This window comes from Pseudomonas sp. S3_G06 (assembly GCF_054667565.1).
Window position 1 is genome coordinate 4,803,215 of sequence record NZ_CP162738.1, and the last position, 55,807, is coordinate 4,859,021.

General features: G+C 58.4%; 57 protein-coding genes, 2 tRNA genes and 2 pseudogenes (2 of these 61 cut by a window edge). 30 read left to right on the forward strand and 31 right to left on the reverse strand.

All coding sequences use genetic code 11. The features are described 5' to 3' along the window. On the forward strand, positions 1-806 hold the 3' portion of the coding sequence (ntrC, locus tag AB4N47_RS21375; protein WP_186533771.1) for a nitrogen regulation protein NR(I). 631 nt of this gene lie to the left of the window's left edge; the window shows 806 of its 1,437 coding nt (coding positions 632-1,437); its start codon lies off the left edge, out of view; its stop codon occupies positions 804-806. A gap of 528 nt (positions 807-1,334) precedes the next feature. On the opposite strand, the gene AB4N47_RS21380 is transcribed toward ntrC, so the two are convergent. The 3 genes from AB4N47_RS21380 to AB4N47_RS21390 form a co-directional block, all read right to left on the reverse strand. Then, a complete protein-coding gene (locus tag AB4N47_RS21380; RefSeq protein WP_341638394.1) occupies positions 1,335-3,332 on the reverse strand; it encodes a leucine-rich repeat domain-containing protein in 1,998 nt (665 codons plus the stop codon). A 171-nt stretch (positions 3,333-3,503) separates the two neighbouring features. Next, on the reverse strand, positions 3,504-5,552 hold the full coding sequence (locus AB4N47_RS21385) for a leucine-rich repeat domain-containing protein (protein ID WP_341638393.1): 2,049 nt from the start codon (positions 5,550-5,552) through the stop codon (positions 3,504-3,506). A gap of 188 nt (positions 5,553-5,740) precedes the next feature. Continuing rightward, positions 5,741-6,181: a hypothetical protein gene (locus tag AB4N47_RS21390; RefSeq protein WP_071174114.1), complete on the reverse strand. Its 441-nt coding sequence runs from the start codon at positions 6,179-6,181 to the stop codon at positions 5,741-5,743. Here AB4N47_RS21390 and AB4N47_RS21395 point away from each other — a divergent pair. Continuing rightward, positions 6,180-6,635, forward strand: coding sequence for a tRNA (cytidine(34)-2'-O)-methyltransferase (locus AB4N47_RS21395; RefSeq protein WP_076565159.1), 456 nt, complete (start codon positions 6,180-6,182; stop codon positions 6,633-6,635). The genes AB4N47_RS21390 and AB4N47_RS21395 overlap by 2 nt on opposite strands. Positions 6,636-6,755: 120 nt before the next feature. On the opposite strand, the gene secB is transcribed toward AB4N47_RS21395, so the two are convergent. The 3 genes from secB to AB4N47_RS21410 are packed head-to-tail and all read right to left on the reverse strand — an operon-like array spanning position 6,756 to position 7,968. Next, positions 6,756-7,241 (reverse strand): protein-export chaperone SecB, encoded by a 486-nt coding sequence (gene secB, locus AB4N47_RS21400; protein ID WP_130911998.1) that lies wholly within the window; start codon positions 7,239-7,241, stop codon positions 6,756-6,758. A 57-nt stretch (positions 7,242-7,298) separates the two neighbouring features. Further along, positions 7,299-7,553: a glutaredoxin 3 gene (gene grxC / locus AB4N47_RS21405; protein ID WP_016772115.1), complete on the reverse strand. Its 255-nt coding sequence runs from the start codon at positions 7,551-7,553 to the stop codon at positions 7,299-7,301. A 1-nt stretch (position 7,554) separates the two neighbouring features. Beyond that, positions 7,555-7,968 carry a rhodanese-like domain-containing protein gene (locus AB4N47_RS21410; RefSeq protein ID WP_016772116.1) on the reverse strand — a complete coding sequence of 138 codons (414 nt, stop codon included), beginning with the start codon at positions 7,966-7,968 and terminating at the stop codon, positions 7,555-7,557. Positions 7,969-8,121: 153 nt separating this feature from the next. Here AB4N47_RS21410 and gpmI point away from each other — a divergent pair, with 153 nt between their 5' ends. From gpmI to AB4N47_RS21435, 5 genes and pseudogenes are all read left to right on the forward strand, one after another. Then, positions 8,122-9,651, forward strand: a complete 1,530-nt coding sequence (gene gpmI / locus AB4N47_RS21415) for a 2,3-bisphosphoglycerate-independent phosphoglycerate mutase (protein ID WP_341638392.1) — start codon at positions 8,122-8,124, stop codon at positions 9,649-9,651. Between the two features lie 217 nt (positions 9,652-9,868). Beyond that, positions 9,869-11,153, forward strand: a pseudogene (locus AB4N47_RS21420) (murein hydrolase activator EnvC family protein). A gap of 31 nt (positions 11,154-11,184) precedes the next feature. Further along, positions 11,185-12,504 carry a S41 family peptidase gene (locus AB4N47_RS21425; RefSeq protein ID WP_039756590.1) on the forward strand — a complete coding sequence of 440 codons (1,320 nt, stop codon included), beginning with the start codon at positions 11,185-11,187 and terminating at the stop codon, positions 12,502-12,504. 2 nt (positions 12,505-12,506) lie between these two features. Beyond that, entirely contained in the window at positions 12,507-13,283 is a 777-nt protein-coding gene (locus tag AB4N47_RS21430) for a divergent polysaccharide deacetylase family protein (protein WP_341638391.1), read from the forward strand. A gap of 85 nt (positions 13,284-13,368) precedes the next feature. Beyond that, positions 13,369-14,772 carry a Vps62-related protein gene (locus AB4N47_RS21435; RefSeq protein WP_341638390.1) on the forward strand — a complete coding sequence of 468 codons (1,404 nt, stop codon included), beginning with the start codon at positions 13,369-13,371 and terminating at the stop codon, positions 14,770-14,772. On the opposite strand, the gene AB4N47_RS21440 is transcribed toward AB4N47_RS21435, so the two are convergent. The 7 genes from AB4N47_RS21440 to AB4N47_RS21470 all read right to left on the reverse strand — a co-directional run bounded on the left by AB4N47_RS21440 (position 14,753) and on the right by AB4N47_RS21470 (position 20,719). Continuing rightward, positions 14,753-15,508, reverse strand: a complete 756-nt coding sequence (locus AB4N47_RS21440) for a substrate-binding periplasmic protein (protein WP_217864618.1) — start codon at positions 15,506-15,508, stop codon at positions 14,753-14,755. The two genes, AB4N47_RS21435 and AB4N47_RS21440, sit on opposite strands and share 20 nt — an antisense overlap. Before the next feature lie 73 nt (positions 15,509-15,581). Further along, the gene (hisF, locus tag AB4N47_RS21445) at positions 15,582-16,352 is read right to left on the reverse strand and encodes an imidazole glycerol phosphate synthase subunit HisF (RefSeq protein ID WP_016772122.1); all 771 of its coding nucleotides are present in this window, start codon (positions 16,350-16,352) and stop codon (positions 15,582-15,584) included. Positions 16,353-16,445: 93 nt separating this feature from the next. Beyond that, positions 16,446-17,195 (reverse strand): 1-(5-phosphoribosyl)-5-[(5-phosphoribosylamino)methylideneamino]imidazole-4-carboxamide isomerase, encoded by a 750-nt coding sequence (hisA, locus tag AB4N47_RS21450; RefSeq protein WP_076565146.1) that lies wholly within the window; start codon positions 17,193-17,195, stop codon positions 16,446-16,448. Positions 17,196-17,258: 63 nt separating this feature from the next. Beyond that, positions 17,259-17,558 (reverse strand): DUF2164 domain-containing protein, encoded by a 300-nt coding sequence (locus tag AB4N47_RS21455; protein ID WP_460154335.1) that lies wholly within the window; start codon positions 17,556-17,558, stop codon positions 17,259-17,261. After that, positions 17,559-18,197: an imidazole glycerol phosphate synthase subunit HisH gene (hisH, locus tag AB4N47_RS21460; protein WP_016772124.1), complete on the reverse strand. Its 639-nt coding sequence runs from the start codon at positions 18,195-18,197 to the stop codon at positions 17,559-17,561. Further along, the gene (gene hisB, locus AB4N47_RS21465; RefSeq protein WP_016772125.1) at positions 18,197-18,790 is read right to left on the reverse strand and encodes an imidazoleglycerol-phosphate dehydratase HisB; all 594 of its coding nucleotides are present in this window, start codon (positions 18,788-18,790) and stop codon (positions 18,197-18,199) included. Before hisB ends, hisH begins: the two co-directional genes overlap by 1 nt. A 264-nt stretch (positions 18,791-19,054) precedes the next feature. After that, positions 19,055-20,719, reverse strand: a complete 1,665-nt coding sequence (locus tag AB4N47_RS21470) for an OFA family MFS transporter (protein WP_042608635.1) — start codon at positions 20,717-20,719, stop codon at positions 19,055-19,057. Positions 20,720-20,950: 231 nt separating this feature from the next. Here AB4N47_RS21470 and AB4N47_RS21475 point away from each other — a divergent pair. The 6 genes and pseudogenes from AB4N47_RS21475 to AB4N47_RS21500 all read left to right on the forward strand — a co-directional run. Next, a pseudogene (locus tag AB4N47_RS21475) lies at positions 20,951-21,165 on the forward strand (GNAT family protein); the annotation flags it as partial. Positions 21,166-21,243: 78 nt separating this feature from the next. After that, complete coding sequence (locus tag AB4N47_RS21480; RefSeq protein ID WP_460154336.1) at positions 21,244-23,460, forward strand: AsmA family protein; 2,217 nt, start codon at positions 21,244-21,246, stop codon at positions 23,458-23,460. Next, positions 23,457-24,524, forward strand: a complete 1,068-nt coding sequence (gene mutY / locus AB4N47_RS21485) for an A/G-specific adenine glycosylase (RefSeq protein WP_130902939.1) — start codon at positions 23,457-23,459, stop codon at positions 24,522-24,524. The genes AB4N47_RS21480 and mutY overlap by 4 nt, the downstream gene beginning before the upstream one ends. After that, positions 24,521-24,793 carry an oxidative damage protection protein gene (locus AB4N47_RS21490; protein ID WP_016772129.1) on the forward strand — a complete coding sequence of 91 codons (273 nt, stop codon included), beginning with the start codon at positions 24,521-24,523 and terminating at the stop codon, positions 24,791-24,793. Before mutY ends, AB4N47_RS21490 begins: the two co-directional genes overlap by 4 nt. Positions 24,794-24,884: 91 nt before the next feature. Then, positions 24,885-24,960 (forward strand) — tRNA-Phe (locus AB4N47_RS21495). 155 nt (positions 24,961-25,115) lie between these two features. Continuing rightward, complete coding sequence (locus tag AB4N47_RS21500; RefSeq protein WP_341638388.1) at positions 25,116-25,403, forward strand: hypothetical protein; 288 nt, start codon at positions 25,116-25,118, stop codon at positions 25,401-25,403. Positions 25,404-25,415: 12 nt separating this feature from the next. On the opposite strand, the gene AB4N47_RS21505 is transcribed toward AB4N47_RS21500, so the two are convergent. Both AB4N47_RS21505 and AB4N47_RS21510 read right to left on the reverse strand, forming a co-directional pair. Next, a complete protein-coding gene (locus tag AB4N47_RS21505) occupies positions 25,416-25,706 on the reverse strand; it encodes a YceK/YidQ family lipoprotein (protein WP_186548453.1) in 291 nt (96 codons plus the stop codon). 17 nt (positions 25,707-25,723) lie between these two features. After that, positions 25,724-26,008: a hypothetical protein gene (locus AB4N47_RS21510; RefSeq protein ID WP_341638387.1), complete on the reverse strand. Its 285-nt coding sequence runs from the start codon at positions 26,006-26,008 to the stop codon at positions 25,724-25,726. Between the two features lie 32 nt (positions 26,009-26,040). On the opposite strand from AB4N47_RS21510, the gene AB4N47_RS21515 reads away from it, so the two are divergent. The 5 genes from AB4N47_RS21515 (at position 26,041) to vapC (ending at position 28,678) form a co-directional block, all read left to right on the forward strand. After that, on the forward strand, positions 26,041-26,982 hold the full coding sequence (locus AB4N47_RS21515; protein WP_341638386.1) for an alpha/beta hydrolase family protein: 942 nt from the start codon (positions 26,041-26,043) through the stop codon (positions 26,980-26,982). Between the two features lie 29 nt (positions 26,983-27,011). Further along, on the forward strand, positions 27,012-27,425 hold the full coding sequence (locus AB4N47_RS21520; RefSeq protein ID WP_341638385.1) for a hypothetical protein: 414 nt from the start codon (positions 27,012-27,014) through the stop codon (positions 27,423-27,425). Positions 27,426-27,431: 6 nt separating this feature from the next. After that, a complete protein-coding gene (locus AB4N47_RS21525; RefSeq protein ID WP_460154337.1) occupies positions 27,432-27,884 on the forward strand; it encodes a hypothetical protein in 453 nt (150 codons plus the stop codon). A gap of 165 nt (positions 27,885-28,049) precedes the next feature. Beyond that, entirely contained in the window at positions 28,050-28,280 is a 231-nt protein-coding gene (gene vapB, locus AB4N47_RS21530; RefSeq protein WP_071174095.1) for a type II toxin-antitoxin system VapB family antitoxin, read from the forward strand. Beyond that, positions 28,280-28,678, forward strand: coding sequence for a type II toxin-antitoxin system tRNA(fMet)-specific endonuclease VapC (gene vapC, locus AB4N47_RS21535; RefSeq protein ID WP_016772140.1), 399 nt, complete (start codon positions 28,280-28,282; stop codon positions 28,676-28,678). Before vapB ends, vapC begins: the two co-directional genes overlap by 1 nt. A gap of 78 nt (positions 28,679-28,756) precedes the next feature. Here vapC and gabP read toward each other — a convergent pair whose 3' ends face one another. Further along, positions 28,757-30,148 (reverse strand): GABA permease, encoded by a 1,392-nt coding sequence (gene gabP, locus AB4N47_RS21540; protein WP_016772141.1) that lies wholly within the window; start codon positions 30,146-30,148, stop codon positions 28,757-28,759. A 543-nt stretch (positions 30,149-30,691) separates the two neighbouring features. Here gabP and AB4N47_RS21545 point away from each other — a divergent pair. The 9 genes from AB4N47_RS21545 to AB4N47_RS21585 all read left to right on the forward strand — a co-directional run bounded on the left by AB4N47_RS21545 (position 30,692) and on the right by AB4N47_RS21585 (position 39,072). Next, positions 30,692-31,465, forward strand: a complete 774-nt coding sequence (locus AB4N47_RS21545; RefSeq protein ID WP_024011209.1) for an ABC transporter ATP-binding protein — start codon at positions 30,692-30,694, stop codon at positions 31,463-31,465. Between the two features lie 13 nt (positions 31,466-31,478). After that, positions 31,479-32,231, forward strand: coding sequence for an ABC transporter substrate-binding protein (locus AB4N47_RS21550; protein WP_341638384.1), 753 nt, complete (start codon positions 31,479-31,481; stop codon positions 32,229-32,231). 77 nt (positions 32,232-32,308) lie between these two features. Next, positions 32,309-33,004 (forward strand): ABC transporter permease, encoded by a 696-nt coding sequence (locus tag AB4N47_RS21555; protein ID WP_122705208.1) that lies wholly within the window; start codon positions 32,309-32,311, stop codon positions 33,002-33,004. Continuing rightward, a complete protein-coding gene (locus AB4N47_RS21560) occupies positions 33,001-33,690 on the forward strand; it encodes an ABC transporter permease (RefSeq protein WP_016772145.1) in 690 nt (229 codons plus the stop codon). Before AB4N47_RS21555 ends, AB4N47_RS21560 begins: the two co-directional genes overlap by 4 nt. Beyond that, on the forward strand, positions 33,671-34,906 hold the full coding sequence (locus tag AB4N47_RS21565) for a methyltransferase (protein WP_341638383.1): 1,236 nt from the start codon (positions 33,671-33,673) through the stop codon (positions 34,904-34,906). Before AB4N47_RS21560 ends, AB4N47_RS21565 begins: the two co-directional genes overlap by 20 nt. A gap of 426 nt (positions 34,907-35,332) precedes the next feature. Further along, positions 35,333-35,408, forward strand: a tRNA-Thr gene (locus tag AB4N47_RS21570). Between the two features lie 163 nt (positions 35,409-35,571). Continuing rightward, positions 35,572-36,891, forward strand: coding sequence for a tyrosine-type recombinase/integrase (locus AB4N47_RS21575; RefSeq protein ID WP_330215720.1), 1,320 nt, complete (start codon positions 35,572-35,574; stop codon positions 36,889-36,891). Between the two features lie 928 nt (positions 36,892-37,819). Then, positions 37,820-38,800, forward strand: coding sequence for an integrase domain-containing protein (locus tag AB4N47_RS21580; protein ID WP_330215719.1), 981 nt, complete (start codon positions 37,820-37,822; stop codon positions 38,798-38,800). Further along, a complete protein-coding gene (locus AB4N47_RS21585) occupies positions 38,797-39,072 on the forward strand; it encodes a hypothetical protein (protein ID WP_330215718.1) in 276 nt (91 codons plus the stop codon). The genes AB4N47_RS21580 and AB4N47_RS21585 overlap by 4 nt, the downstream gene beginning before the upstream one ends. A 132-nt stretch (positions 39,073-39,204) precedes the next feature. Here the strand turns inward: AB4N47_RS21585 and AB4N47_RS21590 are convergent, their stop codons facing one another. The 6 genes from AB4N47_RS21590 to AB4N47_RS21615 form a co-directional block, all read right to left on the reverse strand. After that, positions 39,205-39,960: a hypothetical protein gene (locus AB4N47_RS21590; protein ID WP_460154338.1), complete on the reverse strand. Its 756-nt coding sequence runs from the start codon at positions 39,958-39,960 to the stop codon at positions 39,205-39,207. A 182-nt stretch (positions 39,961-40,142) separates the two neighbouring features. Next, complete coding sequence (locus AB4N47_RS21595; RefSeq protein WP_460154339.1) at positions 40,143-41,141, reverse strand: reverse transcriptase family protein; 999 nt, start codon at positions 41,139-41,141, stop codon at positions 40,143-40,145. Then, positions 41,086-41,412 carry a helix-turn-helix transcriptional regulator gene (locus AB4N47_RS21600; protein WP_330215715.1) on the reverse strand — a complete coding sequence of 109 codons (327 nt, stop codon included), beginning with the start codon at positions 41,410-41,412 and terminating at the stop codon, positions 41,086-41,088. Before AB4N47_RS21600 ends, AB4N47_RS21595 begins: the two co-directional genes overlap by 56 nt. A gap of 39 nt (positions 41,413-41,451) precedes the next feature. After that, positions 41,452-41,619, reverse strand: coding sequence for a hypothetical protein (locus AB4N47_RS21605; protein WP_330215714.1), 168 nt, complete (start codon positions 41,617-41,619; stop codon positions 41,452-41,454). A 703-nt stretch (positions 41,620-42,322) separates the two neighbouring features. After that, entirely contained in the window at positions 42,323-43,003 is a 681-nt protein-coding gene (locus AB4N47_RS21610; protein ID WP_341638382.1) for an RES family NAD+ phosphorylase, read from the reverse strand. Beyond that, complete coding sequence (locus AB4N47_RS21615; protein WP_073471541.1) at positions 43,000-43,407, reverse strand: MbcA/ParS/Xre antitoxin family protein; 408 nt, start codon at positions 43,405-43,407, stop codon at positions 43,000-43,002. The genes AB4N47_RS21610 and AB4N47_RS21615 overlap by 4 nt, the downstream gene beginning before the upstream one ends. Before the next feature lie 312 nt (positions 43,408-43,719). Here AB4N47_RS21615 and AB4N47_RS21620 point away from each other — a divergent pair, with 312 nt between their 5' ends. Next, positions 43,720-44,646: a LysR family transcriptional regulator gene (locus tag AB4N47_RS21620; protein ID WP_122611119.1), complete on the forward strand. Its 927-nt coding sequence runs from the start codon at positions 43,720-43,722 to the stop codon at positions 44,644-44,646. Here the strand turns inward: AB4N47_RS21620 and AB4N47_RS21625 are convergent. The 9 genes from AB4N47_RS21625 to AB4N47_RS21665 all read right to left on the reverse strand — a co-directional run bounded on the left by AB4N47_RS21625 (position 44,563) and on the right by AB4N47_RS21665 (position 54,431). Continuing rightward, a complete protein-coding gene (locus tag AB4N47_RS21625) occupies positions 44,563-44,880 on the reverse strand; it encodes an AzlD domain-containing protein (protein ID WP_024011198.1) in 318 nt (105 codons plus the stop codon). The two genes, AB4N47_RS21620 and AB4N47_RS21625, sit on opposite strands and share 84 nt — an antisense overlap. Further along, a complete protein-coding gene (locus AB4N47_RS21630) occupies positions 44,859-45,575 on the reverse strand; it encodes an AzlC family ABC transporter permease (RefSeq protein WP_016772152.1) in 717 nt (238 codons plus the stop codon). Before AB4N47_RS21630 ends, AB4N47_RS21625 begins: the two co-directional genes overlap by 22 nt. Further along, positions 45,572-45,949 (reverse strand): GNAT family N-acetyltransferase, encoded by a 378-nt coding sequence (locus AB4N47_RS21635; RefSeq protein WP_003220700.1) that lies wholly within the window; start codon positions 45,947-45,949, stop codon positions 45,572-45,574. Before AB4N47_RS21635 ends, AB4N47_RS21630 begins: the two co-directional genes overlap by 4 nt. Positions 45,950-46,028: 79 nt before the next feature. Further along, positions 46,029-46,775, reverse strand: coding sequence for a 2OG-Fe dioxygenase family protein (locus tag AB4N47_RS21640; protein WP_016772154.1), 747 nt, complete (start codon positions 46,773-46,775; stop codon positions 46,029-46,031). Positions 46,776-47,006: 231 nt separating this feature from the next. Next, the gene (locus AB4N47_RS21645) at positions 47,007-48,311 is read right to left on the reverse strand and encodes an OprD family porin (protein ID WP_056787155.1); all 1,305 of its coding nucleotides are present in this window, start codon (positions 48,309-48,311) and stop codon (positions 47,007-47,009) included. A gap of 460 nt (positions 48,312-48,771) precedes the next feature. Beyond that, a complete protein-coding gene (locus tag AB4N47_RS21650) occupies positions 48,772-48,984 on the reverse strand; it encodes a hypothetical protein (RefSeq protein ID WP_016772156.1) in 213 nt (70 codons plus the stop codon). A 245-nt stretch (positions 48,985-49,229) separates the two neighbouring features. After that, entirely contained in the window at positions 49,230-50,336 is a 1,107-nt protein-coding gene (gene aguA / locus AB4N47_RS21655) for an agmatine deiminase (RefSeq protein WP_341638381.1), read from the reverse strand. Further along, complete coding sequence (gene aguB / locus AB4N47_RS21660) at positions 50,336-51,214, reverse strand: N-carbamoylputrescine amidase (protein ID WP_341638380.1); 879 nt, start codon at positions 51,212-51,214, stop codon at positions 50,336-50,338. The genes aguA and aguB overlap by 1 nt, the downstream gene beginning before the upstream one ends. Before the next feature lie 304 nt (positions 51,215-51,518). After that, a complete protein-coding gene (locus tag AB4N47_RS21665; protein ID WP_341638379.1) occupies positions 51,519-54,431 on the reverse strand; it encodes an aminotransferase in 2,913 nt (970 codons plus the stop codon). 159 nt (positions 54,432-54,590) lie between these two features. Here AB4N47_RS21665 and rfbC point away from each other — a divergent pair, with 159 nt between their 5' ends. Continuing rightward, entirely contained in the window at positions 54,591-55,136 is a 546-nt protein-coding gene (gene rfbC, locus AB4N47_RS21670) for a dTDP-4-dehydrorhamnose 3,5-epimerase (protein WP_341638378.1), read from the forward strand. A gap of 42 nt (positions 55,137-55,178) precedes the next feature. Beyond that, a protein-coding gene (locus AB4N47_RS21675; protein ID WP_341638377.1) for a sensor histidine kinase crosses the window boundary here: on the forward strand, positions 55,179-55,807 show its 5' portion. Its footprint extends 1,180 nt past the window's final position; the window shows 629 of its 1,809 coding nt (coding positions 1-629); its start codon is at positions 55,179-55,181; its stop codon lies beyond the right edge, outside the window.

The window sequence follows — 55,807 nt, forward strand, 5'->3', positions numbered from 1 at the left end:
TCGGCCACGAGAAAGGCGCGTTCACCGGCGCGGCGAACTTGCGTCGCGGTCGTTTTGAACAGGCGGACGGCGGCACGCTGTTCCTTGATGAAATTGGCGATATGCCAGCGGACACCCAGACCCGTTTGTTGCGCGTGCTGGCCGATGGCGAGTTCTATCGCGTCGGCGGCCATGTGCCGGTCAAGGTCGATGTACGCATCATCGCCGCCACCCACCAGAATCTGGAAACGCTCGTCCACGCCGGCAAATTCCGTGAGGACTTGTTCCACCGCCTCAACGTGATCCGCATCCACATCCCGCGCCTGTCGGATCGTCGTGAAGACATCCCGACCCTGGCCCGGCACTTCCTCAGCCGCGCCGCGCAGGAACTGGCGGTCGAGCCGAAGCTGCTGAAAAGCGAGACCGAGGAATACCTGAAAAACCTGCCGTGGGGCGGCAACGTGCGTCAGTTGGAGAACACCTGCCGCTGGATCACCGTAATGGCGTCCGGGCGCGAGGTGCACATCAGCGACCTGCCGCCGGAGCTGCTGAACCTGCCGCAGGATTCGGCGCCAGTGACCAATTGGGAACAGGCCCTGCGCCAGTGGGCCGATCAGGCCTTGGCCCGCGGCCAGTCGAGCCTGCTCGACAGCGCAGTGCCGGCGTTCGAGCGGATCATGATCGAGACGGCACTGAAGCACACCGCAGGGCGTCGGCGGGATGCGGCGGTGTTGCTGGGTTGGGGCCGTAATACCCTGACGCGCAAGATCAAGGAACTGGGGATGAAGGTTGATGGTGGGGATGATGATGAGGGGGAAGAGGGTTAAGTCTCCGGTTCTGCGTTGAACCCATTCGCGAGCAGGCTCGCTCCCACAATTGGTCGTAGGAGCGAGCCTGCTCGCGAAGCGTTTTGAGCCAGCATGCACCGCATCAATGCACGATGACCCGGGATCGCGCAGAGCCCGATTCTCATCGCCCTATTTCAAAGGCCTGAAAAACTCACGCTTCGAACAAACGAAAGCCCCGAATTTCGGGGCTTTCGTGTCTCTCAGGCGCTTTTTTGTTCCAACAAATTAAAACCTGGCACGGCGCCTGCAATACCTCTCACAGGTGATTCGATTCACCACCCGTTTCGGGGACCTTGGTACAGGCAGGCCGGGGATTCCCCTCTTTACATCGGGCTCAGACCGCAACGGATGAGTCCACCCTTTTGGGATCCTTGGTACAGGCAGGCCGGGGGTTCCCTCTTTACACCGGGCCGACGCGACACGCGCGCCCAAGCTTTTGGGAACCCTGATACAGGCAGGTCAGGGATTCCCGCTTTTACACCTCCAGCCGAGGTGTTCAGCTCTGCGCTAATCAAGCTTTGGACGTTTGGGCAGATGGTGCAGGGGCTGGTTCTGCCGCCCCGAGTCATATTCCCGTATTAGTGCTTCAAGCCTGTCCAGCATTTTTCCGGGGCTGGGTTCATTGATCAGAATGTCCTTCATCCTTGCCTGTTCGCTTGGCTCAGCCTTCGTATAGATATCCAGAAACCACCACACCCGTCGCTGTAAAAGTGGATACTCAACGTGAAATTCAGGTGTACGGCTCAGCTTCCGGATTCCATTGAGCACGTCACTTCCTGCTCCGCCGAAACTGTCCCAGAGCTTCAATTTTCCGGACAACTCCAATGGCGGCACATTGCGCAGCCACAGGTTTGCCGAGCGATCATTACTTTCAACTCCCAGCCAGATATCGGTGCCTGTTGTTATACGCGCATGTATCAGCCGGCGGAGCGAAGCCGGATCCGTAATTGGATTGCCAATGAAATTGAAGCCGGTTCTGAGTTCAACGGACTCGGGAATCGAGGTAATGCGGTTGTTCGCCAGGTTCAACACTTTCCCGGGAATCTCGTCGGTGATGCCCTCCGGAAATTTGTCTAGCCATGCATTGGAAAGATCCAGTTCCTGCAGTGCAGTCATTCCTTTGAGTGAAGGTGCGACTGAAAGCGCATTGTCACCCAGTCTCAATACTTCCAGCCTTGACCGCGCGTTATCGGCATCAAGCCCGATAGGAATTCGCCGTATTCCGGCTCCTGTCAGATCCAGCACGCGCAACTCGGTCATCCCGGAGATGTCAGGATCCGTTAGCAAAACAACGCTCGGGTGTTGAAGAGACAACTGAGCGCGCAAGTCGTCGGGATAATAATTCAGCCTAGCCGCCTGTATTTTACCTAGCCTCAACACCTGCAATCTGGTCATGCCCCTCAGCGAAAAATCATCCTGAAAATCACAATCCGGCAGGTTCAATTCTCGTAAACGGGGGAGCTTCGCTAATTGCTCGGCAAAGCGCGAACCCATATCGAATCTTGAGTAAACATCCCCATACATCGAGACCCCGAAGGATCTTCTGGTAATTAACTGGCTTGTTACTGTCAGACTTTCAATGTTGGGAAATTGCGAAAAAAACACTTGGGGGTCCAGCGGTGCATGACCTCTTAACGTAAGAGAAACCACTGACTTGAATTTCAATGAAAGCAGCCTATCGACTGGCCATAGCGTGAGATTGATATCCAGTTTGTAACCAGATAGCCTGCCATTACTATAAACCCGCTGACCAGGCTCACCTTGCCACTTGTGCACTTGGCGTAGCGTGTTCCACATGGCAAACGCCTCAGTCATTTCATGGGACTGCACAGCGCGATTCTGGTGGTGCGGGATGCTGACGTGTTTGCTGTCCAGCTGAGGAAGCCCAAGCTGAATGTGCTTGAGTTCAAGCTCTGCCACGTCCTTGTCATCGAACCGGGCAATGAAGGCATCCGCGTCGTCATCGGTCGTGCCCGGGAGGTATTTGCGGATCTGCTCCCGGGTAGTTGGTTCCACGACTTCGCGCGGATACCAACGTCCGCTGTCCGCATCGCGCAGCATCACCGGGCCTAAAAGCAATTCGCTTGGCCGTCGGGCACGATGCAGACCTGTCTCCGGATCCACGACGACAAACACAAATTCGCCATCGGCCACTTCAGCGTAGGTGCGCTTCTTGAATACCGTCAAACCTTCACTGTTGACTTCTGGAAGAATTGCCCGGGCATTGATTACGTAATCGTTCAGCACCGGTCGAGGCGCAAGCAAACGCGTTTCAACAGGGGCCGTGTGAATAATGACCGCTGGAGTCGTACCAGTGGCCTCTGCGTCGACAGCGCCGGACGAGCCGGCCCGTAACGGCAAATTATCGGTGGACGACGCTGAGCCAGAACCACCTCGGTTTGACGGGCCGGGAAGCGGAATATCCATGTTGTCCGGTCGGGTCGGACTGGTGGAAGCATCCACTTTCGTGTGGGTACCGCCACCTTTTACTGGTTTTACTGGCATGTTTTTCATCCTTGAGAAAAATGCCCCTTGCATCATGCAAGGGGAAATGAGGGCGCGACGGAGATTGCTCGCTTCGGACTCAGACCGCAGCGCAATGAGCCCGCGCCCTGGAGCAACAGGCGGGTCAGGAGTTCCCGGTGTTATATCGCGCGCCGAGGCGTGAACTTGCATTCATTCAAATTTCGGTCGCTTGGGTAAGTGATGCGGTGGCACCTGTTGGCGCCATGCATCGAATTCTAGAATTTCGGCTTCCAGTCTTTCCAGCATGACGCCAAGAATCGGTTCATTTTCAATGAACCTTCCAGCAACAGCTCTGAGCCGTGCCTGTTCGACAGCGTCAGCCTTGTCAAATGCCTCAAGGAACGTCCAGACGCGGCGTTGCAATAGCGGACGCTCGATGTGAAATTCTGGCGTGCCACTCAAGTGCCGGATACGTAACATCAGGTCGCTTTCGGGAACGCTCGACCATCGGTTCCAGAGCGCCAGCTTGTCGGGAAATTGTGCTGGCGGCACATTGTTCAGCCAAAGATTTGCAGACCGGTCAGTACTTTCTCGCCCCAGCCAGACATCTGTGCCTGTTTGTCGCCGAGCAAAAATGAGTCGCCGCAGGGAAGCCGGGTCGGAAATCGGATTGTATGAAAGATCGAAGCCTTTCCTGAGCTCAAGCGATTCGGGGATCGATTGAATATCGTTGCCTTTAAGTATCAATTTCCTCTTGGGGATATCGGCCGTAATGCCCTCGGGAAATCTGTCTATACGGGTCCAGCTCAGATCCAGCTCCTGCAATGCAGTCATCCCTCTAAGCGAAGGCGCCACATAAAGATGATTGGCGCTGAGGTTCAATATTTCGAGCCGCGAAGGTCCACTCCCGGAATCAAGCCCTAGCGGAAGCCTGGTTATCCCCGTATCCGCCAGATCCAATATCCGCAGCTCGGTCATTGCACTGACGTCAGGTGCGACTTTCAGGCCCCGATTCCGATTCAAATCAAGCACTTGTAAACGTGACGGGCCGGGCATTTCACTCAATCCAGCCGGCAAAGCATTTATACCGGTATATCGAAGATTCAATACTCGTAACTCGGTAAGACCGCGGACTGACGGAGCGTGCAGTAACGCGCCATCTTCGAGGTTCAACTCCTGCAGGCGGCTCATGCGTGTGAAGCGATCAACATCGGCCGGCTTGAATAGGACCCCGGTGCGGCTCATGTCGAGGACTTTCAGCTCTGTGAGTGTTTCGATTCCGGCAGGTAAGCCATCACCCAGTGACGCTTGCACTTTCAGCGTTTCAATGTGGGACAAGCTCTTGAACAGACCTTCGAGATTACCTACGGCACCCTCTGTGATTTCAAGGGCAACTATGGAACCGAGTCGTGTAGATAAAACCGGGAGAGTGAGATTTTTCTTCCTTCCCAAAGCCAGTTTCAGGACAAACCCTGCCTGAAATCCCTCCTGATGGATTCTCTCCGATGCATCGCCTAGCCACTTGAACAATTGACGCACCTTGGCTCCCAGAGCAAAGCGCCGATCGCGCTCGTCGGTATCAGAGCCCTTATAAGCCTTCTCCCATGCGCCGAGTTCGCGGTCCAGCTGAGGAAACCCAAGCTTGATCCGCTCAAGTTCAACCTCTGCGCTGTCCCTGTCACCGAATCGGTTGTTAAAGTGCTGCGCGTGCTCATCGGCTGCCTCAGGAAACAATCTCTTGAATTGTTCTCGAATGGTCGCGCCAACATCCTCGTGCAAGCGCCACAAGCCGCTAGCGCTATCGCGCTCCAGCACGGGGCCAGAGGGACGCAATTCACTTGAAAGCCGGGCGCGATAAAGTCCCGTATCCGGATCCGCCCCGACAAGCACAGTCCCGCCGATGGACAGATCAACATAAGTGCGGCTCTTGAACACTCTGAGTCCGCTGCTGTCGGCGTCTGGAAGCGTCGAACCGGCACTGATCAGGTAGTTTTCCAACGACGACGGACCGGGAAGAGCAAGCGCCTCAGCGCTAGCCGAATGGACCATTACGACCGCAAGCGGCTTAGTTTCATTCCTGGCGGTGCCGTCGGACGGCCCGTCTCCCGGACGCGAATGATCCACAGAAATATCCGATGCGGAACCTCGGCGGCCCGATGTCGTCGGCAGCGAAGTATCAACTTCGGGCGATCGATTCGTGCCGGCGGAAGCATTCACATCCACGTGGGTACCGCCACCGCGAGGGGGTTTAACTGGCATATCTTCATCCTTGAAAAAGACGCCCCCTGCATTCCTGCAAGGCGACGACGGGTTTCGGCATCCTGCCGTTTGGAGGGGCGAACGATAACGTGCATGAGCACGTGCTGGAGAGGGGAAAGGAAGACGGTCGTGGTGGGAAACGACCTCAAATAGTGTGGGAGCGCGCCCCAGTGATGAAGAAATGCCGCTTAGGGCTCGCTCAAGCGAATCTCCAGTCGCCAACGATCATCGACCTCGCTGCCGACCCAGTCGCCCTGCAACGGGCGCGCCGCCAGCACCGTCAGCAACAATCCGCCATCACTCTTGCGCGTGCGCCAGTTGACGTCCTTGCCGTTGAGCCTGAGCTGGCCTTTCTGCGGTCGACCTTCGGCCTGAAACAGCAGCGCGACGGTGCCGTCGATGATCTCGCCGTGCAGCTTAGGCTCATTGTTAAACCACACCACCAGGCCGCCATCGGTAACCTCGACCTGCTCCAGCACGCTCGGATCCGGCGTGGTCAGCCGGCCGATCATCAAGCCGATCATCAAGCCGACAATCGCCAGCGAGCCGATGACTCGCGGGAATAGTTTCGAACGGTTGTCCACAGGCGGCGTAGAATGCCGCTCATCTTTACCTTCGGAGCCGTGCATGTTTCACGTCATCCTTTTTCAACCAGAAATTCCGCCGAATACCGGCAACGTTATCAGGCTGTGCGCCAACAGCGGCTGCCACCTGCATTTGATCGAACCACTGGGTTTCGAGATGGACGACAAGCGCCTGCGCCGTGCCGGTCTCGATTACCACGAATATGCCACGTTGCAGCGTCACGCGGACCTGGCCAGCTGTCTGGAAAGTCTGGGCAACCCGCGCGTGTTCGCCTTCACCACCAAGGGTTCGCGGCCGTTCCATGATGCCGCGTTCGTGCCCGGCGATGCGTTTCTGTTCGGCCCGGAAAGCCGGGGCCTGCCCGCGGACGTGCTCGACGCCCTGCCCGGCGAACAACGCCTGCGCCTGCCGATGCGCGAGGGCTGCCGCAGCCTGAACCTGTCCAACACTGTGGCAGTCGCCGTGTACGAAGCGTGGCGGCAGAACGACTTCAAATAACACCGCAAAACAAATGTGGGAGCGAGCCTGCTCGCGAATGCGGTGTATCAGTCGACAACTACGTCTCTGACACACCCTTTTCGCGAGCAGGCTCGCTCCCACATGGGTGAGGCTGAACCGTTATTGAACGGTTGGTGCGTCCCCGCTTTCCTGCATGCGCTGCAGCTCTTGCGCGTACAGGGCGTCGAAGTTCACCGGGGCCAGCATCAGCGCCGGGAACGAGCCTCGGGTAACCAGGCTGTCGAGGGTTTCGCGAGCGTACGGGAACAGGATGTTCGGGCAGAATGCACCCAAGGTGTGGCTCATCGAAGCCGCGTCCAGATTCTTGATCAGGAAGATACCGGCCTGTTGCACTTCAGCGATGAAGGCCACTTCTTCACCGTTTTTCACGGTGACGGAAAGAGTCAGCACCACTTCGTAGAAATCGCCTTCCAGCGCTTTCTGGCGAGTGTTCAGATCCAGACCGACCGCCGGATCCCACTGCTGGCGGAAGATCGCCGGGCTTTTCGGGGCTTCGAAGGACAGGTCGCGTACGTAGATGCGCTGCAAGGAGAATTGCGGTGCGGTTTCTTCTTCGCTGGCTGCAGTGTTCTGTTGGTCAGTCATCTCAGATCCTTATCGATCTTGGGTCTTTTAGGGAGTGCTGTACGTGGGTGCAGCCGTTCAGCCCTTGAGCAGCGCGTCGAGTTTGCCGGCGCGCTCCAGGGCGTATAAATCATCGCAACCGCCGATGTGCTTTGCGCCGATCCAGATTTGCGGCACGGACGTGCGCCCGGCCTTTTTGGTCATTTCGGCACGCAGCTGCGGCTTGCCATCGACCTTGATCTCTTCGAAGGCCACGCCTTTGCTGGCGAGCAGATGCTTGGCGCGCGAGCAGTAAGGGCAGTAATCGCTGGAGTAGACGATGACTTCGCTCATGTCATTTCACCAGCGGCAGGTTGTCGCCTTTCCAGCTGGAAATCCCGCCGGACAGCTTGGCGGCAGTAAAGCCGGACTTCATCAGCTCGCGGGCGTGGGTGCCGGCGGTCTGGCCGAGGGCATCGACCAGAATGATGGTCTTGGCCTTGTGTTTTTCCAGCTCGCCGACGCGGGCAGCCAGTTTGTCTTGCGGGATGTTCACCGCGCCGACGATGTGGCCAGCGGCGTAATCCTTGGCCGGACGGATGTCCACCACCACGCCTGCATCTTTATTGACCAGTGCGGTCAGCTCGCCGGTGCTCAGGCTCTTGCCGCCGCCCTGCATCGTGTGCGCCAGCAACAGAGCCAGAAGTACGACGAAGATACCGACAAGAATGTAGTGGTTAGTGGCAAATTCAATCAGGTGAGCAACCATCGAAGGAGGTTCCAGGGCGTTAAAATGTCGGCCAGTATACACAGCCACTATGGTCGGCCAAACCCCGTCCGGCGGTGACGCGGTCGGAACTTCGCTTTAAACTCCAACTCCGTTTTCCATCGCCCTCTTCTTTATCAGCCACGAGTGGATTCCATGACGACTACGCCCAAACCTTTGGTCCTGATGATTCTCGACGGCTTCGGTCACAGCGACAGCCCCGAATCCAATGCCGTGTTCGCGGCGAAGAAACCTGTGCTGGATCGTCTGTGGGCCACGGTGCCGAACGGCTTGATTTCGGGCAGCGGCATGGACGTCGGCCTGCCGGACGGCCAGATGGGCAACTCCGAAGTCGGCCACATGAACCTCGGCGCCGGGCGCGTGGTGTATCAGGACTTCACCCGTGTGACCAAAGCGATCCGCGACGGTGAGTTTTTCGAGAATCCGACCATTTGCGCTGCTGTAGACAAAGCCGTGGCTGCCGGTAAAGCCGTGCACTTCATGGGCCTGCTGTCCGATGGCGGCGTGCACAGCCACCAGGATCACCTGATCGCCATGGCCGAACTGGCCTTCAAGCGCGGCGCCGAAAAAATCTATCTGCACGCCTTCCTCGATGGCCGCGACACGCCGCCGAAAAGCGCTGCCTCGTCGATCGAACTGCTCGACGCGACATTCCAGGCCCTCGGCAAAGGCCGCATCGCCAGCATCATCGGCCGCTATTTCGCCATGGACCGTGACAACCGTTGGGATCGCGTCGCCCAGGCCTATAACCTGATCGTCGACGGCAATGGCGAATTCAACGCCGCCACCGCTCAGGAAGGTCTTGAAGCTGCCTACGCCCGTGGCGAAAGCGACGAGTTCGTCAAAGCCACCTCCATCGGCGAGCCGGTGAAAGTCGAAGACGGCGATGCCGTGGTGTTCATGAACTTCCGCGCCGACCGCGCCCGCGAGCTGACCCGCGTGTTCGTCGAAGACGATTTCAAGGAATTCGCGCGCTCCCGCCAGCCGAAACTGGCCGGTTTCGTCATGCTTACCCAATACGCCGCAAGCATTCCCGCACCGTCAGCCTTCGCCGCCGGCAGCCTGGAAAACGTTCTCGGTGATTACCTGGCGAAAAACGGCAAGACCCAGCTGCGCATCGCTGAAACCGAAAAATACGCTCACGTGACCTTCTTCTTCTCCGGCGGTCGCGAAGAACCGTTCCCGGGCGAAGAGCGCATCCTGATCCCGTCGCCGAAAGTCGCGACTTATGACTTGCAGCCGGAAATGAGCGCGCCGGAAGTTACTGACCGCATCGTCGACGCCATCGAAAACCAGCGTTACGACGTGATCGTGGTCAACTACGCCAACGGCGACATGGTCGGCCACAGCGGCGTGTTCGACGCGGCGGTCAAGGCGGTCGAGTGCCTGGACACCTGCGTCGGTCGCATCGTTGAAGCGCTGGAAAAAGTCGGCGGCGAAGCCTTGATCACCGCTGACCACGGCAACGTCGAAAAAATGGCCGATGAAGAAACCCACCAGGCGCACACCGCGCACACCACCGAGCCGGTGCCGTTCATTTATGTCGGCAAGCGTGACCTGAAAGTGCGCGAAGGTGGCGTGCTGGCGGACGTGGCACCGACCATGCTGATGCTGCTGGGTCTGGAAAAACCGGCGGAGATGACCGGTACCTCGATCCTGGTGTAAACCACACCTAACCTTGTGGGAGCGAGCCTGCTCGCGAATACGGTGGATCAGTCGACAGCGATGTCGCCTGACACACTGCTTTCGCGAGCAGGCTCGCTCCCACATTGGTTTTGGGGTGTTTTTCAGGCCAGTTATCACACAGCCCCAATTGGGCGTTTTTTTTGCAGCCTCGGGCGGGCATACTAGGCCGTCCCTTACCCTGGTGCCGCCCGCCCCTATGCTTCGCGTCCTGATCGCCCTTGCTCTGACCTGTCTGCTCCAGCCGGCCTTCGCCGACGAGCGCGCGCAAACCCAACAGCAGTTGGACGCCACGCGTCAGGATATCGCCGAGCTGAAAAAACTCTTGGGCAAGCTGCAGGAAGAAAAGTCCGGCGTGCAGAAAGAGCTCAAGGGCACTGAAACCGAGATGGGCAAGCTGCAGAAGCAGGTCGACGCGCTGCAGAAAGAACTGCAGAAGAGCGAATCCGAGCTACAGCGGCTCGATGCAGAGAAAAAAACTCCAGAGCGCGCGCACTGAACAGCAGCGACTGATCGCCATTCAGGCCCGTGCGGCGTACCAGAACGGCCGCCAGGAATACCTCAAGCTGCTGCTCAACCAGCAGAATCCCGAGAAATTCGCCCGCACCCTCACCTATTACGACTACCTGAGCCAGGCACGCCTGGAGCAGTTGAAGAACTTCAACGAAACCCTGCGCCAACTGGCCAATGTCGAAAAAGACATCGGTCTGCAGCAAGCGCAGTTGCTGGTGCAGAAAAGCGACCTCGACACTCAGCGCGAGGCACTCGAGAAAGTCCGCAAGGAGCGCCAGCAGGTTCTCGCCAGACTCAATGACGACGTCAAGGCCCGCGACCAGAAACTCGCCGCCCGCGAGCAGGATCAGGCAGACCTGTCTAAAGTCCTTAAAACCATTGAAGAAACCTTGGCCCGCCAGGCTCGTGAGGCAGAGGAAGCGCGGCAGAAAGCGCTGATCGCCCAGCAGGAAGCGGAAAAAAAGCGTTTGCGTGAGGCGCAGGCTGAAAACAGCGACGCCCCACGAAAACCCGCCAGATCAAGCCCCGGCGCGCTGGTATCGAGCAGCGGCGAAACCTTTGGCGGGCCCTTTGCTGCAACCCGGGGAAAACTTCCGTGGCCGGTTGATGGTCGATTACTCGCACGCTTCGGTGAAAGCCGTGGCGACGACGCCCGCACCAAGTGGGATGGCGTGATGATCAGCGCCTCCGCCGGCAGCCAGGTGCACGCCGTACACGGCGGGCGCGTGGTGTTCGCCGACTGGCTGCGCGGTGCCGGTTTGCTGGTGATCCTCGATCATGGCAACGGTTTTCTGAGTCTTTACGGCCACAACCAGACGCTGCTCAAGTCGGCGGGTGATGTGGTCAAGGCTGGCGAGTCGATTTCCACTGTCGGTAACAGTGGCGGTCAGGACACGCCAGCGCTGTATTTCGCAATTCGTCAGCAGGGTCACCCGAGTGATCCGGCGCAATGGTGTCGTGCGCAAGGATAAGCGCACCATCTAATTCAGGAGTTCGTTCGACATGCTGCATTTGTCCCGCCTTACCTCGCTGGCCCTGACGATCGCCCTGGTGATCGGCGCGCCTCTGGCGTTCGCCGCGCAACCGGCCCCGACCGTCGCTCCGGCAGGCACTGCCGCGACCGCCAAGGCGCCGTTGCCGCTGGAAGAGCTGCGCACCTTCGCCGAGGTCATGGACCGGATCAAAGCCGCGTACGTCGAGCCTGTGGACGACAAGACCCTGCTGGAAAACGCGATCAAGGGCATGCTCAGCAACCTCGATCCGCATTCGGCCTACCTTGGCCCGGAAGATTTCACCGAGCTGCAGGAAAGCACCAGCGGTGAATTCGGCGGCCTGGGCATCGAAGTCGGCGCCGAGGACGGCTTCATCAAGGTTGTCTCGCCGATCGACGACACCCCGGCGTCGAAGGCCGGTATTCAGGCTGGCGACTTCATCGTCAAGATCAACGGCCAGCCAACCCGCGGCCAGACCATGACCGAAGCCGTCGACAAGATGCGCGGCAAGATCGGCCAGAAAATCACCCTGACCCTGGTTCGCGATGGCGGCACGCCGTTCGACGTGACCCTGGCCCGTGCAGTGATTCAGGTGAAAAGCGTCAAGGCGCAGCTGCTGGAATCGGGCTACGGCTACATCCGCATCACCCAGTTCCAGGTCAAGACCGGCGAAGAAGTTTCCAAGGCCCTGGCCAAGCTGCGCAAGGACAACGGCAAGAAGCTCAACGGCATCATTCTCGACCTGCGCAACAACCCGGGTGGCGTGCTGCAATCGGCGGTGGAAGTGGTCGACCACTTCATCACCAAAGGCCTGATCGTCTACACCAAGGGCCGCATCGCCAACTCCGAATTGCGCTTCTCCGCCACCGGCAAGGACGAAAGCGAAGCGGTGCCGATGGTCGTGCTGATCAACGGCGGCAGTGCCTCGGCTTCGGAAATCGTCGCCGGTGCCCTGCAGGACCAGAAACGTGCCGTGGTCATGGGCACCACCAGTTTCGGCAAGGGCTCGGTGCAGACCGTGCTGCCGCTGAACAACGACCGCGCGCTGAAGATCACCACCGCGTTGTATTTCACGCCGAACGGCCGCTCGATCCAGGCTCAGGGCATCGTGCCGGACATCGAAGTGCGCCGCGCGAAGATCACCAACGAAGCCGACAGCGAATACTTCAAGGAAGCCGATCTGCAAGGTCACTTGGGCAACGGCAACGGCGGCGCCGACAAACCGAGCGGTTCCGGCGGCAAGGCCAAAGCGATGCCGCAGGATGACGATTACCAACTGGCCCAGGCCCTGAGCCTGCTCAAAGGCCTGAGCATCACCTCCGGCCGCTGAGGATGTTGCTCCGCGCACTCTGCGTCCTGTTGTGCTGTCTGGCCGGTTTTGCCCAAGCAGAGCCCGCCAGCTCCTCGCCGCACAAAGCCTACCTGACATTGATCATCGATGACCTGGGGCAGAACCTGCCCCGGGATCGTCGCGTGCTCGCCCTGCCCGGCCCGGTCACGGCGGCGATCATGCCCGACACCCCCCACGCCACCGAATTTGCCCGCGAAGCCCATCGCGCCGGCAAGATCGTCATCCTGCACATGCCCATGGACCCGGCCACCGGGCCGTACGCCTGGCACACCGAACTGCCCATCGAAGAGCTGCAGAAACGCCTGAATGCCGCGTTTGAAAAAGTCCCGTTCACCGCCGGCATCAACAATCACATGGGCAGCCGCATGACCGCGCAGCCTGCGGCGATGGCGTGGTTGATGGGCGAATTGCAGCGTCGGCACAAGTTCTTCGTCGACAGCCGCACCAGCGCTCAAACGGTCGCTGCGCAGCAGGCGCAGAAAATCGATCTGGCCAGCGTTTCCAGAGACGTGTTTCTCGATGATGAGCGCACCGAAGCGGCCATTGCCACTCAGTTGCAGACCGCGATCGCCCTGGCGCACAAACAGGGTTCAGCGGTGATGATCGGCCATCCGTATCCGCAGACCCTGGCGGTGCTGGAGCGCGAATTACCCAAGCTCAAAGCGCAGGGCATCGACTGGATCGATATCCGGCAGATGATCAGCGTGCGCAGCAACCGCGCCATGGCCGGGCATGGCAAGGATGGCGTTTACCGGTAACACCCGGTCACGTTGCAATACATAGTTACCACCGAACGCCCCTCCCCCTTCCGGATAGTGAGACCTGCAACAGGTCGCGGCTCCTTTGAGTCGCTTGCAACTATCAGGAGTGCCCATGACAAATAACGCCCCGATTATCCCGCCCGTTGGGCGGACTGAACCGATCCGCATCGATAACCTGCTGATCAACTTCACAACAGAATTTCTGCGCATCTGGGATACCAACGGTTTGTCGGCCAGACCCGCGTCGTTCTGGCGCCCGACCCCGGCTCCCGACGCGCTGCCCGGTTATTTCCCCTTGGGCGACTTCGTCACCAGAGGCGTTGGCAACATCAACGGCGAGCGCGTGGTCGCTGTTGTTTGTGAGGCCGACATCGCCAGCACTGACCCCACCAAAGGCAGGGCACTGCGACGTCCCGATGATTACGAGCTGGTCTGGAAGGACTCCGGATCAGGCTCGAAAAGAGATCTGTCGATCTGGCGACCGCTAGCTCCCGCAGGCTACGTAGCGCTGGGGTCGGTGTGCTCGAACGATCATGAAAAACCGTCGCTCAACGCGGTGCGCTGCGTTCGCGAAGACCTGGTGATCGCGTCGAATACCACCGATCTGCTCTGGGACGACAAGGGCAGCAAGGCCCGACAGCGCGTCAGCACCTGGAGCGCCGTTCCTCCAGCCGCTTTGCCGGGCGAAGTCTACTTGGCATCGGGCAGTTTTTTCAGCCTGAGTGACTACACCCGACCGGCCAGTTTCCCGGTCTACTGCTTGCGCTTGCAGATCGGCCTGCAGATGTCTGCACACCCATCGCTACCGGTGCTGTGCGGCGAGACGCCAACACCTGTAGAGGCAACGGACGATGCGACTTACACCGCCAGCCTTCCCTGGTTCACGGTCAACGATCCGCGTTACACCGCCGCTGAGCAATGGCGTCACTCGCCCTTCTATCTGCTTGAACGCAAGGATCGCTACATCCTCGTCGGTCACGCACGAAACAGTGGCAACGACAGCCAGATATTCAGGTGGAATGCGCAGCGCGCCCAGCGTACTGGCGGCTTGCGTACTTTCACTCAAACCACTTGCATCGAATTCGGCGCGCAATGGCAAACCCGTCAGCACGGCGCGCTGATGTTTTCCGCACGGCTGGGCCACGATTTCACCCAATGCGAACTGCATTCGAATGAATGGCTCAATACTGCGACCATCGAAGTGGTTGCAGTGGTGGACAAAAACCGCTCAGTGGCCGCCTACCTGGCCCAGAGCGAATACAGACTGGTGCGCGCGGACGGCACGGCAGTGACGGAGGGTTTCAGCTACACCGATGGCAATAGCCTGCACATCAGCCAGTACGCACCAACCGAGCCTGAAATCATCGTCGCAACTGAGCCGGAGGCGGTCGAAAATCAGACTGTGCTTGCGCCTGCGACCGAGGGCGAAATCAGCGCCGCCCTGGCAGAGCCTGACGAGTCAGCCGTTACAGATAGCGCGCCATGATTTCATCGACCACGCCTTCCTTGCGCAACTGATCCAGCGCGGTCTGTAGCCTGTTGACCACCTCATCGGAAACATCCTTGTTCAGCGCCAGGTACAACTCGGCGCTGTTGAAGCGCAGCACGGTCTTCAGGCCGGTCACGCCATCCTGCCGTGCCAGATAACGGCCGGCAGGATCACCGGTGGCCCACAGATCGATCTGGCCATTGAGCAGCTTTTTAGCGTTGTCCTGATCGCGCAGCACCACCACCGGTTTGAGGCCTTGCTTGGTGAGTGTCTCGGCAATCGCATCACCCTTGTAGGCGCCGATCTTGTATTTGCGCGCGTCGTTGAGGGTGTCGAGGGTGATCTTGCTGTCAGCCTTGGCCAGCAGGATCCAGTCATCCGGGCCGATCGGGCCGACCCATTTGAACAGTCTTTCGCGATCGGGCAGGCGCGCCATGACGAAGGCCCCGTAACCGGGATTTTCCAGGGCGAGCTTGTAGACACGTTCCCAGGGGAAACGCAGGGTCAGGCTGTAAGTGAGGCCGGCGCGCTGGAACATCTCGCGAACGATGTCCGTGGCAATGCCGTTGATGTTGTCGCCCTGGGCGAAATTCTTGCCGTTCTTCGCCATGTTGTACGGCGGGAAGTTCTCGGTGAGCAGCACCAGATCGGTGTCGGGACTGGTTTCGGCCCGGGCATTGCTGATGAACAACAACGAGGCGCTGGCGAGAACAACAAGCAGGCGTTTGATCATGTCGGGCTACCGGAATCCATGGCGTGCCCAAGAGTGCCTTGGGCGCGCCATGCTGTCCACTGGCCTGTACGCTTTAGCGCATGACGATGCCGCGATGCGACATGTAGGCCTTGGCTTCCTGCACGGTGTATTCGCCGAAGTGGAAAATACTTGCCGCCAGCACCGCACTGGCATGGCCTTCGAGAATGCCGTCGGCCAGATGCTGCAAATTGCCGACGCCACCGGAAGCGATCACCGGAATGCCCAGCGCGTCGCTGATGGCGCGGGTCACGCCGAGGTCGAAGCCGTTTTTCATGCCGTCCTGATCCATGCTGGTCAGGAGGATTTCGCCAGCACCGAGGCCTTCCATTTTCTTCGCCCACTCGACCGCGTCGAGGCCGGTCGGCTTGCGCCCGCCGTGGGTGAAGATTTCCCAGCGCGGGGTTTCGCCGGGGCCGGAGACTTTCTTGGCGTCGATGGCGACGACGATGCACTGTGAGCCGAAATGCTGCGCGGCTTCGCCAACGAACTCCGGGTTGAACACGGCAGCAGTGTTGATCGACACCTTGTCCGCGCCGGCATTGAGCAGGTTGCGGATGTCCTGCACGGTACGCACGCCACCGCCGACGGTCAGCGGAATGAACACCTGGCTGGCCATGCGCTCGACGGTATGCAGCGTAGTGTCACGCCCATCGACGCTGGCGGTGATGTCGAGAAAGGTAATCTCGTCGGCACCCTGCTCGTCGTAGCGACGGGCGATTTCCACCGGGTCACCGGCGTCGCGGATGTTCTCGAACTTCACACCTTTGACGACCCGGCCGTTGTCCACGTCCAGGCAAGGGATGATGCGTTTGGCTAACGCCATGGGCTTAATCTCCGATTAAGAGTTGCAAGCTTCAAGCTACTAGCTGCAGGAAAGAGCCGATCGCGGTCGAGTTTCTAACTTGCAGCTTGCAGCTTACAACTTGGAGCTGGCCGCGTAGCCATCACAAAAAGCTTGAGCCTCTGCAACATCCAAAGTGCCCTCATAGATCGCCCGGCCGGTAATCGCGCCGATGATGCCCGGTGCCTTGGCGTCGAGCAGCGACTTGATGTCACCCAGGTTATGGATGCCGCCGGAAGCGATCACCGGAATCCTGGTGGCAGCGGCCAGCGCAGCGGTGAACGGTACGTTGCAGCCCTGCATCATGCCGTCTTTGGCGATGTCGGTATAAACGATCGAGGACACGCCGTCGGCTTCGAACTGCTTGGCCAGGTCAATGACCTGCACGGTGCTGATTTCAGCCCAGCCGTCGGTGGCGACGAAACCGTCTTTGGCATCCAGACCGACAATGATCTTGCCTGGGAACGCACGGCAGGCTTCAGCAACGAACGCCGGATCTTTTACGGCTTTGGTGCCGATGATCACGTAGCTCACGCCCGCCTTGACGTAATGCTCGATGGTTTCCAGCGAGCGGATGCCGCCACCGATCTGGATCGGCAGGGTCGGGTAGCGCTTGGCGATCGCGGTGACCACTTCGCCGTTGACCGGCTGGCCTTCGAACGCGCCATTCAGGTCGACCAGATGCAGACGGCGGCAACCGCCCTCCACCCACTTGGCAGCCATGCTCACCGGGTCATCGGAGAACACCGTGGAATCTTCCATGCGGCCCTGGCGCAGACGTACGCAGGCACCGTCTTTGAGATCGATAGCGGGAATAATCAGCATGCTTTTTCCTTCGTCAAAAGAGCGGCAAGCTGCAAGCCATAAGCTGCGAGCGCGCACGCGCGTCTATCTCTTGCAGCTTGCAGCTTGACGCTTGCCGCTGCTCTTAATTTTTTCGAGCGCCCACAGGTCGCTTTCGATGCTTTCAAACCGTTCCTTGAGGTGGGTCTGCACATCGAAAATCGCCCTGTTGTAATAGTGCGGAGCAATCTCGCGGGTAAACAGCTCAAGAATTTCCGCCGCCTCGAACGAACCCAGATCCAGTTCGAAACGGTCTTCCATGAACCGCTGAATCTTGCGACTGGCCTCGCTCTCCTGCTCGGGAGTGAGGGTCAGAATCGGCGGTTTGGATTTCTTGACAGCCATTTACCAGCGACCGTCCCACGCAGCGAAGTTCTGCAGCAGTTGCAGGCCATGGGTATGGCTTTTCTCCGGGTGGAACTGCACGGCGAAACGCGAACCGTCGGCCAGCGCTGCAGCGAAATCGACACCGTAATGACCGCTGCCTACCACCTGCCGCGCATTGGCGGCGGCGATGTAGTAGCTGTGCACGAAGTAGAAACGCGCCAGATCCGGGATGTCATGCCACAACGGGTGACTGATGTTCTGCTTCACCTCGTTCCAGCCCATGTGCGGGACCTTCAGGTGCTCGCCGTCTTCGTGCAGATCCTTGCCGAAGAATTTCACCGCGCCCGGAAACAGGCCGATGCAGTCGACGCCGGCGTTCTCTTCGCTGGTATCGAGCAGGGCTTGCATGCCGACACAGATGCCGAGGAACGGCCGATCCTGGCTGACCTCACGGACCAGCGAATCGAAGCCGAGGCGACGGATCTCCGCCATGCAATCGCGAATCGCGCCAACGCCCGGGAATACCACGCGGTCGGCTTCGCGAATCACGTTCGCATCACTGGTGATCAGCACCTTGCCGGCGCCGACGTGCTCAAGAGCCTTGGCCACCGAGTGCAGGTTACCCATGCCGTAGTCGATAACTGCAACCGTCTGCATTACAGAACGCCTTTGGTCGACGGCATTTGCCCGGCCATGCGCTCGTCCAGCTCGACGGCCATGCGCAGTGCGCGGCCGAAAGCCTTGAACACGGTTTCGATCTGGTGGTGGGTGTTGGTGCCGCGCAGATTGTCGATGTGCACGCTGACCAGCGCGTGGTTGACGAAGCCCTGGAAAAACTCCTGGAACAGGTCAACGTCGAAACCGCCGACGGTGGCGCGGGTGTACGGCACGTGCATCTGCAGGCCCGGGCGACCGGAGAAATCGATCACCACGCGCGACAGCGCTTCATCGAGCGGCACGTAGGCATGGCCGTAGCGACGGATGCCTTTCTTGTCGCCGATGGCTTTGGCAAACGCCTGGCCGAGGGTGATACCGACGTCTTCCACCGTATGGTGGTCGTCGATATGCAGATCGCCCTTGCATTCGATATCCAGGTCGATCAACCCGTGACGGGCGATCTGATCCAGCATGTGCTCAAGAAAAGGTACACCGATATCGAATCGGGCCTTTCCGGTGCCATCAAGGTTGATCGAGGCTTTGATCTGGGTTTCCAGAGTGTCGCGCTCGACAGACGCCTTACGTTCGGCCATCACCAGCTCCGCAAAATCATTGGGCGAAAAAGGCAGCCATTATAGGCACGCAGGAGGCAAACAAAAACACGAGAGGTGAGATGCCTGACGGATAGAACGCCCGGCTGTCGCGGGTAGACATGTCCATACAAGCAAAAAGATCGCAGCCTCCAGCAGCACCTACTCTTTCAGCATGCGAACACTGACTGTAGGAGCTGCCGAAGGCTGCGATCTTTTCGGCTTGAAACCAATGCCCCTGACACTACCTCTCAGGTGCACTCACGCTTAGTGAAACAGTACCGCCGTCTTCTGCAGGGTCACCCACACACCCCACGCCAACGGAATACCCACCACCAGCCATGCCGCGATCGCCAGAGGCTTGGTGCCCGGCGCCGCTTTCCACTCCAGAACGGTGCTGGCATCAGCACCCTTGTCGTGGCCCAGCGCCTGTTCGGCGGCCAGTTCGGCGTCGGTCATGAAGTACTTGTCGGCCACCGGGCGCACCATCAGGTTGCACAGGAAGCCCAGCACCAGCAGGCCGGCGAGGATGTACAGGGTGATGTCGTAAGCGGCAGCGCGTTCCACGCCGATGCTCAATTGATATTCACGCAGGTAGTTGACCAGCACCGGACCGAGCACGCCGGCAGCAGCCCAGGCAGTCAGCAGACGACCGTGGATCGCACCGACCATCTGTGTACCGAACAGGTCGGCCAGATACGCTGGAACGGTGGCAAAACCACCGCCGTACATCGACAGGATGATGCAGAACGCCGCCACGAACAGAGCAACGTTGCCCAGATGGCCGAGGTTTGGAATCAGCGCATACAGGGCAAAACCCAGGGCGAAGAACACGAAGTAGGTGTTTTTGCGGCCCAGGTAATCCGAGAACGAGGCCCAGAAGAAGCGGCCACCGATGTTGAACAGGCTCAGCAGACCAGTGAAGCCCGCTGCGATCGCCGCGATCGAGGCCAGTTGGCCAGCGTCGAGTTGACCAAACGGCACATCGACGCCCAGCAGCTTGCCGCCGAACACTTCCTGCAACAGTGGCGAAGCCATGCCGAGGATACCGATACCCGCCGACACGTTCAGGCACAGCACCAGCCAGACCAGACGGAATTGCGGAGTTTTCCACGCTACGTTCACGTGGACGTGACGGTTGGTGATCATGGCGTTGGAAGCTTTCTTCGCCGGAGCGGTCCAGCCTTCAGGCTTCCAGCCGGTTGGCGGCACGCGGTAGGACAATGCGCCACCGATCATGAACACGAAGTAAATAGCCGCCATGGCCACGAAGCTCTGCCATACGCCCACGCCTTCCGGCGAAGCGAAGTGGCTCATCAGCGCAGTCGCCAATGGAGCGCCGACCATCGCGCCGCCACCGAAGCCCATGATCGCCATGCCGGTCGCCATGCCGCGCTTGTCCGGGAACCACTTGATCAGGGTCGACACCGGCGAGATATAGCCCAGGCCCAGACCGATACCGCCGATCACGCCGGAACCGATCCACATCAGCCAGATCTGGTGGGTATAGATACCCAACGCAGAAATCAGCAGACCGCCGCACCAGCACAAGGCCGAGACCACGCCCGCTTTACGAGGCCCGGCGTGTTCCAGCCAGCCACCCCAGATCGCTGCCGAGCAGCCGAGGAAGATGAAGAACAGCGTGTAGATCCAGCCGAGCATGGAGATCGGCCAGTCGCAGTTCGACGAAAATACCTGTGCGATGAAGCTCATGTCCGGCGCGCAAGCCACCGGCGCGGTAACGCCGAGTGCCTTGGACAGCGGCAACCAGAACACCGAGAAGCCGTAAGCCATGCCGATGCACAGGTGAATGGCCAAAGCGGCCGGTGGAACCAGCCAGCGGTTGAAACCGGGCTTGGCGATGATGCGTTCCTTGGACAGGAACGCAGGCTGGTCGGCCTTGAGGCCGTCCGCCGTGATGCTCGTGCTCATTGTGTATCCCCCAATTGTTAGTATGGTTCGCCAGCCACTGCTCACCCTCGGCCTTATGCACGCAGGCATGACCGTTTTTTTAGGTGAAGCTCCTTGAAGGCGCGACGTTAAGTCGCAGACGGGCGGACGAACTGGCGAAGGTTACCATTCTCAGGTGACAGAAAAACCAAACTGATATCACCTTTTTTCAAGTCATCTGTTCTCGTACGACTCGGGAAGCCGTCAACCCCGCGTCTGCAAAGGCACCACGCCGTTTGCTACTTGTCCCATTTATGCGTGTGAAAAGTTACCCGTCGCCTGGGCGTGACTGAACGACGGGTGAACCAAGCGCAAAAAATGGCGTCGCAAGCGGGGGCCGGATTGCGCCCTCTGGCGCCCGCCGGGCATCCTCAAGCGCAGGCCCTGTGGCGAAGTTGCAGGTGCCGCCGCCGACCCTCGGCAGATGACGCCGCACCGAACCGGGTGCCGGCAGCGCTATACTCCCCGGCCATATGACCAATTCGACTAACTACAAGGACTCGCCCATGAAAGCGTTCGGCAAAATCCTGGGTCTGGTACTTCTCGGGCTGTTGCTGATCATTGTGGCGGCAGGCTTTGCCCTGACCCACCTCTTCGATCCCAACGACTATAAAGACGAGATCCGCCAGATTGCCCGCGACAAGGCCCACATCGAGCTGACGCTCAATGGCGATATCGGCTGGAGCCTGTTCCCGTGGCTCGGCCTGGAATTGCACGAAGCCAGCGTCGCTACCCTGGCCAAACCTGCCGAACCGTTTGCCGACTTGCAGATGCTCGGCCTGTCCGTGCGCGTGCTGCCGTTGTTGCGCCGCGAAGTGCAGATGAGCGACGTGCGCGTCGAAGGCCTCAACCTGCGCCTGAACCGTGACAAGAACGGCCACGGCAACTGGGAAGACATCGGCAAGGTGCCTGTGGCGCCGGGCTCGACTCCATCCGCCACAGCGGGCGCGACCGCCAGCGAGCCGACCGTCGCCGTGGAAAAACCGGCGCAACCGATCCGCCTCGACATCGACAGCCTGACCGTCAACAACGCCCGCGTTGAATACACCGATGAGCTGACCGGCAAGCAGTTCAGTGCCGAAAGCATTCAGTTGAGCACCGGCCCGGTACACGATTCGACCAATATCCCGGTGAAAGCCACCGCGTTCCTTGGCACCAACCAACCGGTACTGCGCGTGCGCACCGAGCTCAACGGCGAGCTGCGCTTCGAGCGCGCCTTGCAGCGTTACAAGTTCGAAGACCTGAAGCTGACCGGCGAACTCGCTGGCGATCCGCTGCAAGGCAAGACCATGACCTTCTCCGCTCAAGGTCAGTTGCTGCTGGACAAGGCAGCGAATGTCGCCGAATGGACCGGCATCAAGATTTCCGCCAACCAGTTGCGCGCATTGGGCGAGCTGAAAGCCAACGACCTCGACAAGACGCCACAGATCAGCGGCGGCATTTCCATTGCCCAGTTCGATCTGGCGAAATTCGTCGACAGCATCGGCCAGACACTGCCGGCGATGGGCGAAGGCAGCCTGAGCAAGGTCGAACTGGTCAGCCGCGTTGCTGCCACTCCGACCAGCCTGTCGTTCGACAACATCAACCTGAAACTCGATGACAGCAGCTTCAGCGGCCGCATCGCCATCGAGGACTTCGCCAAACAATCGCTGCGCGCGATTCTCAAGGCCGACACGTTCAACGTCGACCGCTACCTGCCACCGAAATCGGCTCAAGCCAACAACGCCACGCAAACCCGTCAGGCCGAAGTCGCCAGCACCGAGGCCGGCGCCGTCGCAGGCACCACGCCGCTGCCGGACAAACCGAGCAAAACCGCCTGGAGCACCGAGCGTCTGCTGCCGGTCGAACGCCTGGCCAAACTCGACGTGGACGCCGATCTGACTTTCGGCCAACTGACCCTCGACAAACTGCCGATCCAGAACGCCGCGCTCAAAGCCACCGGCCAGGGCGGCCTGCTGACGCTGACTAACCTGAGCGGTGATCTGTACAACGGCGGCTTCGTCGCCAACGGCACACTCGACGTGCGCCCAAGCGCGCCGGTGCTTAACCTGCAGACCCGGCTCAACCGCGTGCCGGCGGAAAAAATCATCGAAAGCCAAGGCAAGAATCCGCCGGTCAAAGGTCTGGTAACGCTGACCAGCAGCCTCACCGGCAGCGGCAACAGCCAACAGGCGCTGATCGATACGCTGAACGGCAACGCCAGTTTCGTCATCAACAACGGCGTGCTGCTCAATGCCAACCTTGAACAGCAATTGTGCAAAGGCATCGCCACCCTCAATCGCAAATCCCTCAGCGGCGAGCCACGGGGCAAGGACACGCCGTTCGAAGAGCTCAAGGGCAACCTGACCGTGCGCAACGGCGTCGCCAGCAACCCCGACCTGAAAGTGCGCATCCCCGGCATGACCGTCAACGGTGACGGCGACATCGACCTGCGCGTGCTCGGCATGGACTACCGCGTCGGCATCATCGTCGAGGGCGACACCAGCGCCATGCCCGACCCAGCCTGTCAGGTCGGCGAGAAATTCGTCGGCATCGAGTGGCCACTGCGCTGCCGTGGCCCGCTGGAACTGGGCGCCAAGGCCTGCCGCGTCGACAATGACCGTCTCGGTCAGGTGGCCAGCAAGATGGCTGGCAACAAGCTCAGCGAGAAAATCGACGAAAAACTGGGCGATAAAGTCAGCCCGGAATTGAAAGACGCGTTGAAGGGGCTGTTCAAGCGATGACAGCAGAGCAATTTTCCACGGCGGTGCTGGAGTGGTTCGACCGCCATGGCCGCCACGATTTGCCGTGGCAGCAGGACATCAATCCATATCGGGTCTGGGTGTCCGAGATCATGTTGCAGCAGACCCAGGTCAGCACCGTGCTCAATTACTTCGAACGCTTCATGGCGGCGCTGCCAACAGTCGATGCGCTGGCCGCAGCGCCGGAAGACGAGGTGCTGCACCTGTGGACCGGGTTGGGTTACTACACTCGCGCACGCAATCTGCAGAAGACCGCGAAGATCGTCGTCAGCCAGTACGCTGGCGAATTCCCGCGTGACGTGGAAAAACTCACCGAGCTGCCAGGCATCGGCCTGTCCACCGCCGGGGCGATCGCCAGCATCAGCATGGGCCTGCGCGCGCCGATCCTCGACGGCAACGTCAAACGCGTACTGGCGCGCTTCACCGCGCAAGAGGGCTACCCCGGCGAACCGAAGGTGGCCAAACAACTCTGGGCCAACGCCGAGCGCTTCACCCCGCACGATCGGGTCAACGCCTACACCCAGGCGATGATGGATCTTGGCGCCACACTCTGCACGCGCAGCAAGCCGAGCTGTCTGCTGTGCCCGCTCAAGCGTGGCTGTGAAGCGCACATGCTTGGCCTGGAAACCCGTTATCCGATTCCCAAGCCGCGCAAGGCCATCCCGCAGAAACGCACGCTGATGCCGATGCTCGCCAACGGCGAAGGTGCGATTCTGCTTTATCGCCGCCCCTCGACGGGCCTGTGGGGCGGTTTGTGGAGCCTGCCGGAACTGGATGATCTGGAAGATCTGCAGCATCTGGCCGATCAGCACTCGCTGACCATGGGCCAGCAGCAGGCGCTGCCGAGCCTGGTGCATACCTTCAGCCATTTCCAGTTGTCCATCGAACCGTGGCTGGTTCAGGTGCAGGAAGCCAGCCATCACGTGGCCGAGGCCGACTGGCTCTGGTATAACCTCGCCACCCCGCCGCGCCTGGGCCTTGCTGCCCCGGTCAAGACCTTGCTCGAACGCGCGGCCGCCGTCTTGAATGCAGGAGAATCGCCATGACCCGCACCGTAATGTGCCGCAAGTACAAAGAAGAACTGCCCGCGCTGGAACGTGCCCCTTTTCCAGGTGCCAAGGGCCAGGATATTTTCGACCACGTCTCGGCCAAGGCCTGGGCCGACTGGCAGAAACACCAGACCCTGCTGATCAACGAAAAGCGCCTGAACATGATGAACGCCGAAGATCGCAAATACCTGCAGGGAGAAATGGACAAGTACTTCTCCGGCGAGGAATACGCCAAGGCCGAAGGCTACGTGCCGCCCGCCGAATAACCCGCAGATTTCGTAAGCGACGGAATTAATTTAAGAAATTTTCAAAAAGTCGTTGACGTAAATCCGAAAAACCCTTTTAATGCGCCCCGTTGCCCAGATAGCTCAGTCGGTAGAGCAGGGGATTGAAAATCCCCGTGTCGGCGGTTCGATTCCGTCTCTGGGCACCAAATACCGAAAACCCTGAATCGCAAGATTCAGGGTTTTTTTATGTCCGGGATTTGATGGACACTGCTTACCCCTTACGGAAAAGGGCCATCACTCGATGAATCAGAAACGAACCCGCGTCCCCCTGCCCCATCCTCCGCCGTATCGGCAAAGCCGCTTGTGTTATTGGCTGACCGTCATCGCCGGCGTGCTGATTGCCATTGCCGTCTGCCTTTCAATCTACATGCTGATCGAAAGCTGGATCAGCGGCTCCATTACCACCAACAATCGTGGGCCGCGCAGCACCTACACCTTGGCACTGCAACCTCGGCGATACTGGTTCGAGTTCGTTTGGCAGAGCTTCTGGACGGCATTCATGCTGGCCATTGGTGTGTTTGGGTTGTGGATTTATCGCAAAGGGCGGGTGCGCGAGCAGAGGCCGAAGCGCAAGCGCACAAGTCAATAGTGCATGCCGCCTTCACAGAGTGTTGATGTAATCGACGGGCAACAAGACTGTATCCACAGCGGCATCCACTGGCAGGGATACAACAGTGATGACCGGGCAGACGATCATCATGTAACAGATGATCGCTGCCGGCATGCCATCGCTGCCTCCTCCCCGAACACCGAGCAGGTGTAGGCCGCCATCGACCCCTCGGTAATATTCGGCGTCGGACAAACCATCATTCAAGCGCCCGATAAACGTTCCGCAGCCAACCAACAGCAGTGCCAGGCCTATGACACAGCCAATTCGCAGAATCCCTTTCAAAACAGCGCTTCCTTACGTCACAAAATACTGGGCGCGGGATTGTACTCGTGCCTTTCGCTCGTGACTGCTCTACCTGCTGACTCGGCATATCGGTTAAACCAGATTGCCTGTTGCGCGACGGCGCATTCGAACGCGGTCATGTTGGCATTACGCCGCTGCGCGTTGCATGAACTGGAGCGGATGTGAAATGAACTGTCCCTCGGACTTATGTAAATCGTGACGCAGCGCGTCACCAATTCGATCACATTGAATTCGGAACGCACTGCGTTCCGTATGTTGCTCGGCGCCAGTTCCAGGCTCATTCTCGATCCACCTTCGCAAAGGCCGAGCACTTATGAACAAATGCCTTTCGACCGACCCGGTAACCATTGGCGAATCGTTCATAGAGAACGCAGCCGACGGCTACGCACTCGGCGGCTTCACCTGGCGCCACAGTTCGCCCGATCCACAGCGCCCAGTGGTCATCATCAACGCCGCCACCTCCGTGCGCTGTCGGCACTATTCACGGTTCGCGGCCTATCTGTTCTGCCACGGCTTCGACGTGATGACCTACGACTACCGGGGCATCGGCGAATCCCGCAGCGAATCGATCAAAGGGCTGCGTGCCTCGTGGACCGACTGGGGCGCGCTGGATTTCGAAGCGATGCTCAAACGCGCGCAGCAGGAGTTTCCCGGTCAGCCAATCGATGTGGTTGGCCACAGCTTCGGTGGTTGCGCGGCCGGTCTCGCCGCATCCGGCAGGGTAATCCGACGGCTGGTAACCGTCGGTGCGCAGTTCGCTTACTGGCGCGATTACTCCCCCGAACAGCGCTGGCGGATGTTCGGCAAGTGGCATGTGGTCATGCCTTTGACGGCGCTGCTCTGCGGCTATTTTCCAGGCAAGCGGATCGGCTGGCTGGAGGACACGCCAACCGGCGTAGTCTGCGACTGGAGCACACCCACCGCACGTTACGAGCAACGCCCAAGCGGTCGGACGCTGATGAAAAAAACGGGCGCCGTGCCCTTCGCCAACGTCCGCGCGCAGACCCTGGCCATCAGCCTCAGCGACGACCCTTACGGCACGACTCCGGCGATCGAGCGCCTGCTCGACTACTTCAGCAACGCGACAAAAACCCACTGGCGTATCGCACCGCAGGACATCGGCGAACAACAAGTCGGACATTTCGGCTTTTTTCGCAGCGCATACCAAGCCACACTATGGCCCATCGCTCTGACCTGGCTGCAAACCGGCGCACTGGCCCCCGACACACCCGGGCGGCAAGCCCCGCGCAGCTGAGCCCTTCTCCACGCACGACGGAACACATCATGGCCTCCGCCAACAAGCAGCAAAAACGCGCCACCCGGGCCAAAGCCAAGGCCAAGCAGAACCGCACCAAGCGCGCCGAAGCGCCGGTCGAGCTGGACCCGAACGACGACCGCATCGACTTCGAATCGGTGGACCTGACCGAACTGTTCAAGAAAATGATCAACGCCGAGAAGATCAGCCAGCAAGCCATGTGCAGCGCGTTCCTCGAAGACCCGCTGCTGGAACTGGTGTACGAGCAGGAAGGCGAAGAAGGCGCGATGGATTTCATCCTCGCCGCGCTGATCGAGTATCGCCAGTGGTCGCAGGAAACCGACGAGGCTGGCGCACTGGCGTGGATCGAATCCCCGGCATTCCAAGCTGACTATGTAGCGGCATCCGACGCGATCGCCGCACAAACCCAACAGAAGAACTGAGCTCCCATGGCATCCCTGAACAAGCAACAGAAACGCGCCAAACGCGCCAAGGCCAAAGCCAAGCAGATCCGCATGGTCGGGCGCAAACCGCTGGATCAGGACGAAGATCTCGGCCACCTCGCCGAGCCGATCCCGGAATACACCCTGGCGATGTTCAGCAAAATGCGCGACGCCGAAGCCGTCAGCCGCAACGAAATGCTGCTGACCCTGCTGCGCGAACTGGCCTTCATCATCGTCGACCATCCTGAACTGCTCGACATGGAAAACGCCGACAACGAAGGCATGGCCGCCACCCACCTGGCTGCCGATATGCTCATCGACTACCGCATGTGGGCCGACGGCATGACCATCGAACAAGCCCAGGCCTGGCTGAGCGAGCCGCAGTTCATTACGGAATTCGGGGTGGCGCTGGATGCTTATGGCAAGTCGGTAGAGCCCCAGGAAGACAAGAGCGAATAAGCCCTTCTCAGAAACAAAAAACGGCCGCTAGTCATCCCTGACAGCGGCCGTTTTTGTTTGGATGGCCTAGCTACTCTTTGTCCGGTGACGATGTATATCCCATTGACATATCCCCAGCACGATCTATCCTGAGCTAATCACAGGAACAGACCCGGGAGCCCGAATATGGAGCAGACCACGATTTTCATGAGCAACAGAAGTCAGGCAGTCCGACTGCCAAAGGCAGTTGCGATGCCCAGCGACGTTAAACGAGTGGAAGTCATCGCGATTGGCAGAACACGCGTCATTACGCCTGCTGGAGAAAGCTGGGATAGCTGGTTTGATGGCGACAGCGTCAGCCCTGATTTCATGGCTAACCGTGAGCAACCCACTGAACAGGAGCGCGAGTCGTTCTGATGATCAAGTACATGCTGGATACAAATATCTGCATCTTCACCATCAAGAACAAACCACAAATTGTCCGGGAAGCCTTCAATCGACATTCCGGGCAGTTGTGCATCAGCGCTATCACGCTTATGGAGCTTATTTACGGTGCTGAAAAGTCGGCGGCCCCGGAGAAAAATCTGGCAATTGTTGAAGGATTTGTCGCGCGACTGGATGTCTTGCCTTTCGATAACGACGCAGCCGCACAGGCCGGGATGGTTCGATCTGAACTCGCGAAGGCTGGAACGCCGATCGGGCCATACGACCAAATGATCGCTGGCCACGCACGCTCACTTGGACTCATTGTAGTGACGAACAACGTACGGGAGTTTCAACGCGTTTCCGGTTTGCGAATCGAGGACTGGGTTTAACCTGACTGGAAAGCTCAGAAACAACAACGGCCGCTAGTCATCCCTGACAGCGGCCGTTTTTACATCACGCGTTGCAGATCAGTTCAACACCACCGCACCACGCTTCTCCAGCTTGCGACGGCGCGACACCAGCAGACCAGCGGCTACCACCATCAGACTCAGCAGGCCCGTGGCAAGGATTTCCACGCGGTGGGCTTCCTGGAACAGCATGATGGTCAGCGCGGCGACGATGAAGATGATCACCGCCCAGGTCAGCCCCGGGAACAGCCACATGCTGAAGACGATCTTCTCGCCGCGCGCCATGCGCTGCTTGCGCATGCGCAGTTGCGAGAAGGCGATCACCAGGTACACCAGCAGGGCGATGGCGCCGGAGCTGGCCAGGAGGAACTCGAACACCGCTGCCGGAGCCACATAGTTGGCGAAGGTGCAGAGAAACGCAGCGCCGGTGGACAGCATCACCGCCCAGTAAGGCGTGCCGCTCTTGTTGGTGCGGGTCGACATGGCCGGGGCATCGCCGCGTTTGCCGAGGGAGAACAGCATGCGCGACGAGGTGTACAGCGCCGAGTTCAGGCAACTGGTCACCGCGACCAGTACGACGATGTCAACGATCATCTTCGCATTGGGAATGCCCATGCGCTCAAGTACGGTCTGGTAGGAACCGAGGTTGGCCAGGGTAGGATCGTTCCACGGCACCAGCGCCACCACGATGAAAATCGAAACCAGATAGAACAGGCCGATCCGCCAGATCACCGAGTTGGTGGCCTTGGAGATCTGCTTGCCTGGGTCCTTCGATTCCGCCGCCGCGATGGTGACGATCTCGGTGCCCATGAACGAGAACATGGTGGTCAGGATCGCGCCCAGCACAGCGCCCATGCCGTTGGGCAGGAAGCCGCCACTGTCGAACAGATGCGACACACCGCTGACCTGACTGGTCGGCAGGAAGCCAAAAATCGCCGCAAGACCTAGGCCGATGAAGCCGATGATCGCCAACACCTTGATCAGGGCGAACCAGAACTCGAACTCGCCGTAATTCTTCACGCTGAACAGGTTGGTCACGGTCAGCAGCATGGTGATGACCAAAGCGAAAGCCCAGATGTCCACGCCCGGGAACCACGCGTGCAGGATGGTTGCGGCGGCGTTGGCTTCCAGCGGAATCACCAGCACCCAGAACCACCAGTACAACCAGCCGATGGTGAAACCGGCCCAGTGACCGATCGCGCGGTCAGCGTAAGTCGAGAACGAACCGGTGTCCGGCGAAGCCACGGCCATTTCGCCGAGCATGCGCATCACCAACACCACCAACGTACCGGCGGCGGCGTAAGCCAGCAGCACGGCCGGGCCGGCGGCAGCAATGGCGTGGCCGGAGCCGACGAACAGACCGGCGCCGATCACACCGGCGATCGACAACATGGTCACATGACGCGGTTTGAGCCCCTGTTCGAGGCCTGTGGAGCTTGGGGTACTGCTCATAGAGACTACCTTTGCAAGGAAAGCGAGTGCGTCCGGCGCGTCTGAAAATTCTTTCTCGTAAAAAGAATCCAACGGCCTGTTCCTTATTCTGCACGCAATATTTGCGCCAAAATGTTTCGAGTCCTTGAGGGCCGGGGGCTTCGGCATCCGGTGCAAGTCCTTGAGTTTAATGGCTATTCGCCAGAACGTTACCCGGCGACTCACTTTCAAGACGAATCCGCGCACCAGAAACACACAGAAAAAGTGTGCGGCGCACAGAAAAAGGGCGAATAAGGAACGTTCGGCCGGATAGCGCTTCCAACACCCCGCCAAAGCTGGCAACATCGCGCCTTTTTTTACGCGGCACCCACGGGTTTGCATGATCAAACACCCGTTCGGTTGTTGATGGGGCGACAGTCTGCTGCGCCGATGCGACAACCCGCCACATGCCACCCGTTTACCGCTCGTAGCGCTGTTGGCTGCCATTGAAACGCTATGCTAGCTTGGCCGCCTCGCCAGGAAGGCCCGCCAACAGCAGGAGCGCAACATATATGAGGAACGCACATGGCTGAGGCCACGCCCGCGCTTGAAATCCGCAACTTGCACAAACGCTACGGACAGCTGGAGGTGCTCAAAGGCATCTCGCTGACCGCCCGCGACGGCGACGTGATCTCGATCCTCGGCTCTTCCGGTTCCGGCAAGTCCACGTTCCTGCGCTGCATCAACCTGTTGGAAAACCCGCATCAGGGCCAGATCCTGGTGGCCGGTGAAGAACTCAAGCTCAAAGCCGCGAAGAACGGCGAACTGGTCGCCGCCGACGGCAAACAGATCAATCGCCTGCGCTCGGAGATTGGTTTTGTATTTCAAAACTTTAATCTATGGCCGCACATGAGCGTCCTCGACAACGTCATCGAGGCCCCGCGCCGCGTGCTCGGCCAGAGCAAGGCCGAGGCCATCGAAGTCGCCGAAGCGTTGCTGGCCAAGGTCGGCATCGCTGACAAGCGCCACGCCTACCCGGCGCAATTGTCCGGTGGTCAGCAACAACGCGCCGCCATCGCCCGCACGCTGGCAATGCAGCCGAAGGTGATCCTGTTCGACGAACCCACCTCCGCGCTTGACCCGGAAATGGTTCAGGAAGTACTTAGTGTCATCCGCGCATTGGCCGAAGAAGGCCGCACCATGCTGCTCGTGACCCACGAAATGGGCTTCGCCCGTCAGGTTTCCAGCGAAGTGGTGTTCCTTCATCAGGGCCTTATAGAAGAGCAAGGATCGCCACAGCAGGTGTTCGATAACCCGCTTTCGGCGCGCTGCAAACAATTCATGTCCAGCAACCGCTAACGGAGCAACATGCATGCAGAATTTCAAAAAGGTCTTCCTGGCCGCCGCCGTCACCCTCGCATTCAGCGCCGGTGCCATGGCTGAAACCCTGAAGATGGGCATCGAAGCGGCCTACCCGCCGTTCAACAATAAAGACGCGAGCGGCCAGGTGGTCGGCTTCGACAAGGAAATCGGCGACGCCCTGTGCGCGAAGATGAAAGCCGAATGCTCCGTCGTCACCTCTGACTGGGACGGCATCATTCCGGCGCTGAACGCGAAGAAATTCGACTTCCTGATCTCCTCGCTGTCGATCACCGAAGAGCGTAAAGCCGCGGTGGACTTTACCGACCCGTACTACTCGAACAAATTGCAGTTCATCGCCCCGAAAAACGTCGACTTCAAGACCGACAAGGACTCGCTCAAAGGCAAGAACATCGGTACCCAGCGCGCAACGCTGGCCGGCACCTGGCTGGAAGACACCTACGGTGACGATATCAAGGTCAGCCTCTACGACACCCAGGAAAACGCCTACCTTGATCTGACCTCCGGCCGTGTCGACGCGATCCTCGCCGATAAGTACGCCAACTATGACTGGCTGAAAACCGACGCTGGCAAGAACTACGAGTTCAAAGGCGACCCGGTAGTGGAAAGCGACAAGATCGGCATCGCAGTGCGCAAGGGTGACAACGAACTGCGCAACAAGCTGAACGCCGCGCTGAAGGAAATCGTCGCTGACGGTACCTACAAGAAAATCAACGACAAGTACTTCCCGTTCAGCATCTATTGATCTGACCTGGGGGACCGGCGCCGTGATCAAGCGGCACCGGCTCCCGACTTTGCCTGCCGCAATTTGAACAGAAACCCATGATTATCGACCTCTACGGATTCGGCCCGGCGCTCGCCGCTGGCGCGCTGATGACCGTCCAACTGGCCCTCACCGCCCTGTGTCTGGGCCTGGTGCTCGGCCTGCTCGGCGCCTTGGCCAAGACTTCCCCATACAAGCCGCTGCAATGGCTTGGCGGCACTTATTCGACGCTGGTACGCGGCGTCCCGGAATTGCTTTGGGTGCTGTTGATCTACTTCGGTACGGTCAACCTGATGCGCACCCTCGGTGAATACTTCGGCAACCCCGACCTGCAACTCAACGCCTTTGCCGCCGGTGTGATCGCACTGGGCCTGTGCTTCGGCGCGTACGCCACGGAAGTGTTTCGTGGCGCCCTGCTGGCCATTCCCAAGGGTCACCGTGAGGCCGGCCAGGCCCTGGGCCTGTCGAAGTGGCGGATTTTCACCCGGTTGATCATGCCGCAGATGTGGCGCATCGCCCTGCCGGGCCTGGGCAACCTGTTCATGATCCTGATGAAAGACACCGCGCTGGTATCGGTCATCGGTCTGGAAGAAATCATGCGTCACGCGCAGATCGGTGTGACCGTGTCGAAACAACCGTTCACCTTCTATATGGTCGCCGCGATCATGTACCTCGGCCTGACAGTGCTGGCGATGACCGGCATGCACTTCCTGGAAAAACGCGCCGCTCGCGGCTTTGCGAGGAGCGCGCAATGAACTGGGAGGTCATCATCAAGTGGCTGCCGAAACTGGCACAGGGCGCGACCCTGACGCTGGAACTGGTCGCCATCGCGGTCATCGCCGGCCTGCTGCTCGCCATTCCGCTGGGCATCGCGCGCTCTTCGAAGCGCTGGTACGTGCGCTCGCTGCCTTACGCCTACATCTTCTTTTTCCGCGGCACGCCGCTGCTGGTGCAGCTGTTCCTGGTCTATTACGGCCTGGCGCAGTTCGACGCGGTGCGTGAAAGCGCTTTGTGGCCGTACCTGCGCGATCCGTTCTGGTGTGCAACGGTGACCATGACGCTGCATACGGCGGCGTACATCGCCGAAATCCTGCGTGGAGCCATTCAGGCAATTCCACCCGGTGAAATCGAAGCTGCGCGAGCCTTGGGCATGTCCAGGCCCAAAGCGATGTTCTATATCATCCTGCCCCGTGCAGCGCGCATCGGCCTGCCGGCCTACAGCAACGAGGTGATCCTGATGCTCAAGGCCAGCGCCCTGGCCAGCACCGTGACCCTGCTGGAACTGACCGGCATGGCCCGCACGATCATCGCCCGCACTTATCTGCCGGTGGAGATCTTCTTCGCCGCCGGTGTGTTCTATCTGGTCATGGCTTACGTGCTGGTACGCGGCTTCAAGCTGCTGGAGCGCTGGCTGCGCGTCGATGCCTGCCAAGGCCGCTGATACTTCCCACGTGCTGACGGGCGAGGCTCTACTCGCCCGTTTCACGACGCTGGATGCTTTTTTGATTAAGCATCAGGCGCTGTGGAAACCTCGACCGTTCACTCACCTACAACTTCCATGGGAAGCGTCCTACCCGCAGCTGTCTGCGTGGCTACGCGGGCGGTCGCTGGAAGAAGCAGAACGCGCGCATAACCATCCTGCTGATCTTGTCGATGCGCCAGAGCCGTTCGCTTCATTGGCGAAGTTGTCGGCAGAGTTGAGTGCGGTCGGTGAGTTGCCGGGGCGTGCGCTTGAAGCTGCCGGGCATCGCTTGAATGTCGATGTGCCTGGGCGCAAGTGGCAGCAGATCGAGGCGTTTGCCGGTCGCTTGTCCTTTGCCTCGCAGCCGACGCATTGGCTGGACTGGTGCTCCGGCAAAGGGCATCTGGGACGGCGCCTGTTGAGTGCCGGGCAACAATTGACTTGCGTTGAATACGATCCGGTGCTGGTCGCCAGCGGTCAGGCACTGAGTCAGCGTCATCACTTGCACGCCCTGCATGTCGAACAGGATGTACTCGCGGCGGATGCCCCAGCCGTATTGAACGCCGCGCACACCCCCATCGCGCTCCACGCGTGCGGTGATCTTCATGTGCGCTTGATGCAACTGGCCAGTGCCGCAGGTTGCCAACAAATGGCAATTGCGCCCTGCTGCTACAACCGCATCAGTCGCAACGAATATCACGCCTTGTCCTGCGGAGGATCGGCATCACTCCTACACCTGTCTCTGGAAGATCTGGCGTTGCCGATGAGCGAAACCGTCACCGCCGGTGCAAGAGTTCGACGCCAGCGTGACACTTCCATGGCCCGACGACTGGCCTTCGACTTGCTGCAACGGCAACTGCGCGGCGTCGATGAATACCTGCCAACGCCCTCCCTGCCCAGCGCCTGGCTGGACAAACCGTTCGCTGATTACTGTCGCGATCTGGCTGTGCTCAAAGAGTTATCCACAGTCGGCTCGCCAGATTGGTGGACACTCGAAGCCGCCGGTTGGCAGCGGTTGGTCGAAGTGCGCAACCTCGAATTGCTTCGCGGTTTGTTCCGACGACCGCTGGAGCTTTGGCTGAATCTGGATCGGGCACTTTTCCTCGCAGAACAGGGATACGTCGTACGCCTCGGCACCTTTTGCGACACCTCACTCACACCGCGTAACTTACTGCTCCTCGCCGAGCGCGCTTAAATATTAAAGCCTGTGGATAACTCTGTTGATGGATTTGCCGTGGATCCAATATCTGCCCCTGTTTCGTCGACTTAACAACACTGGTCATTTTTTGTTCACATAAATAAAAACCGGTAAAACAGGGATTTGCGAACAAGATGAGAATGGCTTCACAAAACCTCGCCCAAGCAGTACTCGCGCCTCTCAGTTGTGCATAAGCTGCCAATCAAAACGACATAACCGACGAATATTGGGCTAGCCGAGTGAATAACTAAAGGGTCCCGAAAGCCCAGACTCAACTGTACGCCCTGCATAAATGCCTTACCGCGCGTGAGATACAAAAGCTGCGTATAAATTTGCGCACGGCCTGATTTTTCCGGAATGCAAAAATAGTCTGAATTCAGGGGTTTACAGGATCTACCCAATCGCTATAATCGTCGCCCACACGCCGGTATAGCTCAGTTGGTAGAGCAACTGACTTGTAATCAGTAGGTCCCGGGTTCGACTCCTGGTGCCGGCACCATATAAGGTTCCAGAGAAGGCTTTCAAAATCTCTGGAACCCCCGAAAAACCCGCCTTCTGGCGGGTTTTTTCGTTTTGGCGTTCCATCGGATTCCGAGGGTAGCCAGCGCTAATAAGGGTAGTTTTAAGGATAGAGGTCCGTTTCGATATCGGAGACTACCCTTATGGCCCGCACCACTGCCCCGCTCACAGACACCACCTGTCGCACGGCAAAGCCCAGAGAGCGCGAGTACAAGCTCTTCGACGGCGACGGTCTTTACCTGCTTGTGCAACCCAACGGCCGCAAAGGCTGGCGGCTCAGGTACGTGAAACCCGATGGCCGCGAAGGCCTGACCGCTCTCGGCAGCTATCCAGTGGTCGGGCTGGGCGACGCACGCCGCAAGCGCTTCGAGATCAAGCAGCAGCTTGCCAACGGCATAGATCCGATCCAGTCCAAGCAACAAGCCAAGACGCAGGCCGTGATCAACGGGCGGACCTTCGAAAGCGTTGCGCTCGACTGGCACGCCGGCATGGTGCCCAAGTGGGCGCCCGGCCACGCCAAGACTGTGCTCAGCCGGTTGAAGACTCACGTCTTCCCCATTCTCGGCGCCAGGGCAATCGTCGACCTCGACACCCACGACCTCATGCAGCCACTGGAAGCCGTGACGAAGCGCGGCACCATCGACGTGGCGCTCAGGATCAAGAATTACCTGCAAAGCATCATGCGCGAAGCCAAACGGCTGCGACTGATCACGGCGAACCCGGCTCACGATCTCGATGGCTCGATCAAAACTCCACGGGTGACTCACCGACCCGCACTACCCTTATCAAGGCTGCCAGAGCTACAGGCCTGTATCGACGGCTACAAAGGTCGTCCACTCACACGCCTTACCGTGATGCTATCGCTGCACGTGTTCGTACGCTCCAGTGAACTACGCTTCGCCCGCTGGAACGAGTTCGACCTCAAGCGCGGCATCTGGGAAATCCCCGACACTCGCCCAGCGCTCGACGGCGTGCCCTTTTCCACAAGGGGTACGAAGATGGCCGGGGACATTCACGTTGTACCCTTATCACCGCAGGCAGTGGCCTTGCTTGAGCAGATCCACGCGATAACCGGCAAGTTCGAGCTGGTGTTCGCGGGGGATGCCAAACCGTGGAAACCGATGTCCGAGAACACGGTGAATGCAGCGCTCAGGACGATGGGCTACGACACCAAGGTGGATATCTGCGGCCACGGGTTCCGAGCCATGGCGTGCAGTGCGCTGGTCGAGTCCGGGCTGTGGTCGGAGACGGCTATCGAGCGACAGATGAGCCACAAGGAACGCAACAACGTGCGCGCCGCCTATACCCACAAGGCCGAGTTCCTCGAAGAACGCCGGATGATCATGACCTGGTGGAGCCGGTTTCTGGAGGCAAATCGCGAGGACCATGTGACGCCGCATGAGTTTGCCAAGCAGACGGGCGAGAACGTCACGCGCCTTCGCAGTGCCAAGAGGACCGAGTAGCCCGCCGCACCATCTCCCCAAACTCGCTGTGAAGTTACCCACAGCCCCGCATGTAGCTCCTCCGCGCGGGTCCATTTAAACGAGGCGGCAAAGCCGCCCCGTTTCAATGGACCTAACCTTACTATAAGCGACTGGCACAGTTATCGTCTGTGGAAAACCAATGATGTCCACCGGGGGATAGCTTTATCCACAGGTGCTAAGTCCCTGAAATTGCGTTACTTGACGAATATTGTCCACAGGCGTAGACCGGTAGATGCAAGCGCTGCTGAGGCAGCCGAATGTGGCCAGCAACCTGAAAGGTCACGCCGCAACCGCGGTGGTTCACCCCCAAGTACGATTCGCGTCCGGTAGCTCGTACGGTCACTACCCATGTGATGGATGCCAACTAAACACCGTTGCCCCTGCGGCAGCCACCATACCCTCCTGCCCAGCAGCAACCCATCCGCTTGGCCATTTCGTATGCGCCAACCTGCGCCCGTCTCTTTCTCTGGAAAGAGACGGGCACTTCTACCACTGCTGCAGCCCTGATCGCACATGGCTTTGCGGCAATTCCCCTCGTGACAATCGGCGTGACAAACGCCGATGTCACCAGCAACAGCCATGTAGATGATGGTGCCGCAGACCAGGGAAAGGACTGCACCTGACTGACAGTCAGGCATGCCCCGGTCATCGCATCGCTGTGTTCACCCGGCTCAGGATCTTTCAGGCGCTGGTCTCGTCAGCCAGCGCGGCCTCCACCCGCCCACCGGTATTGGTGCTCAGGAGGCCAGATCATGAGATGCCCTTGCTCCCGGACGTAAGGAGTCGACAGTCCCGCGTTAGAGGACAACCCCACAGGCCGCAGGGGCCTCGATCCCTGATAACACTCAGCATTCTTGGCGGGATGACGTGGGGCGAGGATCGGAGAACGGCAGATGAGGTGACCGACATGGCATTGGTGGGTAGACGCAATGGCCGCAATTTCGGCTACGGCAGGCAACTGAGCTATGCAGGGCCGCAGGCGTTGAGAGACATGTTCGGCGGCGGTCATTACGGCACGGTGAAGGCACACTGTGATCGGTGGCAGGCATTCGTGAAGTGGTGCCGCTCCGAACAGGGGCCCGGTATCAATGATGCGCGGCGGATTGATCGGAAAGTGTTGGCCGACTACGCGGCATATCTGCGCGACGTGGTTGGGCGCGGTGACCTCGCCGTCAGCACCGCACAAAATCGGCTATCCAGCGTTAACAGGACCATGGCAGCGCTTCGCGGTGATCAGTGCGTGAAGTTACCAAGTCCGAGCAAGGCGTTGAATATGCAGCGCACCGGGGTTCGCCAGTCGGTGCCGCAGGGCCAAGACCGCGATCAGGTTAAAGAGATCGTCCATGCGCTTTGCCGAAATCATCAGCAACGGGCCGCCGCGATCGTCCTGTTGGCGCGAGCCACCGGCATGCGCTTGCGTGAGGCCATCTTGGCTGACCTGCCACGGCTAAGCCGTGAGGCTAACGACCTAGGCAGAATTAACATTCAGGAGGGCACCAAAGGCGGCCGCGCCGGCGCTTCGGCGCCACGTTGGATAGCAGTGAACGACCATATTCGTGGTGCACTTGGATTCGCATGGCAGGCGTCACCTGCAGGTAGCCGCAACCTGATTGCGCCAAACGAAAGCTACCTGAATTTTCTGCAAGAAAGCATCCGCCCTTCGCGAGACATCCTGCAAGCACATTACCTCAAAGGCTTCCATGAACTACGAGCGGCTTACGCATGTGAGCGCTACGAGCAGATCACCCAACACCTCGCGCCAATCAATGGGGGCCAATGTTGCCAGGCAGATAGGAACCTAGATCGTGAGGCCCGAAGGCAAATCAGCTATGAGTTGGGGCACGGTCGGATCGACGTGGTCGCGGCCTACATTGGAGGACGGACATGAGCAAGCCATTCGATATAGAACTATTCATTTCTGCGATGCTGACGGGTTCGCATGCAACCCAGAAGCGACATTTGCGCCAAGCGAAAATCATCCAAGTGGAAATTGCAAAACGCTGGCAACGAGATACACCGTGGGCTTGGCAGAAGAAGCATGTGGCCTGGTTCATCGAACATCGTCTGAATCGTCGCAGCAAGGCGACTCGATATTACTATTTGCTGACTGTCCACCTGATCACTCAGCGCTTGCAAAAATCATGGAAATTCAACCTCTAGTTAATCCCCAGCTACGGTACAGTCACTACTATCACTATCGCTCCTAAAGAGGTATTCGTTCTCCTCTCTAAGCTACAATCCAAGATCATCAAATTTTTGGGGGTATACCCACATCCCTCCAGCTCGGACTGCCTACAGGGTATCAAGGTCCGCCTTGAGTGCTGCAAGAAGCTTTTTATTCAACTCCACTGTACGCTCATTAAGCCCGAGAGCATGATTGCTAACCTCATCAGGAATTAGCTTAGTACGCCTAAAATTTTCACTAAAAACATACCCAACTACTTTTTCGAGGTACAACTTTGACTGACTTATGTTTGCTCGAAGCTCATCCAACAGGTCAAGAATCTCTTGACTTGCATTTAATTTCACACCATTAACCTGAGCAAAAAGCTTAGCTTCCTGGACCCTGACAGAGCCGATGATACTCGTAGCTTTATTATTAGCATCTGCAAACAACTTACTCGAAATACCTAAGTCACTTGCGAAGCATGCGGAGATCATTGGGGACAGTTCTTTCTCAATAATTTCAATATTAAGCCCTCGGAACGCATCAATTTCATCCATAAACCTGTGATATTCGCGGCTTTTGCTTTCATACTTATACTTCCGCTTCTGCATATCAATTTCATGATCTCTTTTTTGCTTATCAAGCTTTTCAGCACTCTGTTGCTTAAGACCTTCTATTTCTTTAGCGTGAGCTTGCTTAACTCTCTCTGTCTCTAAGGTATATTCATGTATCACTTTCTGTTTTTCTGCCTCGATACGCCCAGCATCTTCGATCAGCGCTCTGTTTTTAGCCTTCTCCTTATAAAGCGTTTTAAAAAAGATAACCACACAGGCCACAAGCAAAGACAAAACCGCAACAAACATATATTCCATAATTAGCATAGCCACTTCGACATATTTTATTTATAGAGTGATTGACAAGGGACGACTGCAGAAACTATCCTTTCCGACTATACGCCATACATACTGACTTTTTCGCTCCATGGCATCTTCTAAAACCAGCGCAGCTTAACGCAAAACCCTGAGCACGCGCCCTAGGCGAGTTACAGCGCTTCGATCAGCTACTAACCAAGATCACCCTCAATATCTTTACGACTATACAATGCCCATTTTTCATATTTCACTGCATCAATTGAAGCTGCTTCATTAATTGCTCCTGCTAACTTCTGTTTGAGTTGGACTGCAGTAAAACCATACGCAGCCCCTCTCCCACCAATAGCGTCTTGAATTTTGCGGACACCTTTCAATCTCGAATGTGGAACAGAAAGCCTAGCTTTATGTGAAATAACACCGGTGATATGGGCTGGCACTCCAAAGCGAAAAATCTTGGTTTTCTCTTTTGCTATTTCATAGCCAAAGCGACTGGCGAGAATTTTTAGCTCGGCCTGAAAACCTCCCGAAATCTGATCCCCTGAGAAAGTTAGATCATCAATATAACAGGTAAAATTCAATCCATACTTTACCGCCAGCTCCTCACATTTATCAAACAGGCCTTTAGCTGACCAAAATGAAAGAAGAGGACTGAGTGGGCTTCCGGTCGGCATTACGCCGTTCCAAGTTGTCAGCGAGGCAAGTCTGCCCGCAATGTCAGTTGGGCAGCACATAATATTAAGAAAGAAGTCGTGCACAAGACAGTAGCGGGTAGATCCATAAAAATCTTTCAGATCAAATGTCGCTGTTTGTCGAGCTCCAAGATGAATAGCTGCGTTCGTTTGGTACGAACGGTGCTTTACTCCGCCTTGAACGTAGTCAGGATATTGGACACGACGAAGCATAAATAATATCCTCTCGTGTAGCTTCCGAAGTCGATACTTAGGCTCTTGAACGACCCGTTTTTTTCGAGATTTTCCAGTAAATGGATTCGGAGCCAAAACCTTTGTGAATATTTTATAGTTATTTTGTGACTCAAGACACTCTTCAAGCTCGACTACGCTAATCTTTAGCAACTCAGCCAGCCGCCTCGGTGAGCCTACTTTATATAAGGCACACTGGTGAATTGGAAGCTCATTATCGGGCTTTCGTTTTTTCCTTGTACTTTTCTTTAGCTGCATTTCGATCCTCATTCCATTCAAGTAACGAAATAATAGTTTTCGCCAAGCCGAAACGCAAGTTATCAGTAGCTCGAGGAGAATCGATATTTTCAGAGAAGAATAAAATTGAAGATAGCGGTATATCGAAGTAGTCGCTATATTTTTTGAGCAGTTCAATAGATGGCTGCTTCTTTCCAGACTCGACCTCGGACAAGTGAGAGTTTGATACCCCCAACCGAGAGCACAACTCTGTTTGAGACAAGTCGTAGTAAGAACGAATTAGCTTAAGGGCTTTACCTAACATTTTGCACACCTTTGATGAGTGTGACACCAGCGGGGTAGGCTACTCATGGAAGAATGCGATGATCTTCGTCCAATTCCTGTCAATCATCGACAGTAGCGGCACGAGAATCTTAATCACACCAAAGCAAGTTTTGAGCAATCTCAAACGCTGCTTTCTCTTCAGTTTCACCAGGTACAGTTCTTCGGCTTTCTCGTCACGTGGTTGCATATTGAATGCTCCTGTAAGGGTTTGCGCCAGCCCACAACATGTGGAACCGACCTCTCGATGCAACCTTTACAAGCCAAATGACCGATGTTTGAACTGTATTTTTCCCCCTCGCTGAAATCACCAGGCTTCGACGTCTCGACGAAGCCTACAAGACCGCACCACATACGCGCACGGTAGCGACCGCACACGCCCGGCCCAAAATTTAGAGGTTCGAAATCAACCCCCACAGTGCCTTAGCACCTACAAACAATCGAGAAATCATCGACCGCAAAATCATCATGGCAGAACATAATAGGTCAGTCAAAAAATATTTTCGCTCACAGCGAAAACGCGCGGCACTGACACGCCCACCGCCAGACACAGCCTAGGTGTTGCTGGGTGCTGAGAGGATATAGTGGAATAGAAGCAGGCCTCCCCTCACAGGTTAATGAAGGGGTCGAAAGGCTGCCATGCCTTCAGAACAATCGTGTCTCAGCTCACTCTTCTTGCATCTAGAAGGCTCGGAAGAGGGGAAAAGGATAGTTTTAGAGATATGATAATAATCTACGATATTTAAAATACATAAAAATCAGATAGTTATGATATTTTTCGACTCTTGGTGCCGCACCATACAAAACAAAGCCCCTGCAGAAATGCCGGGGCTTTGTTGTTTCTGGCGTTTGGAGCTCACAAGGCCCTCGCGGATGCGAGGGCTTTTTGCGTTTCACACCTGACTGATTTCGAGCACATACGAAATCCTCTGCTCGTTCGCACTCCAGACATAGCGCAAATGCTTGCCCTGCTTCGGAATCGATACCGCCGGCGGGCGGAACGCTGCAACGCATTCATGCCCGGGCAACCGCACGCTGTTATAGAGCAAGCCCCACGATTCACCATCGCGCAACTGTCGCGCAAATACCTGCGATGGCCCATAGGCTTCCGGATCGGGCTGATGCAAATGTTCATAGCCTTGGCGAACGTCATGCAGCGGCTTTACCACCCGATTGATGTAAGTACGCATGGTCAATTCGAGATCGGCTTCCCGGGTCGCCGCGAGAAAGCGTTCCTGATGAAAACAGGTTTCAGCGATGGCCGCACTCTGGCTGCTGGCGGCGTAATAGACGCCGAAGGTGCCGTCACTGAAACGGCTGCGTTTGCCGACGTGAGTGAACGCGGCCATCACCGGGCTGGAACCAGGGCCGGACAGGCGATCTTCGGGACGTACGCGGGCCAGTACGCCAGCCTGTTCGACCAGCCGATCGTTGGTCAGCGCTTCAATTGCGTAGGCAACTTCGAGGTCTTCGGCGTCGAGCACGTCTTCGAACAGTGCAATCGGCGGGAAGCTGCTGTTGACGATGCGATAGGCGCGCGGCCATGGCACATCGACTAGCGCCGGCGCTTTCAACCGCGCACTCCGTCGAGGTAGCGGCGCACATCGGCGATATCGACCACCCGGCCTGCCAGCATGTAATCCAGCGCGGTTTTGCCGTTGAACGGTGCCGCCGTGTTGGGGCTGCTGACCCAATCGTAGGCGCGCTCGCGGCTGTTGCTGAAGATGATGCTCAACGCCTTGTGGATGCCCATCAGATAAGAGATGCGCTCAAGGGTGTCGTGGGGCAGGCGGATGTTTGGCAGGTGTTTGTATTTATAGAACGTGGTGTTGCCGACTCCACCGAGCAGGGTGCGTTGTTGCTCGGCGTTGCAGCCCCAATGCTCCATGAGGTTGAAGAAGAACTTGAGCGCAACGCGCCCGGCTTCGGGGGCGTCGAGTTGTTCGCGTGGGTTTAACGCAGTAGATGAAGTTGGCATTTGGCCGCCTCCAGAGAAATCATCATGCCTTGAGGTTAGTACATATCTGTACATTTACTCAAAATTAATACACTGATGAACAACCGTGCAGACTGAAAAATCCATGCTTCTCACACGCATTTTTTGATCTCCATCACCCCCACCCCAGCAAAAACCCCGATCCTCTGTGAGCCTCCAGCCATCGGCGGGGAAATCAATTCGCTACTAAATCCGCGACAACTATGCTCAGGTGCAGGAATATAGCCGGCATATCGCGCCGTTTCGGTCGTTTCGTAAACAACAATACCCAGCCCACTTCAGAGGGCATTACCCATGGATAGCAGAACCTTACGCAACCTCATGCGCATCGTGCAGACCGGCTCGCTGTCGGCCGCAGCCGAGCATTCGTGCCTGACCGTGCAGGCGTTGGCCGCACAGTTGAACAAGGTCGAAGAGCAGTTCGGTTTCCGCTTGTTTCGCCGTTCCAACAAGGGCCTGACGCTGACGCCGCAAGGCACGGAGCTCACGCCTTACATCGACAAAGTGTTGATCGCCACGCGACAGATGGAAGAAAAGGTCGAGGCGCTGAAGGTACCCGGGCAGCGCACGTTGAAGGTGGCGTTGAACAACACCCTGTCGCCTGATTTCAACCGACGCATGATCGGACGCCTGATCGAGGTGTTTCCCGATTACCAGATGGAATTCAGCTACGCCGAGTCGATGGAAAACCTCAGCAAGCTGAAGAACGAAGATTTCGACCTTGCCGTGCTGATCGGCCCGCAGCGGCCGGGGCTGCCGAGCATCGTCCTGCCGGAGGTGCAGGTGCAGGTGGTCGGTGCGCATTGCGGTCAGGAAAACGATCCGCTGACGTTGCTGGGCAACAAGTTTCAGGTGCGTCCTGCGGAAGATTGTCCGTATTCCCACAGTTTTCTGCGCTTTCTCGACGCCGGACTGGGCAATCACGAGAACGGCCAGCGCATGGTCTATTCCTGCAGCGAAACCCTGACGCTGTCGTTGATCACGCAGATGGATGCGGTCGGCATGGTCTCGCGTGAAGCGGCGCAGAAGAACGGCCTGACGATTTTTCCCGGTTTCGAGGATTTCCTCGAAGTGCGCCTGGCGGTAAACAACCCGGAGTTGTCCCACCAGGCGCTGAACGACGTCGTTGATCTGCCGCTACATGAACGAGCCGAGCGCAATGTACGCAGCCGTCCCCACCGCCACACTGAGAAAGAGGTTTTTGCTGAAATACGCACATAGCAACGTCGGAATCGCGGCATAGAATTCCGGGCGATCGAGCTGGATCTGCCGGTCCTTGATCAACAGGGGCGTGAGGCTGATCGCAGCGACGATCGCCACCGGCAGATATTCCAGTGCGCGCGCCACGAACGGCGGCCAGTGTTCGGTGTTGATCTGCAGCGGCAAGGCGCGCGGCAGGAAGGTCACCGCCATCATCAGCACCACCACCAGAATCAGGAACGTTTGGTCAGGCATACACCCACTCCGCAGCCCACGAACGTGGCGATGAATACGTTGAAGGGCGAACTGCCGATCAGGCTCAGCGCACCCATGCAGACCACGGCGGCAGCGGCAGCGATCAGTTTGTTGCGCGTGTTGCACAGCGAGACCAGCACGTAGAGCATCATCGCCGTCAGTGCATAGTCGAGCTGATATTTGATCAAGTGCGCCGCGTACTGCGCGCAAACTGCGCCAAGCAAACCGCCGAGTACCCACGAGGTGTGACAGAACAGGTTGAAACCGATCAGATAACGCACGTTGACCGGCGCGCCTGTGCCGAGCTTGACGCTGTGAAAGGCGAAGGACTCATCCGTCAGGCCACCGGCGTAAGCCCAACGCTCCATGCGGCTCAAGCCCAATGCACGCAGGGCTTTGGCCATGTACACCGACATCAGCATGTGCCGCGCATTGATCAGGAAAGTGGTCAGCACAATGGTGGTCAGCGATGCGCCGCTGGAGATCAGCGCCAGCGCGGCGAATTGCGAAGCGCCGGCATAGACAAACAAGCACATCGCCACCGGCAGCCACATCGGCAGGCCGGCGTTGACCGCCATCAGCCCGAAGACAAACGACACGGTGAAATACCCGGCGACCACCGGGCTGGCTTCGGCAAACGTGCGCGACGGCTGATGAGTCGCCATCAGCGGCGCGCTGCCGGACCTTTCATTCATAGATCCCTCTCAAATGTTCTTTCGCCGTGAGGCTCGCAAAAACCCTGGGCGGTCCAGAATCGCTTGCCCGCGAGGTTAGCATCGTCGACGAACAGAAACATCCGCAGCACCCCGACCCGTTTCATGTCGGACGACGCTGCTTCGACCAAACGCTGGCCAACGCCCTGGCTGCGGTAACGCGGGCTCACGGCCAGATGGTTGATCGTGCCGCGACTGCCGAGCATGCCGCCGAGCACCGCGCCGACGATCTCGCCCTCGACATCGAAAGCCAGGTACGCCGTGGTGGTTTTCTGGATCAACACGCCGCGCAGGCATTTGGCGTCCTGCCATTCGCAGAACGACACTTCGTCGAACTGGCGGAAGAAGCGCTCCATGCGTTGCGCATCCTTGGCGGTGGCGCGGCGCAGTACCACTGGCGTCGAGCACTCGACGCCGTCGATTGGGGTGATCTGATTAGCGAACAATGTCGAAAGCGGTCCCGGGCCGCGAGAAGGAAATCGCCAGAATCTGCCGGTACGCCATGGCATGGGTGTGGGTGTTGCGCGCCGGGGTCACGTAATGGCGCATGTCGCGATCAAGGAAATAGGTGGTATCGAGAATTTCCTCGTAGGTGGTCGCCGCCAGCTGTTGCTGATGAATGTCATACAAACGACTCTCAGCGCCCTCGACATTATTGCGCCCCCAGAAGTGCACGCCGCTGAACGGATAGCCGTCGCAATGAATGCCTTCAGGGGTGATTTCCAGCTGTTTGCCGGGTTTGATCTCGATGCGGATCTGATGGATCTGGCACTGCCAGATTTCATCGTGCAACTCTTCCGGCAGGACACTTTTGTACACTTCGAAATCGGTGTCGATCAGGCTGCGCATCACCGGCGAAGAGATCACTTCTTCGGAAAAGTCCTGAAAGTGTCGTACCACGCCACCGACGTAAGCGTTGTTCTCTTTCGATTGCACGTAAGCGCGGTGCTCAAGTTGCTTGAGCTCACGGGTTTTCGGGTTGTATTCAAAGTCGCTGTAACGACGGTAGCGCATGCCGGCTTCGGCCTGACCGTAGTAGCTGTCAGGCTCCATGTTTTCCCAACTTTTGGTCAGTCTGACGAAGTCGGCAAAATGACCGTAGAGATTGAAGTCACCACCCTGGACGTTGACAAACTTGTCGCGCCGTAGCGATTCGCCCACTTCTCTGTTCAAAACGATCATTACCAAATTCTCCGCTGCGTTGAACGCCCTAATCTATTGGGTGGAGAATTTGCGTCCATGAGAAAGAATTTCAGGCATTTGAAGCACTGCTTGAAACGGAATCTGCAGCGCTTGAAAAACGACTTTTACATGACAAGAACACCGGTTATTTGCGGTTCGCGCTGAAAAAACGCCGAAAAAAAACCCCGAACGAATCGGGGTTTTCTCATTTTTCTTACAGCGGATCGATCATCAGAAGATGTTGATCGGATAGTCCACGAATACACGCAGCTCGTTACCGCTGACGTTGTACTCGCTGGATTTCTGCGACACGCGCAGGATCGAACTGCGCAACTTCACGCTCAGGTCTTTGGCCGGGCCACTTTGCACGACGTACTTGAACTGGTTGAAGATCTCGCGCTCGGTGCCGCCTTCGCTGGTGGACGTGGTGATGTTGTCGCCGCGCACGTAAGCGAAGTTGTAGCTCAGACCCGGAACGCCGAACGAACCAAAGTCCAGGCCGTAACCCAGCTGCCAGCTGCGTTCGTCTTCGGCGTTGAAGTCAGACCAGTAGGAGTTGGCCAGGTAGATGGAGTTACCACCGTCGCCGACACGACCCTGGTCTTTCTGGTAGCCGCCATAGGCGTAGCCCAGGTTGCTGTCGCCAGTGGAACGCTGATGCGCCACGGTGAACGAGTGCGGGCCGGTGGCGAAAGTGGCTGCCAGGCTCCAGATCTTATTGTCGCGACCAGTGACGATGCTTTCGCCCGGCACGGTGTTTTCGCGTACGTACGAGCTGTCCAGCTTGGTGCGATAGCCGTTGAAGTCCAGGGTCAGGGACTGATCCTTGTTGAACGGAATCACATAGTTGGCGTTCACGTACTGTTTCTTCAAGACGTCTTCAACGTCGGACGCATACAGCGCGCCTTTGAAGTGTTCGGTGAACTGATAGCTGCCGCCCAACACGTTGATCGACTTCAGACCGCCGCTGTCACGGCCTTCATCGCTCTTGCGCGACTCGGCGGTGAATCGGCCGGCGTTCAATTCCAGGCCTTGGATCTCACGGGAGGTGATCAAAGTACCGGTATAGCTTTCCGGCAGCAGACGCACGTTGTCGTAGCTCAGCACCGGCAGGGCCGGCATCTGGTCGCCGTAGGTCAGTACGGTGTTGGATACGCGAAACTTGACCGCAGCACCGCCCTTGGCGATGTCGTGGTTCGCACGACCGTCATTTTCCTGTTTGAAGAAGTCGATGCCGCCGGCGCCGCTACGGCCCTTGCCGCCGTCCAGGCGCAATGCGTACAGACCGAAAGCGTCCACGCCGACACCGACGGTGCCTTGAGTGAAGCCCGACGAGAACGTACCGATGGCCGCTTGGCCCCATTCGGCCTTGTCCTTGTTACCGTCTTTGTAATCACGATTGATGTAGGCGTTGCGCAACAGTACTTTCAGGCTGCTGTCTTCAACGAAACCCTTGGATTCGGCCTGGTCGTTAGCCATGGCCTGTGTAGCACTCAACATCCCCAGTGCGATCAGACTGATTCGCTTGTTCAACATTTTGTTTTCCTTATTACGGGTTGAAACGCGCTGTGTCGAACGGCTGAAACGGCGCTTTCTGCACTCTTGTATTCACCCCGAAACAAAAAAGCCCGCCGACGTTAACGTCATGGCGGGCCTGCTCCTTATTTTGAGTCATGGCGGTTAGCCACAGGCGTTGGGCCGAATCGTAGCCGCGCCCTGAACTGTGTGTCAATTTCAAGAATCGTCTTTAAATAGGCGAAAAACGTCTAAGAAACGTAATTTTTTTGCTGGGCGGTTGCAGAAAAAACCGATTAAACAGAGAGTTTGAACTGTGGGAGCGAGCCTGCTCGCGAAGCGCTGGATCATTCAACAAAGTCATTGGCAGGGCTGACGCCTTCGCGAGCAGGCTCGCTCCCACCTTTGAATACCTGTGGATAAAAATCAGGCAAAAAAAGCGCCGCCATCCCGGCAGCGCTTTTACCAATCCCTATTGTTCTTATCCTTCCATCACATCCCACAAGGCTTCCAGCTCGGCCTCGCTGAACAGGCCAGCGGGGTAGCGCTCGATCATCATCCGGCGCGGATCAGGTTGTCTGATCTGACGCGTTCCATTGGACTTCAACCAGTGCGCGACAAGCTGGAGCGATTCGCCGTTGACGGCCATGGGATGCACAGTCCGCTCGCTGATTACGTTCACTTCGGCGTTCATTTCAGCGCTCTCTCCCCGTTCGTGAGCGGCTACGTTATCCAAGGTTTGTGACAGAACTGTTGAAGTTCCCCGCCCTCCCTAGTGCATAAGGAGCAATACAAGAGCTATGCCAAGGCGACTCGAATGTCGACCGGCGGATACAAACAAGCCCGCGGTCCTGACGGGCCGCGGGCTTGCTTTCATGCGCAGCGAGCTAATCATTGCCTCGCTGTTTTGTGAATCAACTCAAGCTGTTACGACTCAACTCACTCTTTGTGCGGGGCTGGCTGCTGTTGGGTAAGGCAGTGAATATTGCCGCCACCCAGTAACAGTTCACGGCCCGGCACCATCACGACTTCGTGTTGCGGGAACAGTTTCTGCAGGATTTCCCTGGCCGGGGCATCCATCGGGTCGTCGAAGCTCGGCGCGATGATGCCGCCGTTGACGATCAGGAAGTTCACGTAGGAACCGGCCAGACGCACGGAAGGATTGCGCTCCTGCGAACCGTCCACCGCATCGACGCCGGCACACTCTTCTTCGGTCGCGTACAGCGGCCCCGGAATCGGCATTTTGTGCACCGTGAACGGGCGGCCCTTGGCGTCGGTGCTGCTTTGCAGCACTTTCATTGCGGCCTGGCAGCGCGGGTAGTTCGGATCCTGCGGATCATCGGTCCACGCCAGCAGCACTTCGCCTGGACGCACGTAGCAGCAGAAGTTATCCACGTGGCCGTCGGTTTCATCGTTGAACAAGCCATCCGGCAACCAGATGATCTTGTCCACGGACAGGTTGTCACGCAGTACCGTCTCGATTTCTTCGCGGCTCAGGTGCGGGTTGCGATTGCGGTTGAGCAAGCATTCTTCGGTGGTGATCAGCGTGCCTTCGCCGTCGACATGAATCGAACCGCCTTCGAGCACGAAACCTTCGGTGCGGTAACGCGGGCTGCGCTCGATCTCGAGGATCTTGCCGCCGACCTGCGAATCACGGTTCCACGGTGCATACAGGCCGCCATCGAAACCACCCCAGGCGTTGAAATCCCAGTTCACACCGCGTACTTCGCCATGGTTATTGATAACAAAGGTCGGGCCGCTGTCGCGAACCCAAGCGTCGTCGCTGGACATCTCCACCACGCGGATATTCGGCACATCGAGGCGCGCGCGGGCGTTTTCGTATTGGCCGGCGGAGACGGCAACCGAGACCGGCTCGAAACGGGCGATGGCTTTGGCCACGGCGGCGTGCGCGGCCTGCGCCGGTTTGCCGCCCAGACGCCAGTTGTCCGGGCGCTCGGGCCAGATCATCCAGGTCTGGGTTTGTGGCGCCCACTCGGCCGGCATGTAGAAGCCATCGGCGCGTGGCGTACTTTTCAATGTGGTCATCAGGACTCCAGGGAACCGTCGAGGGTTTTCAACGCGCCGTACAGATTCGGCCGGCGGTCGCGGAATGAACCCCACGCGCTGCGAATATGTTCCAGCTCGTCGAGGTTGAACGTGTGCACAAGAATACCTTCTTCGGTTTTATTCAGCTCCTGCACTTTTTCGCCGAACTGGTTGGCGATGAACGACGAGCCGTAGAAGGTGATGTCGTAGCCGTCCTGCTCTTCATTGCCGATGCGGTTGCTGGCAATCAGCGGCATCAGGTTGGCGCCGGCATGGCCCTGCTGGACCCGCTGCCAGTGATCGCGCGAAGAAATGGTCTTGTCGTGCGGCTCGCTGCCGATCGCGGTTGGATAAAAGAGAATTTCCGCGCCTTGCAGGGCCATGCTGCGTGCCGCTTCCGGGAACCACTGGTCCCAGCAGATGCCAACGCCGATTTTCGCGTAACGGGTGTTCCATACCTTGAAGCCGGTGTCGCCCGGGTTGAAGTAATACTTTTCGTGATAGCCCGGGCCGTCGGGGATGTGGCTCTTGCGATAAATCCCGAGGTTGCTGCCGTCGGCGTCGATGATCGCGATGCTGTTGAAGCGTGCACGCCCGGCCAGTTCGTAGAAGCTGATCGGCAGCACCAGTTGCAGCTCTTTGGCGATTTTCCGGAAATGCTTGATGGCGACGTTTTCTTCAACCGTCGTTGCCAGTTGCAGGTAATCCGGATTCGGCTTCTGGCAGAAATACGGCGCCTCGAACAGTTCCTGGATGAGGATGATCTGCGCGCCTTTGCCGGCGGCTTCTCGGACCAGTCTTTCAGCGGTTTCGAGGTTGGCTTCCAGGTCCCACGAACAGGCCATCTGCGTGGCGGCGACGGTAACGATACGGCTCATGAATCATCTCCGGGCTAGTGCTTTGACGGTCGAAGAATTCGACCGAAAAGAAAACGCGCGCACCGGACAAGAGATCACCATGCCGGAGCAATGGCGACTTTATAACCGATAAATATCGGCTTTAAAAGCTGTACAGAAGGAATCTATCTGTTTGAGCGCCAATTTAATCGATACAAATCGGACTTAGACCGAAAACAGATGTGGAAGCGACCCTGCTCGCGAATGCGGTGTATCAGTCAACGCATGTGGCGACTGATACACCGCTTTCGCGAGCAGGCTCGCTCCCACAGGGGATGTGCCTTGCTTACAGGCCTTCGCTCAACACCCGATCCAGCATATCGACAAAGAAATTCACGCTCTGGCGCGACGTCACCATCGGTGGCTTGATTTTGAGAATGTTCAAGTCATCGCCCGTCGGCTGCATGAAGATCCCCAACTCGCGCAGGCGATCACACAGCAATGCAGTCTCGGCAGTTGCCGGTTCCAGCGTCTGCCGATTGCGGATGAGCTCCAGCCCGAGATAAAACCCGGAGCCGTGCACCGCGCCGACCAGCGGATGTTTATCGATCAACGCTTCCAGGCGCGCCTTGAAGTGGCCGCCGACGACCTGGGCGTTTTCCCAGAGCTTTTCTTCCTCCATCACATCGAGCACCGCCATGCCGATCTGGCAACTGACCGGACTGCCGCCCGCCGACGAGAAGAAATAGCCTTCGGCCTCCAGCGCCTCGGCGATTTCCCGGCGAGTGATCACCGCGCCAAGTGGCTGACCGTTACCCATGCCTTTGGCCATGGTGATGATGTCCGGCTCCACGCCCTGCTGTTCGAAGCCCCAGAAAAAATGGCCCATGCGCCCGTAACCGACCTGCACTTCGTCAGCGATGCACACCCCGCCCTGCGCGCGGACCTTTTCATACACCTGCGGCAAATAGCCCGGCGGTAAAGAAATACCCCCGGCATTGCCGTAGACCGGCTCGCAGATGAAACCGGCCAGTTGCCGCTTCTGCTCGGCCAGTTTTTGCAGATGATGCTCGACGCTGCGCACGTAATCCGGCGCCGAATCGGCGCCACGGAATTCGCCGCGATACGTGTTCGGCGCTGGCACTGGGTGCACCCAGTCCGGGCGACTTTCCAACGCTTTCGGGTTGTCGGCAATCGACGTCGATACCGCATCGGCGCCGATCGTCCAGCCGTGATACGCCTCAAGCACGCTGATCATGTCGCGCCCGCCGCTGTAGGCCCAGGCCAGGCGAATCGCAAGGTCATTGGCCTCGCTGCCGCTGTTGACCAGAAACACACGATCCATGCCCTTCGGCGCCAGCTTCAGCAAGCGCTCGGAAAATTCGGCGACCGCCGCGTAGTTGAAGCGCGAATTGGTATTGAGCAACGACCACTGCCGCGCCGCGACCGCCGCCATCCGCGGGTGACCGTGGCCGAGCACGGCGACGTTGTTGAGCATGTCCAGATAGGATCGGCCGTGCATATCAATCAGGTGATTGCGCCAGCCGCGTTCAATGCGCGGCGGGTCAACGTAATAGTGTTTTTGCGTGCGGGCAAAACTGGCATCGCGGCGTTCGAGCAGGGTTTTCGCGTCCAGCTCAGGCTCGGCGTCGCAGGCCAGCCCGAGCAGCATCGCCGGTGACGGGCACAACGCCTGCCAAGCCGATGCACGGGACGGCGTGCAGAACAGCGGCGCGTCGAGTTCTGCTTCTCGGCACAACTGCACGATCAGCGGCCCAGTGACTTCACCGAGTTTCTGGCCTCTATCCACTGCCACCCCATGTTCAAGAACAGGCGTCACGCCCCACAGGCGAACGCTGAACTGTGGGCCATCGAGTTGCAGCGCACCGTTTGCCGCTTGCTTCAGAACGCCGGCGAACGGCGCTTGCACTTCGGCTCCAGCCGGCACACGCAATTCGACATGCAACGGGAACGTGTCCGGCTCAGTCGCGCTGTCTGGCCGAGTATGTGACAAGCGGTACTGGCCATAACGCGTTGCCGCCAGCCCGTGCACCGCTGCGGCCTCTGTCAGCAAGCGCTGATCAATGCCCGGCTGCTCCCAATTGCCCGCCTCGAAGTGCGGGCTCAACACGCCCAGATCGATCAGCGCGAATTCGCGCCCGACCAATCCGGGCAGCAATGGCGCAAATTCCGGGTTTTCGACCTTCTGCACGGTCTGGCCCACGGCGGTGAGAATTGCCGCTTCCATCAGCGCCTGCGGCACCGAGGTCGCGACGCGAAAGATTTCCCACTCGTGACTGAGATTGTCGCGGCTATACATATTGGTGGGGTCGATGCTCACCTGTTGCTCGCCACTGAGCACCAGCACCGCCGCCCGCGCCACGATCAATGGCCACAGCGCTTGCAACTCTGCGTACTGCAACGGATTGACCGCGTGATAAGCCTGGACCGCCGGCAGGATGACAAACGGATCGCCATCGGCGTGATGCAGCAAAGCCGCACAGGTCACCGACAGATCAGTGATGCGCCAGGTGCGCACCAGATCACCGAAGTCGATCACACCCTGCAACTGCCAATGCCGCTGGGCATCACGCGCCCAAACGGCGTTGTCATCGGTGATATCCATGTGGATCGCCTGCACCGGCAGTTTGTCCAGCAACGGCTGCAAACGGCGCTCGGCCTGCTCGGCGGCAGCGCTGATCACCGCACGCTGCTGCGCGTCGGTGATCACCGGCAACAGATGACTGATCAAAGCGTTGGCGTGACGCGCGTCCCACTGCAAGGTGCGTTCAAGGCCCGGGTGATCGAAGCCTGCCAGGGCCAGATCCATCTCGCCACAGAGTCGGCCAAACCCGGCGACCACGTCCTGGCCAAGATGATCGAAATCGGTCAACGGCTGGCCGTCGATATACTCCAGCAAGCGCACATGCACCGTTTCGCCATTGGCTTGCAGCGACAACAGATCTGCACCGTTATTGGCTGCGATGACGCGCGGCACCTTGATCGCCGAATGCTCGGCCAAGTATTTGAGCCCGGCGTGCTGGGCTTGCAGCTCCACAAGAGCGTAGTCGCCACGACAGACTTTCAGCACAAAGCGTCCACGCTCGCTGTCGACGCGATAATTCAGATCCTGCTGGCTGCCCAGCGCCTGCAACGTGCCGCTGAACCCGTAATATTCGGCCAGCCATTGCAGCGCCTGCGCCTCTGAAACCTGCGGACCGGGCAAACTGGCGCGATGAATCAACGTGGCGAGCGGCATGAAACGACCCCTGAAGTTTTATTAGGCGCTTATATCGCCATCGCCTTGGCGGTTACGCAACCCCCGGCTTCAATGAACGCTCCAATTCAAACCCAACACTCGCGCCCCGCAGCGCTTTGCGCAAGAATGTCGGCCATTCACCTATCAACGGAAATCCTCATGAATGTCATCACCACCGATCTGCCCGGTGTTCTGATCATCGAACCCAAGGTGTTTGGCGACGAGCGTGGTTTTTTCTACGAGAGTTTCAATGCCGAGGCGTTTCAGGACGCCACCGGTCTGGAAACGCAGTTTGTGCAGGACAACCATTCGCGCTCGCAAAAAGGCGTGCTGCGTGGCCTGCATTACCAGTTGCAGAACACCCAGGGCAAACTGGTTCGCGTGACCGCAGGTGAAGTGCTCGATGTGGCGGTTGACATCCGTCGCAGTTCGCCGCACTTCGGCAAATCGGTGGCGGTGCGCCTGTCGGCGGAAAACCATCGTCAGGTATGGATACCGGAAGGTTTCGCTCACGGCTTCGTGGTGCTGAGCGAGTTCGCCGAATTTCTTTACAAGACCACCAACTATTACGACCCGTCTTCCGAGCGCAGCATTCGCTGGGACGACCCGGCGCTGGGCATCGACTGGCAACTGGACGAAGCGCCGAAGCTGTCGGCCAAGGACCAGGCGGCCGCGCTGCTTAAGGACGCTGACGTCTTCGCCTGAGGCCGGGCATAATGCGCCTGTCACCTCAGGCGTATCCGGCACATGAAACCACCGCTCCCCCGCAGACCTCGCTGGCGCAGCCTTGCACTGTTGGCCCTGTGCCTGGCGCCGCTGCTGTGGCCGCTGGAACACCTCGCCGAACGCTATTACCGCAGCGAGCTCGCCGGGCAGAATCGCCAGACCCTCGATCTTTACGTGGCCAACCTGCTCGGCACCCTGCATCGCTACGAAGTGTTGCCGCAGATTCTCGGCGATCTGCCGGCCCTGCGCGCGGTGCTTGGTGCGCCGGACGACGGCGTGACCCAAGGCAACGCCAATCGCTTGCTGAAAAACATCGCCGCGCAGACCGGCGCTGAAGTCATGTACCTGATGGACACGTCCGGCCAGACGCTGGCGGCGTCGAACTGGGACAAACGCGACAGCTTCGTCGGCCGCAACTTCGCCTTCCGCCCGTATTTCAGCGAAGCCATGGCCGGGCGCCTCGGACGCTTCTTCGGCCTCGGCACCACTTCCGCCAAACGCGGCTACTTCTTCGCCGCTGCTGTGCGCAACGGTGAGAAAATCATCGGCGTGCTGGTGATCAAGGTCGACCTCGACCATACCGAAAGCCTGTGGGGCAAAACCCCGGAACAATTGCTGGTGACCGACCATAACGGCGTGGTCATCCTCAC

What these genes read in the sequence shown, in the direction of transcription:
- AB4N47_RS21600 (WP_330215715.1), bottom strand. Translation starts at nt 41,412, where the DNA reads ATGTTAGGTAAAGCCCTTAAGCTAATTCGTTCTTACTACGACTTGTCT.
- AB4N47_RS21455 (WP_460154335.1), bottom strand. Translation starts at nt 17,558, where the DNA reads ATGGCTGTCAAGAAATCCAAACCGCCGATTCTGACCCTCACTCCCGAG.
- AB4N47_RS21630 (WP_016772152.1), bottom strand. Translation starts at nt 45,575, where the DNA reads ATGAATGAAAGGTCCGGCAGCGCGCCGCTGATGGCGACTCATCAGCCG.
- AB4N47_RS21470 (WP_042608635.1), bottom strand. Translation starts at nt 20,719, where the DNA reads ATGAGCACGAGCATCACGGCGGACGGCCTCAAGGCCGACCAGCCTGCG.
- AB4N47_RS21555 (WP_122705208.1), top strand. Translation starts at nt 32,309, where the DNA reads ATGATTATCGACCTCTACGGATTCGGCCCGGCGCTCGCCGCTGGCGCG.
- gpmI (WP_341638392.1), top strand. Translation starts at nt 8,122, where the DNA reads ATGACGACTACGCCCAAACCTTTGGTCCTGATGATTCTCGACGGCTTC.
- hisA (WP_076565146.1), bottom strand. Translation starts at nt 17,195, where the DNA reads ATGCTGATTATTCCCGCTATCGATCTCAAAGACGGTGCCTGCGTACGT.
- rfbC (WP_341638378.1), top strand. Translation starts at nt 54,591, where the DNA reads ATGAATGTCATCACCACCGATCTGCCCGGTGTTCTGATCATCGAACCC.
- AB4N47_RS21605 (WP_330215714.1), bottom strand. Translation starts at nt 41,619, where the DNA reads ATGCAACCACGTGACGAGAAAGCCGAAGAACTGTACCTGGTGAAACTG.
- AB4N47_RS21385 (WP_341638393.1), bottom strand. Translation starts at nt 5,552, where the DNA reads ATGCCAGTTAAACCCCCTCGCGGTGGCGGTACCCACGTGGATGTGAAT.
- AB4N47_RS21410 (WP_016772116.1), bottom strand. Translation starts at nt 7,968, where the DNA reads ATGGTTGCTCACCTGATTGAATTTGCCACTAACCACTACATTCTTGTC.
- AB4N47_RS21390 (WP_071174114.1), bottom strand. Translation starts at nt 6,181, where the DNA reads ATGCACGGCTCCGAAGGTAAAGATGAGCGGCATTCTACGCCGCCTGTG.
- gabP (WP_016772141.1), bottom strand. Translation starts at nt 30,148, where the DNA reads ATGAGCAGTACCCCAAGCTCCACAGGCCTCGAACAGGGGCTCAAACCG.
- AB4N47_RS21430 (WP_341638391.1), top strand. Translation starts at nt 12,507, where the DNA reads ATGTTGCTCCGCGCACTCTGCGTCCTGTTGTGCTGTCTGGCCGGTTTT.
- AB4N47_RS21645 (WP_056787155.1), bottom strand. Translation starts at nt 48,311, where the DNA reads ATGTTGAACAAGCGAATCAGTCTGATCGCACTGGGGATGTTGAGTGCT.
- AB4N47_RS21590 (WP_460154338.1), bottom strand. Translation starts at nt 39,960, where the DNA reads ATGCTAATTATGGAATATATGTTTGTTGCGGTTTTGTCTTTGCTTGTG.
- AB4N47_RS21425 (WP_039756590.1), top strand. Translation starts at nt 11,185, where the DNA reads ATGCTGCATTTGTCCCGCCTTACCTCGCTGGCCCTGACGATCGCCCTG.
- AB4N47_RS21620 (WP_122611119.1), top strand. Translation starts at nt 43,720, where the DNA reads ATGGATAGCAGAACCTTACGCAACCTCATGCGCATCGTGCAGACCGGC.
- AB4N47_RS21665 (WP_341638379.1), bottom strand. Translation starts at nt 54,431, where the DNA reads ATGCCGCTCGCCACGTTGATTCATCGCGCCAGTTTGCCCGGTCCGCAG.
- AB4N47_RS21480 (WP_460154336.1), top strand. Translation starts at nt 21,244, where the DNA reads ATGAAAGCGTTCGGCAAAATCCTGGGTCTGGTACTTCTCGGGCTGTTG.
- hisB (WP_016772125.1), bottom strand. Translation starts at nt 18,790, where the DNA reads ATGGCCGAACGTAAGGCGTCTGTCGAGCGCGACACTCTGGAAACCCAG.
- AB4N47_RS21565 (WP_341638383.1), top strand. Translation starts at nt 33,671, where the DNA reads ATGCCTGCCAAGGCCGCTGATACTTCCCACGTGCTGACGGGCGAGGCT.
- grxC (WP_016772115.1), bottom strand. Translation starts at nt 7,553, where the DNA reads ATGAGCGAAGTCATCGTCTACTCCAGCGATTACTGCCCTTACTGCTCG.
- AB4N47_RS21440 (WP_217864618.1), bottom strand. Translation starts at nt 15,508, where the DNA reads ATGATCAAACGCCTGCTTGTTGTTCTCGCCAGCGCCTCGTTGTTGTTC.
- hisF (WP_016772122.1), bottom strand. Translation starts at nt 16,352, where the DNA reads ATGGCGTTAGCCAAACGCATCATCCCTTGCCTGGACGTGGACAACGGC.
- aguB (WP_341638380.1), bottom strand. Translation starts at nt 51,214, where the DNA reads ATGAGCCGTATCGTTACCGTCGCCGCCACGCAGATGGCCTGTTCGTGG.
- AB4N47_RS21640 (WP_016772154.1), bottom strand. Translation starts at nt 46,775, where the DNA reads ATGATCGTTTTGAACAGAGAAGTGGGCGAATCGCTACGGCGCGACAAG.
- AB4N47_RS21525 (WP_460154337.1), top strand. Translation starts at nt 27,432, where the DNA reads ATGGCATCCCTGAACAAGCAACAGAAACGCGCCAAACGCGCCAAGGCC.
- AB4N47_RS21520 (WP_341638385.1), top strand. Translation starts at nt 27,012, where the DNA reads ATGGCCTCCGCCAACAAGCAGCAAAAACGCGCCACCCGGGCCAAAGCC.
- secB (WP_130911998.1), bottom strand. Translation starts at nt 7,241, where the DNA reads ATGACTGACCAACAGAACACTGCAGCCAGCGAAGAAGAAACCGCACCG.
- AB4N47_RS21515 (WP_341638386.1), top strand. Translation starts at nt 26,041, where the DNA reads ATGAACAAATGCCTTTCGACCGACCCGGTAACCATTGGCGAATCGTTC.
- AB4N47_RS21585 (WP_330215718.1), top strand. Translation starts at nt 38,797, where the DNA reads ATGAGCAAGCCATTCGATATAGAACTATTCATTTCTGCGATGCTGACG.
- AB4N47_RS21560 (WP_016772145.1), top strand. Translation starts at nt 33,001, where the DNA reads ATGAACTGGGAGGTCATCATCAAGTGGCTGCCGAAACTGGCACAGGGC.
- AB4N47_RS21575 (WP_330215720.1), top strand. Translation starts at nt 35,572, where the DNA reads ATGGCCCGCACCACTGCCCCGCTCACAGACACCACCTGTCGCACGGCA.
- vapB (WP_071174095.1), top strand. Translation starts at nt 28,050, where the DNA reads ATGGAGCAGACCACGATTTTCATGAGCAACAGAAGTCAGGCAGTCCGA.
- AB4N47_RS21380 (WP_341638394.1), bottom strand. Translation starts at nt 3,332, where the DNA reads ATGCCAGTAAAACCAGTAAAAGGTGGCGGTACCCACACGAAAGTGGAT.
- AB4N47_RS21395 (WP_076565159.1), top strand. Translation starts at nt 6,180, where the DNA reads ATGTTTCACGTCATCCTTTTTCAACCAGAAATTCCGCCGAATACCGGC.
- AB4N47_RS21550 (WP_341638384.1), top strand. Translation starts at nt 31,479, where the DNA reads ATGCAGAATTTCAAAAAGGTCTTCCTGGCCGCCGCCGTCACCCTCGCA.
- AB4N47_RS21580 (WP_330215719.1), top strand. Translation starts at nt 37,820, where the DNA reads ATGGCATTGGTGGGTAGACGCAATGGCCGCAATTTCGGCTACGGCAGG.
- AB4N47_RS21635 (WP_003220700.1), bottom strand. Translation starts at nt 45,949, where the DNA reads ATGGAGCGCTTCTTCCGCCAGTTCGACGAAGTGTCGTTCTGCGAATGG.
- AB4N47_RS21545 (WP_024011209.1), top strand. Translation starts at nt 30,692, where the DNA reads ATGGCTGAGGCCACGCCCGCGCTTGAAATCCGCAACTTGCACAAACGC.
- vapC (WP_016772140.1), top strand. Translation starts at nt 28,280, where the DNA reads ATGATCAAGTACATGCTGGATACAAATATCTGCATCTTCACCATCAAG.
- AB4N47_RS21625 (WP_024011198.1), bottom strand. Translation starts at nt 44,880, where the DNA reads ATGCCTGACCAAACGTTCCTGATTCTGGTGGTGGTGCTGATGATGGCG.
- AB4N47_RS21595 (WP_460154339.1), bottom strand. Translation starts at nt 41,141, where the DNA reads ATGAGGATCGAAATGCAGCTAAAGAAAAGTACAAGGAAAAAACGAAAG.
- mutY (WP_130902939.1), top strand. Translation starts at nt 23,457, where the DNA reads ATGACAGCAGAGCAATTTTCCACGGCGGTGCTGGAGTGGTTCGACCGC.
- aguA (WP_341638381.1), bottom strand. Translation starts at nt 50,336, where the DNA reads ATGACCACATTGAAAAGTACGCCACGCGCCGATGGCTTCTACATGCCG.
- hisH (WP_016772124.1), bottom strand. Translation starts at nt 18,197, where the DNA reads ATGCAGACGGTTGCAGTTATCGACTACGGCATGGGTAACCTGCACTCG.
- AB4N47_RS21490 (WP_016772129.1), top strand. Translation starts at nt 24,521, where the DNA reads ATGACCCGCACCGTAATGTGCCGCAAGTACAAAGAAGAACTGCCCGCG.
- AB4N47_RS21650 (WP_016772156.1), bottom strand. Translation starts at nt 48,984, where the DNA reads ATGAACGCCGAAGTGAACGTAATCAGCGAGCGGACTGTGCATCCCATG.
- AB4N47_RS21615 (WP_073471541.1), bottom strand. Translation starts at nt 43,407, where the DNA reads ATGCCAACTTCATCTACTGCGTTAAACCCACGCGAACAACTCGACGCC.
- AB4N47_RS21510 (WP_341638387.1), bottom strand. Translation starts at nt 26,008, where the DNA reads ATGAGCCTGGAACTGGCGCCGAGCAACATACGGAACGCAGTGCGTTCC.